Origin of the sequence: Staphylococcus gallinarum (genome assembly GCF_000875895.1) — a bacterium.
In the GTDB taxonomy this organism is placed as follows: domain Bacteria; phylum Bacillota; class Bacilli; order Staphylococcales; family Staphylococcaceae; genus Staphylococcus; species Staphylococcus gallinarum.
On record NZ_JXCF01000007.1, the window covers coordinates 689,970 to 747,640 of the forward strand.

51 protein-coding genes and 1 tRNA gene (1 of these 52 only partly in view) are annotated in these 57,671 nt (G+C 33.1%); 5 read left to right on the plus strand and 47 right to left on the minus strand.

Features of this window, described 5'->3' with window-relative positions; all coding sequences use genetic code 11:
• Nucleotides 1–83: 83 nt before the first annotated feature.
• From carB to bshC, 26 genes are all read right to left on the minus strand, one after another.
• Nucleotides 84–3,257 carry a carbamoyl-phosphate synthase large subunit gene (gene carB, locus SH09_RS07010; RefSeq protein WP_042738912.1) on the minus strand — a complete coding sequence of 1,058 codons (3,174 nt, stop codon included), beginning with the start codon at nt 3,255–3,257 and terminating at the stop codon, nt 84–86.
• The gene (locus SH09_RS07015) at nt 3,250–4,350 is read right to left on the minus strand and encodes a carbamoyl phosphate synthase small subunit (RefSeq protein WP_042738913.1); all 1,101 of its coding nucleotides are present in this window, start codon (nt 4,348–4,350) and stop codon (nt 3,250–3,252) included. Before SH09_RS07015 ends, carB begins: the two co-directional genes overlap by 8 nt.
• Nucleotides 4,350–5,624 (minus strand): dihydroorotase, encoded by a 1,275-nt coding sequence (locus SH09_RS07020; RefSeq protein ID WP_042738914.1) that lies wholly within the window; start codon nt 5,622–5,624, stop codon nt 4,350–4,352. Before SH09_RS07020 ends, SH09_RS07015 begins: the two co-directional genes overlap by 1 nt.
• Complete coding sequence (locus tag SH09_RS07025; RefSeq protein ID WP_042738915.1) at nt 5,608–6,522, minus strand: aspartate carbamoyltransferase catalytic subunit; 915 nt, start codon at nt 6,520–6,522, stop codon at nt 5,608–5,610. Before SH09_RS07025 ends, SH09_RS07020 begins: the two co-directional genes overlap by 17 nt.
• A 27-nt stretch (nt 6,523–6,549) precedes the next feature.
• Nucleotides 6,550–7,857 (minus strand): uracil-xanthine permease family protein, encoded by a 1,308-nt coding sequence (locus tag SH09_RS07030; protein ID WP_042738916.1) that lies wholly within the window; start codon nt 7,855–7,857, stop codon nt 6,550–6,552.
• 249 nt (nt 7,858–8,106) lie between these two features.
• On the minus strand, nt 8,107–8,634 hold the full coding sequence (gene pyrR / locus SH09_RS07035) for a bifunctional pyr operon transcriptional regulator/uracil phosphoribosyltransferase PyrR (RefSeq protein WP_042738917.1): 528 nt from the start codon (nt 8,632–8,634) through the stop codon (nt 8,107–8,109).
• Between the two features lie 540 nt (nt 8,635–9,174).
• Nucleotides 9,175–10,092 (minus strand): RluA family pseudouridine synthase, encoded by a 918-nt coding sequence (locus SH09_RS07040; RefSeq protein WP_042738918.1) that lies wholly within the window; start codon nt 10,090–10,092, stop codon nt 9,175–9,177.
• Nucleotides 10,093–10,104: 12 nt separating this feature from the next.
• On the minus strand, nt 10,105–10,581 hold the full coding sequence (gene lspA / locus SH09_RS07045; RefSeq protein ID WP_042738919.1) for a signal peptidase II: 477 nt from the start codon (nt 10,579–10,581) through the stop codon (nt 10,105–10,107).
• A 223-nt stretch (nt 10,582–10,804) separates the two neighbouring features.
• The gene (locus SH09_RS07050; RefSeq protein WP_042738920.1) at nt 10,805–11,278 is read right to left on the minus strand and encodes a CHAP domain-containing protein; all 474 of its coding nucleotides are present in this window, start codon (nt 11,276–11,278) and stop codon (nt 10,805–10,807) included.
• 560 nt (nt 11,279–11,838) lie between these two features.
• Nucleotides 11,839–14,610: an isoleucine--tRNA ligase gene (ileS, locus tag SH09_RS07055; protein ID WP_042738921.1), complete on the minus strand. Its 2,772-nt coding sequence runs from the start codon at nt 14,608–14,610 to the stop codon at nt 11,839–11,841.
• 242 nt (nt 14,611–14,852) lie between these two features.
• Nucleotides 14,853–15,461: a DivIVA domain-containing protein gene (locus SH09_RS07060; RefSeq protein ID WP_042738922.1), complete on the minus strand. Its 609-nt coding sequence runs from the start codon at nt 15,459–15,461 to the stop codon at nt 14,853–14,855.
• A gap of 158 nt (nt 15,462–15,619) precedes the next feature.
• Nucleotides 15,620–16,390: a YlmH family RNA-binding protein gene (locus tag SH09_RS07065; RefSeq protein ID WP_042738923.1), complete on the minus strand. Its 771-nt coding sequence runs from the start codon at nt 16,388–16,390 to the stop codon at nt 15,620–15,622.
• A gap of 113 nt (nt 16,391–16,503) precedes the next feature.
• Nucleotides 16,504–16,794, minus strand: coding sequence for a YggT family protein (locus SH09_RS07070; RefSeq protein WP_042738924.1), 291 nt, complete (start codon nt 16,792–16,794; stop codon nt 16,504–16,506).
• A gap of 12 nt (nt 16,795–16,806) precedes the next feature.
• Nucleotides 16,807–17,403 carry a cell division protein SepF gene (locus tag SH09_RS07075; protein WP_042738925.1) on the minus strand — a complete coding sequence of 199 codons (597 nt, stop codon included), beginning with the start codon at nt 17,401–17,403 and terminating at the stop codon, nt 16,807–16,809.
• 5 nt (nt 17,404–17,408) lie between these two features.
• Entirely contained in the window at nt 17,409–18,083 is a 675-nt protein-coding gene (locus SH09_RS07080; protein ID WP_042738926.1) for a YggS family pyridoxal phosphate-dependent enzyme, read from the minus strand.
• A 13-nt stretch (nt 18,084–18,096) separates the two neighbouring features.
• A complete protein-coding gene (pgeF, locus tag SH09_RS07085) occupies nt 18,097–18,888 on the minus strand; it encodes a peptidoglycan editing factor PgeF (RefSeq protein ID WP_042738927.1) in 792 nt (263 codons plus the stop codon).
• A 227-nt stretch (nt 18,889–19,115) separates the two neighbouring features.
• Nucleotides 19,116–20,291 carry a cell division protein FtsZ gene (gene ftsZ / locus SH09_RS07090; RefSeq protein WP_042738928.1) on the minus strand — a complete coding sequence of 392 codons (1,176 nt, stop codon included), beginning with the start codon at nt 20,289–20,291 and terminating at the stop codon, nt 19,116–19,118.
• A 29-nt stretch (nt 20,292–20,320) separates the two neighbouring features.
• Nucleotides 20,321–21,736, minus strand: coding sequence for a cell division protein FtsA (gene ftsA / locus SH09_RS07095; RefSeq protein WP_042738929.1), 1,416 nt, complete (start codon nt 21,734–21,736; stop codon nt 20,321–20,323).
• Between the two features lie 105 nt (nt 21,737–21,841).
• Complete coding sequence (locus SH09_RS07100) at nt 21,842–22,729, minus strand: cell division protein FtsQ/DivIB (protein ID WP_052495422.1); 888 nt, start codon at nt 22,727–22,729, stop codon at nt 21,842–21,844.
• 15 nt (nt 22,730–22,744) lie between these two features.
• Nucleotides 22,745–24,094, minus strand: coding sequence for a UDP-N-acetylmuramoyl-L-alanine--D-glutamate ligase (gene murD / locus SH09_RS07105; protein ID WP_042738930.1), 1,350 nt, complete (start codon nt 24,092–24,094; stop codon nt 22,745–22,747).
• A 1-nt stretch (nt 24,095) separates the two neighbouring features.
• A complete protein-coding gene (mraY, locus tag SH09_RS07110; protein ID WP_042738931.1) occupies nt 24,096–25,061 on the minus strand; it encodes a phospho-N-acetylmuramoyl-pentapeptide-transferase in 966 nt (321 codons plus the stop codon).
• 196 nt (nt 25,062–25,257) lie between these two features.
• The gene (locus tag SH09_RS07115) at nt 25,258–27,576 is read right to left on the minus strand and encodes a penicillin-binding protein (protein ID WP_042738932.1); all 2,319 of its coding nucleotides are present in this window, start codon (nt 27,574–27,576) and stop codon (nt 25,258–25,260) included.
• The gene (ftsL, locus tag SH09_RS07120; RefSeq protein WP_042738933.1) at nt 27,557–27,949 is read right to left on the minus strand and encodes a cell division protein FtsL; all 393 of its coding nucleotides are present in this window, start codon (nt 27,947–27,949) and stop codon (nt 27,557–27,559) included. The genes SH09_RS07115 and ftsL overlap by 20 nt, the downstream gene beginning before the upstream one ends.
• A gap of 14 nt (nt 27,950–27,963) precedes the next feature.
• Complete coding sequence (rsmH, locus tag SH09_RS07125) at nt 27,964–28,899, minus strand: 16S rRNA (cytosine(1402)-N(4))-methyltransferase RsmH (RefSeq protein WP_042738934.1); 936 nt, start codon at nt 28,897–28,899, stop codon at nt 27,964–27,966.
• Between the two features lie 14 nt (nt 28,900–28,913).
• Nucleotides 28,914–29,345 carry a division/cell wall cluster transcriptional repressor MraZ gene (gene mraZ, locus SH09_RS07130; RefSeq protein WP_042738935.1) on the minus strand — a complete coding sequence of 144 codons (432 nt, stop codon included), beginning with the start codon at nt 29,343–29,345 and terminating at the stop codon, nt 28,914–28,916.
• 149 nt (nt 29,346–29,494) lie between these two features.
• Nucleotides 29,495–31,108, minus strand: a complete 1,614-nt coding sequence (gene bshC, locus SH09_RS07135; RefSeq protein WP_042738936.1) for a bacillithiol biosynthesis cysteine-adding enzyme BshC — start codon at nt 31,106–31,108, stop codon at nt 29,495–29,497.
• Nucleotides 31,109–31,382: 274 nt separating this feature from the next.
• Here bshC and SH09_RS07140 point away from each other — a divergent pair, with 274 nt between their 5' ends.
• Nucleotides 31,383–31,823, plus strand: a complete 441-nt coding sequence (locus tag SH09_RS07140) for an N-acetyltransferase (RefSeq protein ID WP_042738937.1) — start codon at nt 31,383–31,385, stop codon at nt 31,821–31,823.
• Between the two features lie 510 nt (nt 31,824–32,333).
• Here SH09_RS07140 and SH09_RS07145 read toward each other — a convergent pair.
• The 6 genes from SH09_RS07145 to SH09_RS16865 all read right to left on the minus strand — a co-directional run bounded on the left by SH09_RS07145 (nt 32,334) and on the right by SH09_RS16865 (nt 37,203).
• Nucleotides 32,334–33,017: a YjjG family noncanonical pyrimidine nucleotidase gene (locus SH09_RS07145; protein ID WP_042738938.1), complete on the minus strand. Its 684-nt coding sequence runs from the start codon at nt 33,015–33,017 to the stop codon at nt 32,334–32,336.
• 137 nt (nt 33,018–33,154) lie between these two features.
• The gene (locus SH09_RS07150) at nt 33,155–33,289 is read right to left on the minus strand and encodes a beta-class phenol-soluble modulin (protein ID WP_042738939.1); all 135 of its coding nucleotides are present in this window, start codon (nt 33,287–33,289) and stop codon (nt 33,155–33,157) included.
• 40 nt (nt 33,290–33,329) lie between these two features.
• Nucleotides 33,330–33,464 carry a beta-class phenol-soluble modulin gene (locus SH09_RS15900; RefSeq protein WP_042738940.1) on the minus strand — a complete coding sequence of 45 codons (135 nt, stop codon included), beginning with the start codon at nt 33,462–33,464 and terminating at the stop codon, nt 33,330–33,332.
• A 42-nt stretch (nt 33,465–33,506) separates the two neighbouring features.
• Nucleotides 33,507–33,641, minus strand: a complete 135-nt coding sequence (locus SH09_RS07160; protein ID WP_042738941.1) for a beta-class phenol-soluble modulin — start codon at nt 33,639–33,641, stop codon at nt 33,507–33,509.
• 1,262 nt (nt 33,642–34,903) lie between these two features.
• On the minus strand, nt 34,904–36,787 hold the full coding sequence (locus SH09_RS07165) for a glycosyltransferase family 2 protein (RefSeq protein ID WP_042738942.1): 1,884 nt from the start codon (nt 36,785–36,787) through the stop codon (nt 34,904–34,906).
• A gap of 245 nt (nt 36,788–37,032) precedes the next feature.
• Complete coding sequence (locus tag SH09_RS16865) at nt 37,033–37,203, minus strand: hypothetical protein (protein ID WP_167706513.1); 171 nt, start codon at nt 37,201–37,203, stop codon at nt 37,033–37,035.
• Nucleotides 37,204–37,395: 192 nt separating this feature from the next.
• Here SH09_RS16865 and SH09_RS07170 point away from each other — a divergent pair, with 192 nt between their 5' ends.
• The gene (locus SH09_RS07170) at nt 37,396–37,875 is read left to right on the plus strand and encodes a hypothetical protein (RefSeq protein WP_042738943.1); all 480 of its coding nucleotides are present in this window, start codon (nt 37,396–37,398) and stop codon (nt 37,873–37,875) included.
• A 433-nt stretch (nt 37,876–38,308) separates the two neighbouring features.
• Here the strand turns inward: SH09_RS07170 and SH09_RS07175 are convergent, their stop codons facing one another.
• Complete coding sequence (locus tag SH09_RS07175; RefSeq protein WP_042738944.1) at nt 38,309–38,806, minus strand: kinase; 498 nt, start codon at nt 38,804–38,806, stop codon at nt 38,309–38,311.
• A 136-nt stretch (nt 38,807–38,942) separates the two neighbouring features.
• Here SH09_RS07175 and SH09_RS07180 point away from each other — a divergent pair, with 136 nt between their 5' ends.
• Together SH09_RS07180 and SH09_RS07185 are read left to right on the plus strand one after the other, a co-directional pair.
• Nucleotides 38,943–39,434: an AAA family ATPase gene (locus tag SH09_RS07180; RefSeq protein WP_082039190.1), complete on the plus strand. Its 492-nt coding sequence runs from the start codon at nt 38,943–38,945 to the stop codon at nt 39,432–39,434.
• Between the two features lie 303 nt (nt 39,435–39,737).
• Nucleotides 39,738–39,811: transfer RNA gene (locus SH09_RS07185), tRNA-Arg, on the plus strand.
• A 529-nt stretch (nt 39,812–40,340) separates the two neighbouring features.
• Here the strand turns inward: SH09_RS07185 and SH09_RS07190 are convergent.
• The 12 genes from SH09_RS07190 to zapA all read right to left on the minus strand — a co-directional run bounded on the left by SH09_RS07190 (nt 40,341) and on the right by zapA (nt 53,352).
• Complete coding sequence (locus SH09_RS07190; RefSeq protein ID WP_042738945.1) at nt 40,341–40,850, minus strand: YfcE family phosphodiesterase; 510 nt, start codon at nt 40,848–40,850, stop codon at nt 40,341–40,343.
• A gap of 2 nt (nt 40,851–40,852) precedes the next feature.
• The gene (locus SH09_RS07195) at nt 40,853–41,431 is read right to left on the minus strand and encodes an XTP/dITP diphosphatase (RefSeq protein ID WP_042738946.1); all 579 of its coding nucleotides are present in this window, start codon (nt 41,429–41,431) and stop codon (nt 40,853–40,855) included.
• Complete coding sequence (gene racE / locus SH09_RS07200; RefSeq protein WP_042738947.1) at nt 41,431–42,243, minus strand: glutamate racemase; 813 nt, start codon at nt 42,241–42,243, stop codon at nt 41,431–41,433. Before racE ends, SH09_RS07195 begins: the two co-directional genes overlap by 1 nt.
• Before the next feature lie 223 nt (nt 42,244–42,466).
• Entirely contained in the window at nt 42,467–43,279 is an 813-nt protein-coding gene (gene sdhB, locus SH09_RS07205) for a succinate dehydrogenase iron-sulfur subunit (RefSeq protein WP_042738948.1), read from the minus strand.
• A 2-nt stretch (nt 43,280–43,281) separates the two neighbouring features.
• On the minus strand, nt 43,282–45,045 hold the full coding sequence (gene sdhA / locus SH09_RS07210) for a succinate dehydrogenase flavoprotein subunit (protein ID WP_042738949.1): 1,764 nt from the start codon (nt 45,043–45,045) through the stop codon (nt 43,282–43,284).
• Nucleotides 45,046–45,085: 40 nt separating this feature from the next.
• Nucleotides 45,086–45,697: a succinate dehydrogenase cytochrome b558 subunit gene (locus SH09_RS07215; RefSeq protein WP_042738950.1), complete on the minus strand. Its 612-nt coding sequence runs from the start codon at nt 45,695–45,697 to the stop codon at nt 45,086–45,088.
• Nucleotides 45,698–46,035: 338 nt separating this feature from the next.
• Nucleotides 46,036–47,823 (minus strand): excinuclease ABC subunit UvrC, encoded by a 1,788-nt coding sequence (gene uvrC, locus SH09_RS07220; protein ID WP_042738951.1) that lies wholly within the window; start codon nt 47,821–47,823, stop codon nt 46,036–46,038.
• Nucleotides 47,824–47,978: 155 nt separating this feature from the next.
• Entirely contained in the window at nt 47,979–48,293 is a 315-nt protein-coding gene (trxA, locus tag SH09_RS07225) for a thioredoxin (protein WP_042738952.1), read from the minus strand.
• An 81-nt stretch (nt 48,294–48,374) separates the two neighbouring features.
• Nucleotides 48,375–50,723 carry an endonuclease MutS2 gene (locus SH09_RS07230; RefSeq protein ID WP_042738953.1) on the minus strand — a complete coding sequence of 783 codons (2,349 nt, stop codon included), beginning with the start codon at nt 50,721–50,723 and terminating at the stop codon, nt 48,375–48,377.
• Nucleotides 50,724–50,732: 9 nt separating this feature from the next.
• Nucleotides 50,733–52,445 carry a DNA polymerase/3'-5' exonuclease PolX gene (gene polX, locus SH09_RS07235; RefSeq protein ID WP_042738954.1) on the minus strand — a complete coding sequence of 571 codons (1,713 nt, stop codon included), beginning with the start codon at nt 52,443–52,445 and terminating at the stop codon, nt 50,733–50,735.
• 119 nt (nt 52,446–52,564) lie between these two features.
• The gene (locus SH09_RS07240) at nt 52,565–53,086 is read right to left on the minus strand and encodes a CvpA family protein (RefSeq protein ID WP_042738955.1); all 522 of its coding nucleotides are present in this window, start codon (nt 53,084–53,086) and stop codon (nt 52,565–52,567) included.
• Nucleotides 53,086–53,352, minus strand: coding sequence for a cell division protein ZapA (zapA, locus tag SH09_RS07245; protein WP_042738956.1), 267 nt, complete (start codon nt 53,350–53,352; stop codon nt 53,086–53,088). Before zapA ends, SH09_RS07240 begins: the two co-directional genes overlap by 1 nt.
• Nucleotides 53,353–53,666: 314 nt before the next feature.
• Between zapA and rnhC the strand changes: the two genes are divergently transcribed.
• Nucleotides 53,667–54,596 carry a ribonuclease HIII gene (gene rnhC, locus SH09_RS07250; RefSeq protein ID WP_042738957.1) on the plus strand — a complete coding sequence of 310 codons (930 nt, stop codon included), beginning with the start codon at nt 53,667–53,669 and terminating at the stop codon, nt 54,594–54,596.
• Between the two features lie 299 nt (nt 54,597–54,895).
• On the opposite strand, the gene pheT is transcribed toward rnhC, so the two are convergent.
• On the minus strand, nt 54,896–57,298 hold the full coding sequence (gene pheT, locus SH09_RS07255; protein ID WP_042738958.1) for a phenylalanine--tRNA ligase subunit beta: 2,403 nt from the start codon (nt 57,296–57,298) through the stop codon (nt 54,896–54,898).
• Nucleotides 57,298–57,671: the final stretch of a phenylalanine--tRNA ligase subunit alpha gene (gene pheS / locus SH09_RS07260; protein ID WP_042738959.1), read on the minus strand. 685 nt of this gene lie beyond the right edge of the window; 374 of the gene's 1,059 nt are visible here — the last part of the coding sequence; its start codon lies off the right edge, out of view; it ends in the stop codon at nt 57,298–57,300. The genes pheT and pheS overlap by 1 nt, the downstream gene beginning before the upstream one ends.

Sequence of the window (57,671 nt, forward strand, 5' to 3'; positions counted from 1 at the left end):
CTCATTTATAAACTATGTCACTTAGAATTAAGACAAAACAACGCTATTTATTCACGCTATTTTGTCTTATTTGAAAACAAAGTTTACATATTTTTCATTGTAAATGTCATACTTTCAATTACATTTGTTAACGCCGCAGCTGTATCTAACGATGTTAAACAAGGGACACCATTTTCTACTGACGTTCTTCTAATTTGGAAACCATCTCGTTCAAATGTTTTACCTTTTGTCATAGTATTGATAACGATTTGTACTTCTCCATTTTGGATACGTGTTAATAAATCGTCTTCTCCGCCGATTTTTCCAACGATTTCTGCCGGAATATTATTTTCTGCTAACTTATGCGCTGTACCCTCTGTAGCTAAAATTTTATAACCTACTTCATTTAAACGATGCGCAATATTTAATATTTCCTCTTTATCTTTATCACTCACTGTCATTAACACTGTACCATGGTCTTTTACTTCTACACCACTTGCAGTTAACCCTTTGAATAACGCCTTTTCCATCGTTAAATCTTTACCCATGACTTCGCCAGTAGATTTCATTTCTGGTCCTAATGTGATATCAACATTTTTCAACTTATTAAAGCTAAATACCGGTGCTTTGACATATACACCTTCCGAATACGGTTGTATACCTGGTTTGTAGCCATGATCTGTTAATTTTTCACCGATAATCGCACGCATTGCAAGTTGTGCCATTTGAATATCTGTAATTTTACTTAAGAACGGCACGGTACGGCTTGAACGCGGATTAACCTCTAACACGTAAACACCATCATGTGCAATAACAAATTGGATATTAATTAATCCTACAATGTTTAAACCTTTTGCCAAACGAATTGTATAATCTTCCAATGTATCAATTTCTGACTGAGATAATGTCTGAGGTGGGTATACCGCAATCGAATCACCAGAATGGACGCCAGCACGTTCAATGTGTTCCATAATACCTGGGATAATTACTGTTTCACCATCTGAGATAGCATCTACTTCTATTTCTTTACCTGTTAAATATCTATCAACAAGTACTGGATGATCTGGACTCGCTTTTACAGCTTGATTCATATAATCTTCTAATTCTGCATCACTATTGACAATTTCCATTGCTCGACCACCAAGAACGTATGATGGACGTACAACAACTGGATAGCCAATGTTACGAGCATTTTCCAATGCGCCTTCTGGTGATGTTGCTGTTTTCCCTTTTGGTTGAGGCACATCTATAGTATGAAGTAATGCTTCAAATTCCTTTCTATCCTCTGCACGGTTTAAATCTTCTAAAGTTGTTCCTAAAATTTTAACATCATGTTTAGCTAGTTTATCAGCTAAATTGATAGCCGTTTGACCGCCAAATTGTACAACAACACCTTTAGGTTGTTCTAAATCGATGATGTTCATTACATCTTCTTCAGTTAGTGGCTCAAAGTATAATTTGTCTGAAATTGAGAAGTCTGTTGACACTGTTTCAGGATTATTATTAACAATAATAGCTTCATAGCCTGCCTGTTGAATTGCCCATACAGCATGTACTGTAGCATAATCAAATTCAACGCCTTGACCAATTCTAATTGGACCAGAACCTAATACGAGGATTTTTTCTTTTTCTGTAACAATTGATTCATTTTCTTGTTCATACGTACCGTAATAATATGGCGTTGCCGATTCAAATTCTGCTGCACATGTATCAACCATTTTATAAACTGGAAGAATATCATTCTCTTTTCTGAGTTGATATACCTCTGCTTCTGACATGTCAAATCGATGTGCAATGACACGGTCACTAAAGCCATAATCTTTAGCAAATTTTAAGTAATCAATATTACCTTTATTTTCTTTTAATTGTCGTTCGATATCGATTATATGTTGGAATTTATTTAAGAAGAAATAATCAATTTTAGTCATATTATGAATTTCTTCTAAAGTTGTACCACGACGAATTGCTTCACCAATAAAGAATAAACGTTCATCATCTTGATCACTAATACGTTCTTTAATATAGTCTAAATCGTATGTTTCACCGTTTGGTAAACCTAAATGATGCACACCATATTCTAAAGAACGAATTGCTTTAAGTAATGATTCTTCATACGTTCTACCAATGGCCATAACTTCACCAGTAGCTTTCATTTGAGTACCTAGGACACGCTCACCTTTTTCAAATTTATCAAATGGGAAACGTGGAATTTTTGAAATAACATAATCAAGTGCTGGTTCAAATGCTGCATATGAAGTACCTGTTACAGGGTTTAACATTTCATCTAACGTTAAGCCAACTGCAATTTTAGCTGCTAGTTTAGCAATAGGATAACCTGTCGCTTTAGATGCTAGAGCAGATGAACGTGATACACGTGGATTTACTTCAATAATATAGTAATCCATAGAATGCGGGTCCAATGCTAATTGCACATTACATCCACCCTCAATACCTAGTGCACGGATTACTTTTAGTGACACATCACGTAGCATTTGATATTCAACATCAGATAATGTTTGGCTTGGTGCGACAACGATTGAATCTCCGGTATGAATACCAACAGGGTCAATATTCTCCATATTACATACAACGATGGCATTATCGTTGTGATCTCGCATCACTTCATATTCAATTTCTTTAAAACCAGCAATTGATTTTTCGATTAAACACTGTGTTGCTGGACTATAATGTAAGCCATTTGACACAATTTCCTTTAATTCAGCATCATTATGACAGATACCTCCACCAGTACCTCCCATTGTAAAGGCTGGTCTAACTATTAATGGATAACCAACTTGCTCTTTAAACTCAAATGCTTGTTCTACAGTATTAACTATGTCACTTTCTGGTACTGCTACGTCTAAATCATTCATTAATGATCTAAATAATTCTCTATCTTCAGCTTGTTGAATTGACTCTAATTTCGTTCCTAATAACTGTACGTTATTAGCTGCTAATACACCACTATCATGTAATTGAATCGCCATATTTAAACCTGTTTGGCCACCAAGCGTTGGTAACAATGCATCAGGCTGTTCTTTACGAATAATGCGTGCGATAAAGTCATGTGTTAATGGTTCAATATAAACCTTATCTGCGATTTCTGTATCAGTCATAATTGTCGCTGGATTTGAGTTTACTAATATGACACGGTAACCTTCTTCTTTTAAAGCTAAACAAGCTTGTGTTCCCGCATAGTCGAATTCTGCAGCTTGACCGATAATAATTGGGCCAGAGCCTATTACTAAAATTGTTTTTATATCATTACGTTTAGGCATTGGTAATTCGCTCCTTCGCTTTATATTCGTTCATCATTTCAATAAACTCATCAAATAAGTAATTTGAATCAGATGGTCCAGGGCAAGCTTCTGGGTGATATTGCACTGAAAATGCAGGTAGTGATTTGTGTTTCAATCCTTCAACTGTTCCATCATTAATTGCGATATGTGTAACTTCTAATTCAGTATTAATTAAGGAATCTTTATCGATTGCATAACCATGATTTTGACTTGTTAATGCTACTTTACCTGTCTTCAAATCTTTAACAGGATGATTTGCACCTCTATGCCCAAACTTCATTTTAAATGAAGTTGCACCTTGTGATAGGGCAAACAACTGATGACCTAAACAAATACCAAAGAATGGAATCACACCTAGAATTCCTTTAATCATTTCAACAGCAACATCTACTTCTTCTGGATCTCCTGGTCCGTTAGATAACATGACGCCATCTGGTGACATTCTGATAATTGTCTCAGCACTTGTATCGTAAGGTACAACAGTGACATTACAACCACGTTCATTTAATTCTCGCACGATATTTTGCTTTTTACCAAAGTCAACTAACACTACACTTAAGTCGTTACCTGTAGATACATAAGGTGATTTTGTAGATACTGTTGTAACTTCACTACGTGGTAAGACTGTTTCTTTCAACTTTGTTATAATGCTTTCAATTTCAGTTTTATCATCGGTAAATGCTGCTTTTAATACACCGTGTTTTCTAATTTTTCTTGTGATACTTCTTGTGTCAACACCAGCAATACCTGGAATTTCAAATTCAACTAGTACTTCATGTAATGTTTTTTGTTTACGGAAGTTACTCGGATGCATACTCGCTTCTTTAACAACGACACCATTAAGCGTTGGTACAAGAGACTCAAAATCATCTCGATTAATACCATAATTTCCAATAAGAGGATAAGTAAATGTAATAATTTGTCCAGTATAAGATGGGTCTGAAATTGTCTCTTGATAGCCTGTCATTGCTGTATTAAATACGATTTCTCCCACAGATAATTTATCTGATCCTAATTTGTAGCCTTCATAATATGAACCATCTTCTAATACAAGGTAGCGTTTTTGCAACATTATTTTTCCTCCTTAAATTTAACTTCGCCTTCTACTAAAGTTAACACTGGTGTACCGTATACTTTATAGCCGATAAATGGTGTATTATGCCCTTTTGATGCAAAATCTTCTGCTTTAATTTCAGTCTCTTGGTCCAAATTGATTACAGTCAAATCTGCAAATCCACCTTCTTCAAGTCGACCATAAGGTAAATCAAATGTTTGAGCAGGTTTAATAGTTAAGTAATCTACTAATTGTTGTAATGACCAGTCTCCATTTTTTACAAAGTGAGTATAAAGTAATGGGAAAGCTGTCTCACTACCAACAATTCCGAATGGTGCTTTTGTCATTGGCTGTGCTTTTTCGTCAGCAGCATGTGGCGCATGATCAGTAGCTATACAATCGATTGTCCCATCTAATAAACCTTCCAATAAAGCTGCTCTATCTTCTTTACTTCTCAATGGTGGGTTCATCTTAAATATAGCATCATCACCAGGAACATCATCTTCTGTGAGCAATAAATGATGCGGTGTAACCTCTGCAGTAACGTGAATGCCTGCTTTTTTAGCATCTCTAATCACACGTACACTCTCTTTAGTAGACACATGACAAACATGATAATGTGCACCAGCAGCTTCCGCCAATAATACGTCACGCGCAATTTGTACTGCTTCACAAATAATAGGAATGCCTGGAATTCCTAATTCTTCACTACGTTGTCCTTCGTGCATTGCACCACCATAAATTAAACTATTGTCTTCGCAATGTGCTACTACAGCTTTATTTACTTTTGCAGCTTGTTGCATAGCCTCATACATCATATTTGCCTGCTGTACACCTACACCATCGTCTGTAAATGCAAATGCGCCTTGATTAGCAAGAGCTTTAAAGTCTACATGTTCTTTACCAGCTTGTCTTACTGTAATCGATGCATAAGGCAATACTCTCACTTGAGCATTTTCTGTAATCAATTGATTTAAACGTTCTAAATTTTCTTCAGAATCAGGAACAGGTCGTGTATTTGGCATTGGACAAACAGTAGTAAATCCACCTCTTGCTGCCGCTTTTGTTCCTGTTTCAATCGTTTCTTTATGCTCTCCACCCGGCTCACGTAAGTGTACGTGTACATCTACTAATCCTGGCGCTACAAATTGTCCTTGTACGTCAATTACTTCTACATCTGAATCTACATCAATTTGCGGAGAAATTGCTTTAATATACTGACCTTCAATAAGAATTGATGTTGTTACGAGTTCATTGTTTTTTAATACTTTAGCATTAGTTAGTAATTTCATTTTTTTGTACCCCTTTTGTTTGTAAAATATAATCTATAACTGCCATTCGTAAATACATGCCATTTTCCATTTGCTTGAAAATGCGAGACTTCGATGCTTCAACCAAGCAATCATCAATTTCAACGCCTCTATTAACCGGTGCAGGATGCATAACAATTGCATTGTCATGCAATCTGTCGTAGCGTTCTTTAGTTAAACCAAATGCTTCGTGATAGTTCTTGGATTCAAAGCTAGCTATTTCGCCTGTTTCATGTCTTTCGTGTTGTACTCTTAATAACATAACAATATCGACTTGATCGATGACTGTATCGATATCGACATAAGGCGCTCGAAGTGATTCGTCTTTCCATGCTTCAGGACTGGAGAACATAACATTTGCTCCAAGTGCTGTTAAACTTTGGTAATTGCTGCGTGCAACACGTGAGTTTTTGATATCTCCACATATTAGTATATTTAACCCTTTAAAATCATTGTATTCTTCATAGATAGTCATCAAATCGAGTAAACTTTGTGTTGGATGTTGACCACTCCCATCACCACCATTGATAATAGGAATATTTAACGTTTCTAATTCATCGTAATAGGTTGTTTGTGAATGTCTTATCACCAAAACATCTGCACCCACTTGCTCGAGTGTTTTACATGTATCATAAAGTGACTCACCTTTTTGAACAGATGATGTTGTCGTCTCAAAATCAATTAATTTCAAACCTAACTTTTGTTCAGCTACTAAAAAACTACTCTTAGTTCTCGTTGAATTTTCAAAAAATAAATTTGCTACAAATTTATCTTCGTAATTTCGAGGTTTTAAATCACCCTTTTTGATATCACTTGCGCGTTGTATCAACTCATAAATTTCATCTGTAGTAAGATGTTCCATTGATAATAGATTATCCATCATTTGCCTCCTCAAAATACAATGATTTTAGTTCGTTTCTGTTTTCTCTTTCGGTAAGATTAAATTCAAGATAATTCCTGCGAGAGCTGCGAGAGCCATTCCTTCTATTTCTAATTTCACACCTAGTCCATGTAAATTAAACACTAGGTTGCCTATGCCTATTACTAAAATGACAGATGCGATAACTAAATTTCTGTTACTTGCAAAATCTACTTCACTTTCCACTAACATTCTTAAACCACTCGCTGCAATAATACCGAATAGCAATATTGATACACCGCCCATTACGGGTGTTGGTATTGAAGACACAAGTGCAGTGAATTTTTCTACAAAGCCTAGGATAATCGCTATTACTGCAGCACCACCTATAACATAGATACTGTAAATCTTAGTAATTGCCAATACACCTATATTCTCACCATATGTTGTGCTTGGTGGACCACCGATAACACTTGCAAACATAGTTGATACACCGTCACCAATAATCGATTTATCTAATCCTGGGTCTTTAAAGAAGTTTTTACCGACAATTTTATTTATGACCATTTGATGACCAATATGTTCACTAACCGTTACAAAAACGATGGGTATCAGGACTAAGATCAACCCTATATGAATTGATGGTGTATAGTCTCTAAAGGGTAAGTATACTTCCGGTAAGTGTAACCACTTCGCTTCGACAATTGGTTTAAAGTTAACGAGCCCCATAAAGATCGATACGATGTATCCGGTGATTATTCCAATTAATACTGGAATAAGTGATAAGAACCCTTTGAAGAAACCTTGAACGAGTATCGTAACTAATAAAGTAATCATTGCTACAGCAAGGTAACTTAAGTTGTATCCTTTCATGTCTGAACTATTTTCAAACATTGCCATATTGACCGCTGTTGGTGCTAAGCTTAACCCAATAACCATGATAACTGGTCCTACTACGACTGGTGGTAACAATTTCATCAGCCAGCCTGTGCCACTAATTTTTATCGCTAAACCGATAAGCACGTACATGACGCCACTCATAAATAATGCGGTTAACATGTCGCCTAAACTATGTGAATTCAAGCCAGATATGATTGGCGTGATAAAGGCAAAGCTTGAACCTAGATAGGCTGGTATCTTGGCTTGTGTAATTAATATATATAACAATGTTCCGATTCCTGATGCTAACAGTGCAGAAGATATCGGTAATCCTGTTAAGAAAGGTACAAGTACAGTTGAACCAAACATCGCAAATAGATGTTGAGTACTTAAAAATGCCCACTGTCCTAATTTCGGTTTGTCACGTACATCTAAGACCGGTTTAACTGTCCTTTCAAACATTGTTTCATTTTCCATTGCATTTCGCTTCCTTTCATAAAAAAAATCTCTTTACATCGTATTCATGTAAAGAGACTTCGAAGGGTCTATCAGTTCAATAACCTTAGTTAGATAGTGTATTACAATTGTACTAAGGGTGCTATTGAAGATATGACGGTATAGAAAGTTGCTACTTTTAAATTAGAGTCATCACTGTTACTCTAGTTTAAAAGTTTCACACTTACTAACCTATCCTTTCTCAGTCTCTCGTACTGAATTAAAAGGTTATTATTCAATTACTACTGCATTTCTTGAATCAATCTCATCTAGATAAACTGACACCGCTTCTTCACGCGCTGTCGGTATATTCTTTCCGACAAAGTCAGCTCGAATTGGTAATTCTCGATGACCACGATCGACCAAAGTTGCTAATCCAATCTTTTTAGGTCTCGCATACTGTAATACTGCATCTAAAGATGCGCGTACAGTACGACCTGTATAAAGTACATCGTCTATTATAATTACAACTTGATTGGTAATATTAACATCGATTTCATAGGTTTCTTCATTCGATTGTGCTGTTCTATTCTCTAAATCATCTCGAAACTGCGTTATATCTATTGTTCCAGTTGGTACGACCTTTTCTTCGATGTTTTCTATCTTTTGCTGTATGCGACGTGCTAAAAATGCGCCTCGTGTCTTAATACCTAGTAAAATTAAATTATCAGTACCTTTGTTATATTCTAATATTTCATGCGCAATACGAGTAACCGTACGTTGTATCGCTGCTTCATCCATAATAACGCGTTCTGACATTTTAGGCACCTTCCTCAATTCATATTAATTTGCTTTAGCTACAAGATGATACAAAGAAAACCTCATATCTTCAATGAAGACATGAGGTTTCTCAATAATCGTATCACAAATGAAAACAGAGACATTTCTATGTTATAAGACGCTTTCTCTATCATGAATGTAAATCATTCATGTTTGATTATGCACGAATAGTTACGTTGCATAGATTCATCTGTGTACAAGTTATTAAATTCATGTCTTCGAAGCCTCTCTGGACTTTCATTTAAAGACGTACGTTCGCTTTATTAAACTGTCATTATAATATCATGATTTTATATAATGTGCAAGAACCTGTCTAAGTTGCATTGCGCCTTTTAAATGCATAAATACACTATTCTTATTATAAGTAACCTTTATTGATATCCACTTGCTTTCCAGCCACTATATGATTTAATCATTTTTACATAAAAAATAACCTCATTATATTTTTGACTCGCGCCATTTTTATAATGAGGTAAATTCATTCATATTACTTGTTATAACCTTTATTTAAAGCATAAGTTATTGATCACTTTTTCTAATATCTGTTAATAATTGCTCAAACTCACTTGGCAATTCCGCAGTTTTCTCAATGTATTCACCTGTAACTGGATGTTCAAAACCAATAACACCTGCATGAAGTGCTTGACCTCCAATGTCTAATGTTTTCTTCGGTCCATATTTAGGGTCACCAACTAATGGGAAACCAATATATTTCATATGAACACGAATTTGGTGTGTTCTACCCGTTTCTAGCTGACATTCAACTAACGTATAATGTTTAAAGTGTTCTAAAACATTGAAATGTGTTACTGCTTCTTTACCGTCATCTACGACATCCATTGATTGTCGATCATTTTTGTTTCTACCAATTGGAGCATCAATCGTACCATAATCATGCGGAATATTTCCATGTACCAATGCAACATATTTACGATTTACAGATTTATCCACCAATTGTTCTACCAATCCACGGTGTGCAATATCATTTTTGGCAACCATCAATAAACCTGATGTATCTTTATCAATTCGGTGTACAATCCCTGGTCGAATCTCACCGTTAATACCTGATAAATCTTTCATTTGATACATTAAACCATTAACCAATGTACCACTGTAATGTCCTGCTGATGGATGTACTACCATGCCCTTAGGTTTATAAACAACTGCGACATCATCATCTTCATAATAAATATCTAAGTTTAAATTTTCTGGTTTGATATCAGTTTCTACGACTTCTTTTTCTGTTACATTTATTTGGTCATTTAATTTTACTTTATAATTTGATTTTACTACTTTACCATTGACTGTGACTAACGATAATTTTATCCAGTCTTGAATTTGAGTTCTCGACCACTCTGAATTTAATTCAGGTAATACTTTGTCTATACGCTGACCTGACAAGTCTGCTTGTTCTATTACAAACTCATGATTACTCATAATTGCAACCTCCTACACTTCTTTTTTCATATCTGTTAATAATGCGACAATAATTAGCAATACACCTATCGTCAAGCTAGCATCTGCAACATTAAATATTGGGAAATTATATCCAAAAATATATGTATCGACAAAGTCTACGACTTCACCATGTAACACACGGTCGATGAAATTACCTAATGCACCGGCAAATAATAAACTAATTGCCACTTGCATCAATAAATTGTGCTTTGCTTCTTTAATATAAAATACTATAAGTACGATAAGGATAATAATAGTAATAATATAGAAGAAACTCATCTTACCACTTAAAATACCCCACGCAGCTCCGTTATTTCTATGTGACGTAATATTTAAAAAGTTAGGAATCACTTCGAAAGAATCTCCAACTTTCATTGAACTCGCTATTATAAATTTAGTGATTTGATCTAAGATTAAAATAACAATCGTAATGAATATAGAAATACCTAAATAGTACTGACGTTTCATGCCTGTACCTCCTATTCTACTATCTGACGCTTTTACAACATCTTTCATTATAGCTTAATCAAACTTATAAAAAAAGTTACAGTTTATATCTATCACATTTATTTTTAGATATGCTTAAAATTTGTCTTTTTTGCAATAATATTTCACTATCTTTCAAACCGCTTACTTAGTTTACATAATATAATTATTTTAAATATACTTTCGTAGTTAACAATACATTGATTCACTTTGCTTTATTTTCTTTAGGATGGATGATGTAATATTTTTTTAATGCTTGTGGACTTATATCTCGCGTCGTAATTTCGAATGGATGATAAAAGTTCATTTCTTTCACTTTGATAGTGCCGTCATCAAAGACACGTTCAATATATGCCACATGTCCATATTTACCTTTAGTAGATTGTAATATACTGCCCACTTTGGGATGATGATTTACAGTATAACCATCCTGTTGCGCTTTTACTTTCCAATATTTAGCATCTCCCCAGGACCTACCAATTTTATTACCCGCATCTCTCACTCTATCAAAAACGTAATTCGTACATTGTCCTTTTACATAATTATTGTGTTTCATCGGATTCGTCGACCATAGTGTATTTTCTGGTTCTGTCATATCTCTATTATCTATACCGTCATAAGTTGCAATTCCTGTAATTATTAAGCCTAAAGTGACTAATGTAGTAATCCTTTTCTTCATGTTTTGACACTACCTTTAACTATAATAATATGCTACATCTATTGCTTGTTACACTTAGTCTTACTATGATCTTTGTTTTATTGAATCAGCTTATTTTCTATACCCTTTTTAATAAATATAATAATGTTAAAAATTTAATTTACCTGAAGTTGTGTATAGTAATTAACTGATATTGTTAGCTCATTTTCTTAAGCGACAGCCTCTGCCTGTAATCTTCGACTCGTCCTGCTTCCTCAGAAGTCTCATCTTATTACTTTCTATAAATTAATATTTAATTTACAATATTCGCTATTTTGGACGATACCATTTGATTTTTTAAAATTAAAACAATAATAGTTATTACTTTATGTCTTGGATTTCACCATATAAATCACATCACATTAAAAATGGCTACGCTCATATCATAAATATAAGGTAGCCATAAACTTAGTGTTTTTTTTGAGTCTATTTTACAGAGCGAAGTTCATTGCAGAATAGCGCTCTTATTTTAAGAATTGGAAATTATAATCCTAATGCTGCAAAATCTGGTAATCTTGTTAAAATTTTTGTCTTAATTTCACTTAAACTAGTGTCTTAACGACAGATTGACAACGTGGACATAAATGATCTAACTCGCCAACAGATCCAAGTTCATCGCTATAATTCCAGCAACGTTCACATTTTTCTCCATGTGCATGTTCAATTTTGATGTCACCATAATTATAGGTTTCACCGCTATCAACTTTATCAACAACTTCAGCTTGTGAAGTGATAAACAATTGTTGTAAATCAGTAAATTGTTGTAAGAATGACGTAGCATCAAAGTGTTCGTTACTACTAATAATTACTTTTGCCTCAAGTGATTTACCGATTACCTTTTCATTACGTGCAACTTCTAAAGCACGGTTAACGTCATCACGCAATTTCATAAATGTATTCCATTTTTCTACAAATGCACTATCAATTTCAACGCGTTCAGGCATACGTGTTAAATGTACACTTTCTTCTTCAACATGAGGTATATGCGACCAAACTTCTTCTGCTGTATGTGCTAAAATTGGAGCCAATAATTTCGTCATATCGACAACAATTTGATATAGCACTGTTTGCATACTACGGCGTTTTAATGAATCTTGTTCTTCGATATACAAGATATCTTTACCATAATCTAAGTAGAAATTACTTAGTTCTACATTAATGAAGTTTTGTAATTCTTGATAAATATCTAAATAGTCAAAGTTATCATAATGATCTAATGTACTTGTTGTAAATTCACGTAATCGATTTAATACATATTTATCAACATCTAATAATTGATCTTCAGCAACTGCGTTTGTATTTGGATTATAGTCATTTAAGTTACCTAACATAAATCTTAATGTATTTCTAATTTTACGATATACATCAGACGTTTGCTTTAAGATTTCTTCAGAAATACGTACGTCAGCTAAATAGTCCACACTACTTACCCATAAACGTGCAATGTCAGCACCTTTTTGTTTCACGATTTGATCTGGCACAATTGTATTACCTAATGATTTACTCATTTTTTTACCTTCGCCATCCATAACAAATCCGTGAGATAATAACATTTTATATGGAGATTGTCCTCTTGTAGCTACTGATGTCGTAATTGAAGAGTTAAACCAACCTCGATATTGGTCACTACCTTCAAGGTATAAGTCAGCAGGATACGATAATTCTGGTCGTTCTTCTAACACACCTCTATGAGATGAACCAGAATCAAACCAAACATCCATAATATCTGTTTCTTTTGTAAATTCACCATTCGGACTACCTGGATGTGTAAAGCCTTCAGGTAATAATGCTTTAGCATCTCTTTCAAACCAAATGTTAGAACCATGTTCTTGGAATAAATCTGCTACATGATTAACTGTTTCTTTCGTCATGATGATGTCACCATTTTCAGCATAAAATACTGGTAGTGGTACACCCCAAACACGTTGACGTGAAATAACCCATTCACCACGGTCACGAATCATATTATAGATACGTGTTTTACCCCAATCAACTTTAAATGTAGTGTCTGTAATCGCATCTAAGATATCTTGACGGACTTTATCAATAGATGCAAACCACTGCGGCGTAGCTCTAAAGATAACAGGTTTCTTTGTACGCCAATCATGAGGGTAACTATGTGTAATAAATTCTAGTTTTAATAATGCGCCTTTTTCTGTTAATAAATCAGTAATTTCTTTATTTGCTTTATCATAAAACAGTCCTGCAAACTGGCCAGCTTCTTCTGTAAAGACACCTTTATCATCTACTGGACTAATAACTGGTAAATTGTATTTTTGACCAACGATATAGTCATCTTCCCCGTGTCCAGGTGCTGTATGAACGCAACCTGTACCTGCATCTGTAGTAACGTGTAAACCGTTAATTACTAATGATGTACGATCAACAAATGGATGCTGTGCTTCAACAAATGGATGCTGTGCTTCAACATATTCTAATTCTTTACCTGTAAATGTTTTATCTAATTTAACATCGTTATCATCCCAACCTAAAGTTTCAGCAACACTTTGAGCTAGATCCTTACCGATGATAAATTTCTCACCATTTACTTCATATTGGCCATAAGTCAAATCAGGGTGTACAGTAATAGCTACATTTGAAGGTAATGTCCAAGGTGTAGTTGTCCAGATAATAAACTTAGCATCTTCATCCACTATGCCTTTACCATCTTTAACATCAAATGCTACAAAGATTGAAGCAGAACGCTTGTCATGATACTCAATTTCAGCTTCAGCTAGTGATGACTCACTTGAAGGTGACCAATAAACTGGCTTTTTCCCTTTATAGATTAAACCTTTATCTGCCATTTCACCGAATAAACGAATTTGAGCAGCTTCATATTCTGGTTCTAACGTAATATATGGATTGTTAAAGTCACCCTTGATACCTAAACGTTTAAAGTCATTTTTCTGACCTTCGATTTGTTTTAATGCAAATGCTTCACATTTTTCTCTGAATTCTGCAACAGATAATTCTTTTCGTTTAACACCCTTTTTAGTTAACGCTTGTTCAATTGGTAAACCGTGCGTATCCCAACCTGGTACATATGGTGCATAAAAGCCTTGCATTGATTTATATCGCGTAATAATATCTTTCAAGATTTTGTTTAATGCATGTCCCATGTGTAAATTACCATTAGCATATGGTGGACCATCATGAAGAATATAAGATGGGTTTCCTTTATTTTGGTCTAATACTTTTTGATAAATATTTTTTGCTTCCCATTCTTCTTGAATTTTCGGCTCTTTATTTGGCAATCCCCCACGCATTGGGAAAGCTGTCTTTGGCATTAATAATGTTTCTTTATAATCCATTTTCTACACTCCTTAATACATTTTTCCTCTATTGTGTTTCAATTTAATAACAATAAAAAGAACTCTAAGTTCAATTAACAGGGACGATATAAACCGCGTTACCACCCTATTTAACTCAACTTAGAGTTCTCTCATTGTGCTGTATTGAACTATGGATAACAGTGATATAAGTAATATACATATAAAAGGCTCTCACTATCCCTTTCTCGCTTTGATATGCTGTATTATTACTTACGTGTCTGTTATTTCTTATCTGTACTTTCACTCGTAGCATCAGCTGATTGATTATCCGCTTCTGCTTTAGCTTTTAAAGCTTTCTCTTCTTCTGTTAATTCATTGTCATTTAAATGATTGACATTTTCTTCTGTAACTTGTTCAGCATCTAAGTCATAATTGAGTAAATAATCCCAATCTTCATTTTTTAATAGGTCTAACTGTGCTTCAACAAGCATACGGAATCTAGAACGGAAAATCTTAGATTGACGTTTCATATCTTCAGTTTGGAATGACAAACGACGCGCTTTTTCAACACCGTCATTTACAATTCGATCTGCTTCTGCTTTGGCCTTTGCAATTGTTGCCTCTGCCTCTTTATTTGCTGCAGCTTTTGTCTCTTCACCAGCCTGCTTAGCTTGAATTAAAGCATCGCTAACAGATTGATGAACATCTTTATAAGACTGAATATTCGTCTCTTTATCTTCTATAACTTTTTCTAATTGTTTTTTATCTTCTTTTAATCTTTCGATTTCATTACTTAATTGTTGTAAATAACTCTCTACTTCAGTAGGCTCAAAACCATTTTTGGCTTGAGTAAAAGTTTTATTTTTAATTTCACTAGGTGTAAAAGGCATACATTATCCTCCCTTAATCATACACTATTTTATCATTTCAATAAATACGAGAAATAGTATTCTTTGCAGTTTATTTTATATACTATACTGTAAATGTCGTACAAAAATCAACAATTATTTATTCATAACATATCGTCAACGACAAGTTAAGTATAACATTATTTGAATAAAGTTTCGTATGAAATTCTAACTTTATCCTTTTTCGTAGTACCACCAATGTCAGTAACTTTGGCACGACCAAACCCTTGGATAGATAATAGATCCCCACTTGCTAACTGAAAATCAGCTGCATCGATAATCGTATGATTCACTTTAACGCGCTTCTTATCTATTAATTGTTTGGCAATTGTTCTTGATTTACGAATCATTTCTTTCAATACAACATCAAGTCTTAATGCACTTACGGTTGTATTGAATGACTTCCATTCCTCTTTTGATTGTATCATATCTGATAACGGAATAGAATTAAGTTTAACTGTAGCACCTTTGATGCGATTTAATTCAAGTAACATGTAAGATTCTAATTGTTTTGTCAATGTAAACTGTATTTCTCCATCTATGACGATGTCACCTAACTGCTCTCTTTCAATACCTAATGACATAATTGTACCAAGTATATGTTGATGTTGTAATGTAACGAATTTTTCTGGATAATCAACTGCCATTAGTACAATTTCAAAGTCTGAATCCTCAGGTTCAAAATAAGTAGGCGCTATAATCGCTCGTTTGCGTTCTGCATGTTTACCTCCATACAAATGCACTGTTAATTCTTCGAAACTCGCTACTATTACCTCTAAAATATATTGTTCTCTTGGGTCTAAGAAATTCGTTAGTATTGGTGCATATTGCTCATTAGCTCGTTTACATTTATCCATTAAGTTATCAATAAGTTGTTGTTCTTCTTTTCTAAAATGTTGATAAATATCGATTGCATATCACTCCAAACACAATATAAAAGCACCTATCGTCATACAATGATAACGGGAGGTGCTTAATTATCGATTCATTTTACACTTAAATTCAATTTATAGTTTAGTTTGCCTTACGCAAGATGCATAATTATCATATTAAAAATACTCACTAAACCTCTTTGGAACAACACGAGAACAATAATTGCAACGATGGATGATATATCAATCATGCCTATCGGAGGAATAATCTTCCTAAATGGCTCTAAAAATGGCTCATATATTTTTTGTAAAAATTGTCCGAATTTATTTTCTCGTGCATTCGGTATCCATGACATAAAGAAATAAACAATCATGCCATAATAATAAATTTGAACTAAGAATAATATAAATTTAAATACAGTTGCAAGTAAACCTACATCCATTTATTCTTACCTCTATTCACCTTGATATTCCATGTTATCAATTTGGTCAGTTATATTGCCTGCTACTTCAACATTGTCTGGTGTACATAAAAAGATATCAGTCCCAACACGTTGAATGTCGCCACCAATTGCATAAACAGTACCGCTTAAGAAATCTATGATTCTCTTTGCAGAAACTTTATCAATGCGTTGCAAGTTTACCAAAGTAGCTCGACGATTTTTTAGTTCATCTGCAATATCTTGTGTATCTGAGAATACGCGTGGCTCAAATAAACACATTTTAGAACTTTCTTGTGCAAAGCCGAATTGATCTTGTTCTTGATTATTCATATTCACAACGTTCCTAGTATTATTATTTGATGTATTGCTAGCCATTTGATACTTCCTTTCCCCTGTAGATTGTTGTAATCTAGATGATTGTTTCTTAGGTACGGATTGTATCGCTCTTTGACGTTCATTACTCTCATTATTTGATTGTTCGTTAAAATTATTTTGAGACTGTGCTTGTTGCTTTTGATGTTGTCTATTGTCTTCTTCAGGTGGTGCTTCTAATTGGTCATCCTCTTCTTCAACCACGAAAAATCCGCTAAATAAATCTTTTAAAGCCACGGGGCTCACTCCTCTTTTCCTACAAGTTTAGTCCCAATTCTCACAAATGAGGCACCTGCTTCAGTGGCCAAATGGAAATCATTACTCATTCCCATCGACAATTCAGTACACGGTGCATAATTTAAATTGAGCGCTTTAATTTCATCTCTCTTTATTCTTAATGATTGAAACAAGTCTTTGATATACGACTCATCATCTGTTAACGGAGCCATCGTCATTAGACCGACTACTTCTATATTATCAAATTGTGCTAATTCTTCAATAAAAGTATCTAATTCATCTAATGCCACACCTTGTTTAGATGCTTCGCCTGAAACATTTACTTGTACAAAGCATTTGATTGTGTGTGTCGCTCTCTTATCAATTTCCTTTGCCAATTTAAGACGATCTAACGCATGAAAATAATCCACATCATTGATAACTTCTTTAACCTTTCTAGTTTGAAGCGCACCAATAAAGTGCATTGTCACGTCATTTGGTAAAGCTTGTTGCTTTTGTTGAAAACCCTCTACTCGGTTCTCACCAAAGTGTCTAATTCCTGCACGATATGCATCATTAGCTCGGTCTATTGTAACATACTTTGTAACGGCAATCACGTTTGGCAATGTTGAAATATTACCCTTGTCCGCTGACTGTCGTAGTTGTTGCTCGATGTCATTTAGATTTTCACTTACATTCACTGTATACACCTCTTTACTTTTGACCAATAAATGCTAACATTCTACCAGTTTGACCCTTTTCTACTCTATACGAAAAGAATAAATCCAAATCTTCGGAAGTTGCATAATCAGTAATATAAATATTTTCTTTCGGAACGCCACTATGTTGTAATAACAATGCATTAGCAACCTTTAAATCAATACCATGTCTATCTGACGCTCTCGTTTCTATATACTTTGTACTATCAATTGGCAATGCAGCAAACTTTGCTTTGATATCATCATTAATTTCATATGACATAGATGTAGCTGGTCCTATAACAACCTGTAAATCGTTTAAATTAAAGTCAATTTTATTTATCATTTCAACCACAATTTGCCCAACCGTACCACGCCAACCTGCATGTGCTAAACCTATAAAATGATGCTTTTCACTATAAAAGTATATTGGTACACAATCAGCATAACACATTGTTAATAATACATTAGATTCATAGCTGTACATGCCATCAACCCCATGTAAATCATCAGTTAGTGTATCGATATTCATGCCTTGATGCTCTTCTGTAATTTCTACGACTTTATTTTCATGTGTTTGTATCGGAAACACCCAATGCGCTCTATCAAACTTTATTAATTTAGCTAGTTTTTGTTGATGTTTAGTTATATTTTGTGGATTATCATCAATATATCGCGCCATGTTAAATGCGTGATTTGGATAATTACTAAATCCATTCTTTCGCGTTGTGATACCTAATGTAACATTTTGTAATGGGTCATCTCTATATTCTAAAATATGACTATTTTCCACAAATTTTTCTGGCATTATAAACCCTCCGCTAATTGTTATTCAAAATAAATGTTATTCGATTATCCGTTTCCATTTTGATTGACTGTTACTACTTCTAATTTGAATATTGAATAGCCATAAAATAACTTCTAGAATTAAAAATCTAAAAAAGTCATCAGATCTGAGACCTGATGACATAGATACTGTTATTATTACTAACTTCAGCTTAAGTATATTTTGTTTAAGACGTACTATCCGACAAATTAACGTCTAGTTCTTCTTGAACGTCTTTCTTCTCTATTTCTGATGAAGCTTGGAATGTCATCTTCATTTGTTGTATGACTTCTGCTTTCAGTATTGCTTTCTACTGAGTGTGATGAGCTAGCAGCACTTGAACTAATTGAAGTTTCATTAGATGCTACGCTACCACTTGTTGCACTGCTACCAAAACCAGTATTTGAAGCTTTACGACCTTGAGAAGATGGTTTATCTTCAAATCCAGTAGCAATTACTGTAACTACAATCTCATCTTGTAATTCAGGATTGATTACTGTACCGAAAATCATGTTTACATCTTCATCTGCAGCGTCTTGTACAATATCAGCAGCTTCTTGTGCTTCGAATAATGATAATGACTCTCCACCAGTGATGTTCATTAACACACCTTGTGCACCTACGATTGATGTTTCTAATAATGGTGAAGAAATTGCTTTCTTAGCTGCTTCTACCGCGCGGTTTTCGCCAGAAGAAACACCAATACCCATCAATGCAGAACCTTGGTTAGACATGATTGTTTTCACGTCTGCAAAGTCAAGGTTAACTTCACCTGAAACAGCGATTAAATCAGAAATACCTTGCACACCTTGACGTAAAACATTATCTGCTTCTTTAAATGCTTCCATCATAGGCGTTGATTTGTCAACGATGTCTAATAAACGATCGTTAGGGATAACAATTAGTGTATCAACTGCAGCTTTCATTGATTCTACGCCTGCAGCTGCTTGAGTTTGACGTTTACGACCTTCAAAGCCGAATGGACGAGTAACAACACCAACTGTTAACGCTCCCATTTCTTTTGCGATTTTAGCTACGACTGGTGCAGCACCTGTACCAGTTCCGCCACCCATACCTGCAGTTACGAATACCATATCTGCACCTTGGATAGCATCTTCAATTTGTTCACGTGATTCTTCTGCAGCTTTTTTACCAATTTCTGGGTTAGCACCTGCACCTAAACCACGAGTTAATTTTTCCCCAATTTGGATTTTAGACTCAGCTTTAGATAAGTTTAAAGCTTGCCCGTCCGTATTGATTGAAATAAACTCAACATTGTTCATACCATGGTCAATCATTCGGTTTACAGCGTTGTTTCCGCCGCCCCCTACACCGATGACTTTTAACGTCGCTAAATGATTAAATCCTTGTTCAAATTCTAACATTTATATTTCCTCCTAGTTTTAATGGCCAATCAATCGAATAGAGATTTCATCAGTTTTTTAAATTTACTTTCATCCTTTTGTTCGTTGTGTTGAGACTTATGTTCAACGTCGCTATCAGCGTTTACTTCTTCGTCATATGTCTCTGTCACTTGTGAATCTTCTGAAGATGAATCTGACGCTGGTGCTTCATCTTGCTTATTCGATTTTTTCTTAAACCAATCAAATCCGCTTGTTTTTGTATTATTCGTCGTCTCATCAGATTCGATAACTTCTTCTTCGAATTCTTCACTGTCATGATTACTTATTGTAACATAATCTAGCAATTCGTCGAAAGTAATGCTACTAGAAATTGTTGAAATTGCTGAAGAGAATTCAGGTTTTCTTATACCCATTTGTGACGGTGTATGAATTCTTACTTTTTCGCTAACCATATCTTGTAATAATTCTTTAACACCTAATAAGTTTGCTGAACCTCCAGTTACTACAAATCCACCATTAACTTTTGTTAATTGTAACTCTTGTAATACATCGAACACTTCAAAGAAAATATCTTCTACACGTGCTTCAATAATATCAGCTAAGTCTTTTTGAGTGAATTGTGCATCCTCTTCACTGTCTACTTGATCCACAGTGAATACATCTTGATCAGATGCTGAATCAAAGAAAGCGTGACCATATTGGTGTTTAATCTTTTCAGCTGTTTCATATGAAGTGTTTAATCCTTCAGCTATGTCTTCTGTAATGTCACGACCTGCCATTTCAATTGCATCCGCATCAACAAGTTCACCACGTTCATAGAAAGCAAGTTGAGTTAAATCTTCGCCGATGTCAATCACACAAGCACCAAGTTCTTTCTCTGTAGCAGATAAAACTGAGTTGTAGTTGTACGCATCAGAATATACATCTAATACATCTACACCACAAGATTCTACACATTTAATCATATTGATTAAGATTGATTTTTGAATCGCAATGACACCTGCATTTACTTTCAAGCTATGTCTCGCAATTAATTCCTTTGGATCAGAAACTTCATTGTCGCCATCAACTAGAAACTTAATCGGAAATGCATTAATTATTTCTGTTTCCGGTACGTTATTTTTTTCTCTGATACCTTCTAGTACATGTTCAATATGTGTACCATTTAATTCAGTATCTTCATAAAATTCTATTTCATTAGATTCATCAAACACTTCAGTGCCGACAATTGGAAGTTTAAGGAACACTTCTTTAATGTCTACACCTGAAGCAATAGAAGCTTTTTTAATTGTATCTTTGACTGCTTGTTTCGCAATATCGAAATCATCGATTTGACCATTTTTAATTCCACTCGTGTAGGTTTGTCCTGTACCTATCACATTAATTCCATTGTGAAATTTTTCGCCTACTATTGTTTTTACACTTGATGAACCGATATCTATACTTACATAATAATGCTCTTCCATAGATAGGCACCTCCTGACAATTACATAATCAAGTTCACACTATTAACAGTTTACAATACAGTTTCGCGGTTGTGAACTATAAACACATGTATTTGTCTAAATTTTTTAATTATTTTTGTCTTTTTTCTTATTTATCTTATTTAAAGCACTTTGCAGCTGATCTTTCGCTTTATCTTCTTGGTTATTTCCTTGTTCAACATTTTTATCCGTTTCTGATTTTTGATCAGAACCACTACTATATGGAATGAAGGAAGCACCAACAGATAAATCAATATAACCTGCTTTTTTCAAGTTTCCACTTTCATCACGATCTAATGATTGTGACATTTGAGGATAATACTTCATTTTACTACCAATTGTATTTAAGTTACCTACTACTTGAAGATTATCTGTAGTAAATAATTTCACTTGGTTTTGCATATTGGGTTGTGGATCATATTTAACTTCAGATATTAGTCCCCTAACTTTTGCTGGCATTTCAGCTAACTGTCGTATGATTTTGTCCTTTCGTTCTTTATCGAAACCATCAATAATCGGACCATCATCCAACACACTATCTTGGAAATTTTCCAATTCAGTGCCATCCTCCGTTATTGGAACATATTTATCTTTCTTTTTAATTAATGCCACAATTTGATCTTCTGTCACTTTAACCGTCATTTTATTAGGAAAATGCTTTGTTACTTTGGCATCTTTAACTAATGTGTTTTCTTTTAATTTCTTTTCAGCTTTTGAAGTACTATAAGTATACATTCTTGAATCATCTTTAACATTTATTGCTTTACTGATATCACTCTTCGATACATTATTATTACCTTTTATCTCAACACTACTTATTTTACTCAAAGGTGTGAACATATAGATAAGTATCAATAAGATAAAAAACAACAATACACCGAATACTGAATATTGAATTTGTTTCTGCCTTTTACGCCTTAATTCTCGTTTTTGCTTCAAGTATTCAGAGTCAAATTCACGTACTTTATCGGCCATATTTTTTCACATCCTTTAGAAAGATGGCAAGTGCGCTTTGAATCTATTAATGAACTTTTCTCCACGCTCTTCAAAAGTATTGTATTGATCCCAACTTGCGCATGCAGGAGACAATAGCACTACATCATTCGGTTCAATAATTTCTTGTATTTTATCTACAGCATCTTCAACATCAACTGCCTTAATCACATACTTACCTTGACTCTCACCTAAATTAACAAATTTACTTTGCGTTTCACCAAACGTTACCATCACACGCACATTTTTCATATATGGTATGAGTTCATCGAAGTCATTACCACGATTTAACCCGCCACACAACCAAATAATAGGTTGTTCAAATGAATTTAGTGCAAATTGTGTAGCTAATGTATTTGTTGCTTTGGAATCATTGTAATATTTGTTCGTTTTATTAGTTCCTATATATTGTAATCGATGTTCTATACCTGAGAATGTGGTCAAACTCTCGATGATTGCTCGTACTGAAATTCCTGCTAATAAAGCTGCTAATACAGCAGCAAGAATATTCTCTAAGTTGTGTTCACCAGGTAACACTAAATCATCTTTATGTATGATTCTGAAACCTTTAAACACGATATACCCATCTTTAACGTATATACCATCTACTTCTTGTTGTGTTGAAAAATAATATGTTTTTGCTTTTAAAGTTTCTGACTCAATCAAATGCCTTTGATGATAGTTACAAATCAAATAATCATCTGCTGTTTGATTTTCATAAATTTTTTTCTTTGCATTTTGATAATTTTCTAATGTTTCATGATAATCGATATGTGCAGAGTAAATATTAGTAATAATTGCTATATGTGGCTTATATTGATCTATTCCAAGTAATTGGAATGATGATAATTCAGTAACAAGATAATCAGTTGATGTTACTTCCTGTGCAACCTTTGAAGCAACAAAACCGATATTACCTGATATTTTGCCTGTAACTCGACTTTTTTGAAACATATCACCAATAAGAGAGGTAACTGTTGTTTTACCATTTGTACCTGTTACACCGATAATCGGCGCTTCAGATATTAAATAGCTTAGTTCAACTTCAGTTAATATCTTCAGACCTTTTTTAACAGCTGCATCAATAAGTGGTACGTGGTAAGGAATACCCGGATTCTTAATAACTACAGGATTATTATCCAATAATGACAGTGGATGTTCACCACCAATTACTGTAATACCCATATTTTCTAAATCTTTAGCATGTGAGTCATTACTTAAATCTTTTCCGTCATTGACGATTACATTGGCACCCAATTTATTTAATAATTTAGCTGCTTCATAGCCACTTTTGGCAAGTCCAACAACTAATACATCTCTATTTTCTAACCCTGTATAATTTAGCAATTTAATTCACTCCTATCCATAATCCAATAAGCCCTGAAATTAAACCTACTGTCCAAAACACTGTAACAACTTTTTTCTCGTTCCAACCTACCAATTCAAAGTGATGATGTAATGGTGACATCTTAAATATTCTTTTACCAGTTAATTTAAATGAAGTAACCTGAATCATTACAGATAACGTTTCTGCAACAAATACAAAACCTACGAATATTAATGATAATTCTTGATTTAACATAATTGAAATTGTGGCAAAGATACCACCTAATGCTAAACTTCCTGTGTCTCCCATAAATACTTTAGCAGGGTTTAAGTTAAAAGGTAAAAATCCTAATAATGCAAAAATCATAATCACACAGAATAAGCCGATTGATGTTGCACCTTGGAAGTATGCCATCAACGCGTACATTATAAATCCAATAATTGATAATCCTGTTGCTAATCCGTCTAAACCATCAGTTAGGTTTACAGCATTAGAAAAACCAACTTGCCAAAATACAATAAAAATGACATATGCAATTGAAAGTGGTACTTCAATACCGATAAACGGAATATGAATGCCCGTTGAAAAATCAGTTAGGTTAAACACTTGACTTAATACAAAGAAAATTACAGCAATACCAATTTGTGCTAGGAATTTTTGTTTACTTGTCAAACCTTGGTTATTCTTTTTCACAACAATAATATAATCATCAATAAAACCAATTAACCCAAATCCTATTGTTACAAATAGCAATAGAATAATTGGATTTGAATTATCGATAAATATAATTGCAAGAATCGATGTAACTATGATACTGATTAAGAAAGTCAGTCCACCCATCGTCGGTGTACCTGTTTTTTTCATGTGGCTTTGTGGACCTTCTTCCCTTATGCTTTGTCCAAATTTCATTCTTTTTAAAGTTGGTATTAATACTGGGACTAAAATAAATGTGATTAAAAGTGCAATGATTGCGAGTAGATAAACCATATTATGCTCCTTTATATATTTAATTGGAATATGTTTTTGTATGTCGTCATGCAGGGTTAAAACATTATGTAAAATGAAACATGGCATATCAGTGATAAGATAATATTTTTGTTATTATCGTTCACTGATATAGCCTATCTTTCAAATTGTTATTCTGTCGTTCTCAAATTTACGAATGGTAAATAAATAACGTCTATTATTCTGATTTATCACTCGATGATTTCTCTTCTTTTTTATCTTTCTTGTCTGTTGTTGACTTATCATCAGCAGATTTTTCAGATGCTGATTTATCTTCTTTAGTTGTTTCTTCTTTTGAGTTTGAACTTGTACTTGCTTCACCATCAATTTCTTCTGATGAAAGTGTAATTTGAATTTTATCATTTTTACTAACTTTTTGACCTTTTGTTACTGATTGGCTAGATACAAAGCCACTACCTTTCATTGTCACTTTAGTATTTGTCATACGTTCAAATGCAATGACTTCTTCTTTTGACCAACCTGTCATATCTGGCATTGTAATATCACCATCAGTTAGTAGTAACACCTTATTATTAGGTAATACTTCTTTATTTGCCGTTACAGATTGACTGGTTACCTTTTCACCATTACCAATAACGATGGCATCTAGGGATTTGCCGTTGATTTTATCTTCGGCTTTCTGAGTAGCCAACCCTTCAACATCTGGAACTTTACTATATTTCACATCTGAACTATCTTTTGTATTGTTCTCTCCGACATTTAAATATTTAAGCGTGTTTGCCATAATTGGTTTGAACGCTTTACTTACACCCATTTCATATGCTTCTTGGTCATTTTGTTGCGCTAAACTCATACCAGCATAAACAATGACCTTTGGATCTTTCTTAGGTGCATCACCGATAAAGCTAACGAAATATGGATTTTCACCTTGGACATATCCTCCATTATCAGGATCAGCAACTTGCGCTGTACCAGTCTTACCAGCGATATCATAACCATCCACACGATAATTTTTAGCGTGACTGTCTTCGCTATTTACAACTTTATCCAACTCTGTACGTACCTTTTTCGCAGTATCTTTAGTAATTGGTTTGCCTGCATACTCTTTTTTACCTTTATAGTAAGTATTATTCGACACTGGATTTGTCACACTGTCGACATACCAAGGTTTAAGCATATTACCATCATTGAAGAAAGCAGATTGCGCTCTTAACATTTGTACCGGAGTAACAGTAGTAGATTGACCGAATGATGAAGTTTTTTGTTGTGCTTCATTATCCCAAGCAATTCCACCAGATGATTCACTATCAAACATGCCGTCTGTAGTTTTGCCAAAACCAAACTTCTCATACCAATGTTTCATCTTATCTGCACCAACTAAGTCTTGTAGATGCATCATTAAGGTATTTGATGAATACGTGAAACCTAATGTCATCGGGATATCTCCCCAACCTACTTTGTTCCAGTCAGAAATTTTAGACCCCATAACCGTTCTCGGTCTTGCAGTATACTCTTTATTTGGTTTGAATTTACCTTCTTGAATAGCAGCTGCTAAACCAAATGATTTAAATGTAGAACCTGGTTCATAGGTATTTTGATATAAATCATTCGCCCATTTTTTCCCGAAGTCTTTTCCTGTTTCAGGGTTAAAAGTTGGTCGTTGACTAAATGCTAATATCTCACCGGTATGCGCATCCATTACCACAGCAAATAAATCTTTTGGTTTATATCTGTCAACCATGCTATCCAACGCTTCTTCAACAAAGACTTGAATATTCGAGTCTATTGTCAGATGAACATCATCACCACGTTTAGGTGTTTTTTCTTTTTTTGTATTCGGTGCAATATAACCCCAAATATCATGAATATATGACAAGGTACCTTTTTGCCCTTTCAGATAACTATCAAAGATCTTTTCAACACCCATCGCGCCTTTAAGTTCCCCACTATCAGGGTCCTTTTGAGCAATACCTATAAGATGAGATGCAAAGTTTCCATTAGGATAAAAACGTTCAGTCTCAGGATATAATGTAATACCTGGTAAATTCATTTTTTCAATTTTTTCTTTTTCTTGATACGTTAAATCGGTACCTTTTTGACCGAATTCAACTTGAAAGGCTTTCTTGTTATTCAACTTACTTTCGATTTCTTTGGCAGACATATCTAAAACCGTTGCTAGTTTTTTCGCAGTTTTCTTTTTATCAGTAACGTTTTTAGGTTTATCGCTACCTTCACTGGCTTTTTTACTCACAATGGCTACAAGTTTATATCGTTCTACGTCTTCTGCCAATATTTTACCGTTTCGATCATAAATCTTACCACGTTCAGGTTGTTCTTGACTGTTTACCAAGTATTTTTCATTAGCTTTTAAAATCAAATCTTCTCCAGATGAGTGGCCGGTCAACATAATATATGAATATCTTAAAACCAACGTAAAAAAGAGCAGTCCGAATCCAAGAATGAGTAGGACTGCCCCTATTTTATTTTGTTTTATTGGTAATTTTGGTTTTTTAAATTTAATTCTTCGCTTCGTCATTATTACGCACTACCTTTACATTGTCGTTCTTAAGGCTCATACCTTGCTTTTTAGCCTTGTCGTAAATGCGTTCATATGATGAGTTCTTTTTAATTTCAGATTCTATTGCGCTATTCTCACTAGATTGCTTTTCTATTTTTGTATCTAAATCTGCAATTTTCCCTCGAGTATCATACGCATCCATTTTTAAAGATAGCATATATATACTGATTAAAGCAATTATTGTTATAAGTCCTATGTATAACATCTTTTCAAATTTTGTTAACTGTACTACAACTTTTCTTTTAACTGTTTTAGGTTGGGTCGAGGGTTTTGTCTCTGGAATTTGTTGTTCAATATTATCATATGGTTGATATACTTTTTCTACTGCCACTCATAATCCACTCCTTATTTCAAGATTTCGGCTACACGTAATTTAGCACTACGCGCTCGGTTATTTATCTCTAAATCATCTTCAGTCGCAATGATAGGTTTACGGTTAACTCGTTTTAATTTTGGTGTGTATGCTTCAGGTATTACAGGTAATCCTCTTGGCACTTCAGGTCCTTTTTCATATTCTTGAAACATTTGTTTACACAAACGATCTTCAAGCGAATGGAAAGTGATGACTGAAATTCGACCGTCTACTTTCACCAATTCAATTGCTTGTTCTAATGAATCTTCGAAAGCTGACAATTCATCATTCACTGCAATTCTAATTGCTTGGAATATTCTTTTAGCCGGATGGCCACCTTTGCGTCGAGCTTTTGCAGGAATACCTTCTTTTATAATATCTACAAGTTCTAATGTTGTATTAATAGGTTGTTGTTCTCTGTTTTGTTCGATGCGTCTAGCAATTTGCTTTGAAAATTTTTCTTCCCCATATCTATGGAAAATACGAACCAAACTTTCAAATGACCATTCGTTAACAACTTCGTAGGCCGAAAGTGATTGTGTTTGATCCATTCTCATATCCAATTGCGCATCGTGATGGTAACTAAATCCTCTTTCAGGAACATCTAATTGTGGACTAGATACGCCCAAGTCATAGTAGATACCGTTTACTTTTTCAATATTCAAATCATTTAAAATTTCAGATAACTTTCTAAAATTACTATGTACAAAAGTCACTTTATGTAAATGATCACTCAGTACTTCTTTAGCATTCTCAATTGCATTTGTATCTTGGTCTATTGCTATTAGCCTACCATCATCACTTAATTGCTCTAATAAATAAAGGGCATGTCCAGCTCCACCTAATGTACAGTCGACATATATACCATCTTCTTTTATATTCAAGTAATCAATGGTTTCTTTAAGCATTACGCTGACATGATGAAACACTCTAATTCCTCCATTTAAAAATCAAAATCAATTAAGTCTTCAGCAATATCTTCGAAACTATCTTCAGATTCATCATAGAAATCATTCCATGTTGCTCTATCCCATATTTCAATGCGATTTGATACACCGATGACTGTACATTCTTTACTTAAATTGGCGTATTGTCTTAAATTCTGCGGAATATTAATACGCCCCTGTTTGTCTAATTCCACTTCAACAGCACCAGAGAAAAACATTCTCATAAATTTACGAGCATCTTTCTTTGTCATAGGAAGCGTCTTCATCTTCTCTTCAATAACTTGCCATTCTTCCAAAGTGTAACCAAACAAACACTTATCAAGGCCTCTAGTGATTATAAAACGCTCATTCAAGTCATAACGAAATTTGGAAGGCACTATCATACGTCCCTTTGTATCCAACTGATGTTCGTATTCACCCATGAACATTTATAATCACCTCACCTTCTTATATTTATAATTTACCACATCTCACCACTATCCTCCACTAATTATACAATTTTCACCAAAATTTGTTATAGAACATAAAAAAATGCCCGATTCATCATTCCGATGAATCGGGCTCAACCTTACTCTCTCTAAGGTTTTACAATGATATGATCAAAAGTGTAGGAAAGTGGTGGATAGGTGGAGGGCTTGAACACATCTATCCCAAATTCATTCATTATTTGGATTGGATTCCAAATTCTTTCCTGTAATCCTCCCATTGGGTGGAGCACTTCGTTAATTTCATTAAAATGTTTCATACTTATGTCATTTTCACGTTCAATATTTAATAAATATCGGTTAAGTAGATAATCATATTGCTGTTGATGAATTTCATTATTTTTATCGACTAATAGTCTATTATCATTACTATTTGAAACTTCCAATAATAAGTTTTTATATAATTCATCTTGTCGTTGCTTCATTTGCTCGACTTGTTCTAAGAATGAATCAGAGGCTTGCGCTCTAACAAATCGTTGCTTATCTTCATCTATCCCATCAACTAATACTTTGTTTAAATCAAGTTGATACTGCGATAATAATTTTTCAGTTCTTTCATTAATATAGCTAATACGCAAACGAGGTAAGACAATAGGCATCGATACGTCGACTACTTTGAACACATCACTTAACTCAGCCCAATATTTTATTTCACTCGGACCTCCAATAAATGCAACAGTATTAAACAACCACTCTTCCATTATTGGACGTGTAACAACATTATTAGAAAATCTTCCCGGTTCCTGCTCTAAAATATTTAATAACTCAGCAGTCGAATAAACCTTATCAGATTTACTAAGTTTAAATTGGCCATTTTCAAATGTTAATAACTGTCTCATATTATCTTCGTGTAAGAATAAGTGAACATTTGTATCTGTTTGTATCATTTGTTCTAGTCCACTTTCCTTAGTACGTGCTTGAGTAGCTCTAAATGCTGTGTCGACCTCATGGTGTTGTATGATTAATTGTTTTATAAAAGGCTTTTCAACTTCTCTCAAACCTTCATCATTAGCATCAATGAATAATACGCCATATGCCTTAAATATTTCATTTAATAATGCCTTAAACATATCAGTCCAATTATCGTATTGATCAATCACGTTTCTATATAGATTGATAATGGATTGAGAGTGTTGTGTCTCTGGCAATGCTTGGAAAAACTGATTCAATGTATCACGTAACTCTTCCTTATCAGGAGAATATCTAGAAACATTACTTTCTGGTGGTGTCATAGTATGATATTTAATTTTATGTAGCTTTGCTTTCTTCGAATTATAGGCAAATGTATGATTTACTTCGTCAAAATCATGATCCTCTCCTGCAATCCAAAAAATAGGAACTACTTTTTTATGATATTTTTCTTTTAATTCTTCACTTAACGTTATGATTGAAAAAATTTTATGCAAAGTGTATAGCGGTCCACCAAATAAACCAGCCTGCTGGCCACCAATTACTACTTTTGCACCCTTTTTCAAAGCATCTATATTCTCAACTTGCTCAGATGTAAGTGATAGATCACTCATATACTTTTCAATAACATTAGCTACTGCAATCTCTCTTCCATTATTCTCTAAATCAAATCTCTGCTTAAAGCTATCAGGATTCATTGCATTTAAATGGTAAAATTGCGCTAATGTATGGTCACTATTTTTTAGGTTCGTTATAAATTTATCGTTTTCATTTAGTTTCTCAGTCATACAATACATTCGAAATTCTCCTTATGCTACTCTATTCCTACCTAGTATAAAGTTTATATACTATATTGACAATTTTACGGCTTATAAAAATCCAACTTTTTCATTATCTTTTATTACCTGATTAACAAAAATAGTTTGAACTCTCATAATTAACTTTTATATGTAAACGTACCTCCACAAATTTTCAATTATAAGTAAATACATGTTTAAAACAGTCATTTTTGTGAAAAATCAATATAAATATTGTATAATAGAAATAACAAAACAAAGGGGGAAGCCGTCTATGAGTGAAGTAAAAAGTCTAGGTATCAATTATAAAACAGATGAATTATTTGAAGATTTTAGAAATTTTGGCAACGAAGATTTATATTTAGTTGATGAACTTCGTGGTGAAATGATTGATGCTAGTTCGGATTCGCCATTCTACGGCATTTACGTCGGAGATAGACTAGGTGCAAGGATGGCATTATATAGAAAAGGTGAGGTCGAAGAACAACACTTCCCTGACTTCGAAGATTATAATATCATTTGGAAATTAGAAGTTTTACGTGATTTCCAAGATCGAGGTTATGGTACAACTTTACTAGATTTCGCTAAGAAACAAGGTCTACCAATTAAAGTTATCGCAAGAAATCAATCTAAAGAATTCTTTATTAAACAAGGATTTACTGATTTAAATGAAACAAATAAAGATGGTCATGACGTTCTCGTTTGGACACCATAAACGAAACTGATTCTAGCAGTTTTGTTTAAACATTTTGATTGCGTTAGGAAGCCATTTTTAAAATCAAAACGTAACGAGATTAAATCATATTAAATTGCCGATTCAAAAGTTTGGATTTAAACTTTTGAATCGGCATTCTTTATTTTGAAAGCTTGCGTATTAATATCCAGCGCTTATCTCATATTAATATTATGCTTTAATCTTAATACTTATCTTGTTCTATTTGGCATCTCACATTAAAACCTAGTTAGTGAGGTTATTATTTAAATTATTCATCTTATGTTGCATTTACTTTTACACAGTACATTTATGCACACAAATCACTAGCTATTTATTGGTTTAAAATGATACTTGCTACATCAGACTGTTATACAGTATACATGCTGTCATTTAGTTAAATTAGCAACTAACCCAAAACGATATGTTAAACTGCAAACTATCTTGCAAACATTTCAACTAGAGAATAAGTGAAATGTCTCTCACCTATCACATATGTTTATTTGCATGCATTTAAATTAATCGAATCAATTCTTGCATATCAGTAATTGTAAAATCAGGTTCGATATCAGTAGTGTTTAATTTCTGACGTGGATTGAACCAGCAAGTTTCAATATTTGCGTTTTTTCCACCTAAAATATCAGAAGTCAATGAATCACCTATAATAATTGCATTATTACGCTTGTCCTCACCAATTTCATTAAATACAAAATCAAAGAATTCTGGCATTGGTTTTTGATAACCGGTCTGCTCTGAAACAAACACACCATCGAACCATTGACCAAAAGGCGTTTTTCCAATCCTACGTTCTTGCGTTTCTAGCACACCATTCGTAACAATATATAAGTTGTGTTGTTCTTTTAGCTTTTCTAATGTTTCTAACGTCTTGGGAAAATACTTTATCGGTGCATTGGCTAATTCATCTCTAAAGATATGGTCTGCTTCTACACCATTTACCTTTAACGCATGTAAATCGAAATACGCTTCGAAACGTTTAGATAACACTTCATCCTTAGTTAATAAATTATTCTGAAACGCTTCCCAATGTGATTGATTTACTTTCATAAATGTTTCTAAATCATGCCTAGTTGTATGTAATTGGTAATGTTTAGTTAAATTAAAGAACGCATATGCTTCTGCATCGTGAAAATCGACTAATGTATCATCAAAATCAATAAATATATTTTTACTTTCCATTTTATCCCACTACTTTCTCAATTTACTCGACCGTAATTTCTAATTAAGATAGTAACATATATCACTTAATTCAGCATATAAAATTAGACATTAAAAAATGGCCAAGGTTATCACCTTGACCATTGTCTATATCAATATTAGAATCCGAATAATTTAGAAAGTACGCCTACACCATTTTCAACGATGCTTACAATACCTGTTCCTAATTTAACGTTGTCCCCATCGATTCCTGCTTGTACTGTTTGTTTGATTGCCTCGAATAATTTTTCCATGTTAGTATCTCCTCTACTATTTTTTTATAATTTTCAACTATTAGAATCCGAATAATTTACCTAATAAACCAACACCGCTTGATACGATATCAACAATGCTTGAACCTAATTCTGCGTCGTTTCCTGATTTAGCTGCTTCAACTGTTTTTGCGATTGCTTCTGCTAATTTTGTCATTTAAAATCTCTCCCTTTATAATTTATATTTAAAATGTTTAAATTAGAATCCAAATAATTTAGAAAGTACACTTGCACCATTTTCAACGATGCTTACAATGCTTGTACCTAATTTAGCGTTGTCCCCATCGATTCCTGCTTGAACTGTATCTTTAATTGCTTTGAATAAATCTTCCATTAAAAACACTCCTCTATATTTTTTGAGATCTTAAAGCTTTTACAAACTTACAAAATATTTAAAACGATGTTGTGCTTTGGTTTAATAAGCTATCGTTTTGTTATCTATAATATAAAATATAATACAATTGAATTGTGCAATTTTTCCTACTCCACCATTTTTACATCAAATCTGTCTATTTTTACATTGTGAATTACAGTTTTGAAATCCTAACTGTATTATGCGCTATTGAATTATATACAATTAGATACAATGATGTATTTTTACAATAATAATATTGATGACTATTTATTATATTCGTTAACTTATTTTGTGTTCGCAGTGTGCTATATCATCGGCTCGCTTTCCTAAGGGACTGCTTCAGCCTGTAGTCTTCAGCTCGTCCTGTTCCTTCAGGAGTCTCGCCTTTATATATGCTTCCATTTTTATTTTGTATTAATGAATTATTTTGCTAATCATCTTAGCTTTTTATTTTTGTTGTTTGTATTGATGTACTCTTAATATTTATAAACAATAACGAGATCTAAGTTCGTTAATTTATTTTGTGTTTGTAGTGTGCTATATCGTCGGCTCGCTTTCCTAGGGGACTGCTTCAGCCTGTAGTCTTCAGCTCGTCCTGTTCCTTCAGGAGTCTCGCCTTTATATATGCTTCCATTTTTATTTTGTATTAATGAGTTATTTTGTTAATCATCTTAGCTTTTTATTTTTATCAAGACATAAAAAATCCCCTTCAAAGTTGACGTTTTTGAGTGTCTACTTTGAAGGGAACGATCTTTAATTGTATAACTTTCGTATATAGCACATGGAATTTATGACCCAGCCTCTAATGTGTTTACTACTAATAATAAAAATGACCTTTTCGATGAAATGACTAACAAAGTAATATCATTTATACCAATTTCTATATATGACGCCATGTTTGACACCATAAATGATCATTGGTTATTCACTTGAGTCATTACTCCATTGACCTATAATACTAAATGCCGATTATTTCTATTCATAACTAATTCACTCACAACGTTCTATTTACAACGCACAAGTAATGTACGTTGCTTTTTCCGAAGCAACGTACACTGAGCAAATTAATCAATTATTCTAATTCTCTTACAGTTATTTATTAAATACCACTCACGAAAAAATTAAAACATATTTTTATTTAAAATTTTATCAATTAACCAAATAATATTTTTACTCAAAAATATCTAAATAGGATAAAGGAATAGATATGACAAAATCTAATAATATTATATTTGAAAAGTTTAGTTTATTGCTTGAACGAACGATTTATTCGCAGTAATAAAAGTATCCGAATCTGTTTTTAATCTAGGCGTTCCTTTAGGTGATAGGATGACCTTTTCAATCGCTACCACACTGTCAGCCTCTAATATATTTATTGTGTTTTTAAAGTTCCTTGAATCATATTCTTTACATTGCTGTAAAATTTTCACTTTTTGTGGTGCTTTATAATAATATTGGTCGTTATTATCTTTAGTGACAGCAGCAACAAACGCCCTATTTGCTGTAATCACTTTATTGTCGTCAATTAATAATCTAGGTGTTCCTTTTTTGGTATGCTCTATGCCATTCACTTCTAATATTTCCCCAACTTCCACACTACGATCGACTTGTGCTTTAAATTCAACATCATGATAAATTTTAAATTTATTAAGCACAGATACAGTTTGTGGATTAAAATGAAAGTATCTTTTCACTTCATTAGATTTTTTATTATTTTTTTCCTTTTGCATAAACTCAGCCTTAAAATTTTGTCTCTTCAAATTAATATTAGAACTCATATTAGGCAAATTCATATTCACTGTATACGGTTTATATTCGTTGTAAATTAATACAATATTAAAATTATATGCAATATCCTCTAATACAGAAGATTTGATATAAATTTTGTTATCTCGTTCAACATATTTCACTTCTTGTGCATGAGGTTCATTATGAATCTCCGTGAACAGCACCTTATCAATGGTAATATCAGGATGTTTATAGACTCTAATTTGTTCATAATGTACATCTTCATATTCGTGCGTACCTTCATATACCGCAAACATTTCTTCCGTGACCGGTATTAAATCCTGTAACTGTTCTGGCATTACGAAATGAACTTGATTATTTTTTATATAGCGATCTGCTTTACCACCTTTAATTAACAGTGCTATATAGTCATATAAATCATCATATCGATGTTCATTCAGTAATTTGAAATTATTTTTATATTTGTCTTCAATTAAATAATCTTCAATATTTTTACCATTCATACGCAACATTTCTGTTAAACGTTTAAAGTAATCGTAGAATTCTGCTTTTTGATGGCTCTTTAAAAATCGTTTTTTATTAAATAACCTGCTTATAAAATCAACTTCAACTATTCTACTAATTGCTTGAAATTCTGCTTTTTCCGGTAAATTTAATTGCAACACTTCTTCTAAAACGGTTAAGTTATCTGCAGTTTTTTCTAATATATTCGTTTCAGTAACAAGTGATTGATTTTCATTGTATCTATTCACATGATAAACCGCTGCTGAGTTCATAGAAGCAGTTTTACATCTGGAAATTGCTTCAATAAAGAATAATTTATCTTCGCCAAACTTTAAATGTTTAAACTTTAGTTTGTTAGATTTTATAACTTCTGCTTTCACAATTTTTCCCGGTGGTCCAACAGCTCTAAATATTTTATCTATTTCATACGGAATGAGACCATTTTCCACTTTAAATGATGTGAACCTTCCCAATTTACTAATTCCTCTATCGTCGTGTTTAATACTTTGTCCAAAGGCAATATCCGAATTATGTTTGTTAGCTTGCAATAGTAACTCTGGAAATCCCTCACTATCCAACCAATCATCTGCATCTAAAAAGGTAATATACTTACCTGTTGCATAATTCATGCCAACATTCCTTGGCTCTGCTGGACTCCCTGTGTTCTTATCTAACTGTATTACTTTTAAAAAATTATATTTTTGTTGATAAGATTCAATAATACTCAACGACGAATCCGTTGAGCAATCATCTACAAAAATCGCTTCAACATAATGATGATCAATATTCAATCGGTTTATTGATTCTATACAATCATGTAAAAACAATTCTTTATTATAAACAGGAACGATAATAGTTACTAATTTATCCATATTAAAACCCCTTTTGGCTGTTCAACATTGAATTACACTAAATTATTTGTATTATCATATTTATACCCAAGGCCACAGGGGTAATATGCAACTATTTTTAACATTTATCTATCATCCACTAAATTATTTAACAACGCAGTAACTTAATTATATTAATGTCGCTTACGTATTCAATTTAGCTTAAACAAAAAACCCTTGCTTTTGAATGTATCCCATCACTCAATAAACAAGGGTTTATTACTGTATTACTTATTATTATTTTTATCTTTATTCAAAAACTTCATTAATTTATCTACATACTTGGAATAATCTTTACCTTTTTTCTTTTTCACTTGATCATTCACTTTATTTAATCCTTTTTCTAATTGTCCGTTTTCCACATATTTATTTAGTTGTTGCTTTAATTTTTCTTTCAACAAAATCCCCCTCTATTTATGTATTGATTATCAAACTGTTTATTTGATAATCAATCTATTTATACCTATAACATAATATATTAAACCCTAAATTACTAATTAATCGAACATCATTACATTAATTGTAATATCTGTAATAATTATTTATACTTCATACCACTACTTAAAAATTGATTAAGGGGTTAAATAACTATGGCAAATGTTATTTTTGATGGTACTATCAATGTTAATTCAATAATAAATTGGTTATTAAATCATTATGATGATCATGTATACATATTTTCTAACCAAATTCAAAATTATCAAATGAAAATTCGCCTTAATAAGCGCGTACATTTTAATTATTATGACCATTTTTCTTCATATAACAGTGATATTTTAATTAAAAATATCAAATTCACAATTACTTTAATACCAATTATAAACAACCCTCAACATTTGCGCTTTATTAATAAACATCTCTATCACCAAACGTATGATGCCTATTTAATTACTACCTCATTATGTAATCAAAGTCATAACGAAAGATCAAAAAAACTAAATAATGCGAACATAAGACACTTAAAAATCACAAAACAATCACTCCAAAATAATTTAAAATATATAGATACCACAGTAATCAACACTAGACTGATAGAAATAATTAAAAATAAAGCAAGCACGAATCTTTAGTGAAATTCATTTAAATTATTAAATTATAAAAATATAATACACCTCAAGGCCGATTGACTATATCTAATTACCTAATTAAACTATAATTAATATAATAATTTCTAAAGGTTGTGACCCCATGAAACAAACTATCGAAGGCTTTATTTATTTAATCATTGTATGTCTATTATTCATGGCATATTTATATCCAATTGTGACATCTGTCTTTGGACTTTAATTCAAGGTAAATGTAATACAAATTTTGATTTACATACATATTTCAAATTTTAAAAGTAACAATGAAATGCTCGAGCACGACTCATATTTAAACATTTAGCGCAAAGATTACATACAATCTATGCGCTTTTTTATTACTATTGCATTTTCAAATCCTATTGCACACCTAGGGTAATGCGTTAGTAATTCGAAAAAATTCGTTACATCTATCAATCATCTAATGACGGTATCTTACATCAGTTAAAATATTGTTTATTGTTTCTTCTATAGACAGCGCTTTTGAAATTGATTTTTCCCCTGGAAAACCAAGATAATCATTAGCAACAAACCAAGACTTTAATTCGGCTAAACCAAAGTCGGTCTCTTTCTTTGAATTATGTCTTCTAACCGTTTCTTCAAATGACAAATCATAGTAGTATGCAAATACATTATCCATCCTATTATTTAAGACATTCCTCAACATGTCACCGTATTTATTTTCAGCTAAAATACCTTCTAGAATGACAAATTCACAATGTTCTATCCCAAATATCAGCATTTTTTCTATTAAAGGAATTGCTAGATTGAATGGGCGATCATGTACATTTAACATTTCCCGTCGAACTACATCTTGTGATATTAATAAATTTCCACGACCCAGTATTTCATGCAATTTGCGAGCAACTGTTGTTTTACCACTACCTGAATTTCCTCTAATAATAATTATATTCACCATAATATATCACCTTATACTAAATTATACTTATTTTAATATGCCCTATTGCTCATAAATAAATCTTTAAATTTTAGATTGTCAAAATGAATTATTAGGGCTATTATTTATATACTTTAGATTTTAGGAGTGACAAATATTGAATACTCTCGGAACTTTATATTTTTTCACTGGAAAAATGGGGGCAGGTAAATCAACAAAATCAAAAGAAATAGCACAAAGAAAAAATGCTGTACTGTTATCAGAAGATGAATGGTTAGCAGCATTATACCCACATCAAATAAAAAACTTCGATGATTATCTTAATTATTCTCAAATAATTAAACCTATATTAAAGATGCACATTCAAAGTATTTTACAAGTTGGCAGTAATGTAGTTATGAACTTCCCTGGAAACACAAGAAAACAACGCGCTTGGCTATTAAGCATTGCAAATGAAATACATGCCAATCACCAGCTCATTTATTTAAACCTTGCTGATGAACAGTGTTTAAAACAATTGAAAAAAAGAGCCGATAAAGAACCTGATAGAAACACATTTGATACGAAAGAAACCTTTGATTATGTATCCAGTTTCTTTGAAGCACCCGATAATACAGAAAAATTAAATATTATTGAAATCACTTCATAGCACATCAACTTAACTTAGTTTATAATTTATCTTAGATAATTAAATAAACTACCATTTAGCTCTTTAATTTGAACGTATTGCTAATTATTTTTTGAAAATGTTCTGATAAAGTAGCATTAAATTTGATTAACCACGATAACATCAACCAAGTTTATAGTTCTAATTACATTGAATTCATAGAATTATATCTAAAAGAAGATAAAAAGACCATTATAGTGAAAAATCATATTTATTTTTGATAGGTGGAGTATTGCTTTATCATTACAAGTTCGATATAATAATTATTGTGTTCAAAAGAGATATGTCCTGGTAGCTCAGCTGGATAGAGCAATGGCCTTCTAAGCCATCGGTCGGGGGTTCGAATCCCTCCCAGGACGCTAATAACTGAAATTTAAACACTTTTCAAAACTAAGAATCCCATAATGACGGGATTCTTTTTATTTTGTCCATCAATAATGTACTATATTAAACTAATTTTTAGGGACCCAAAGTAATATTTTTAAAGCCCACCTATTCATTTAGGTGGGCTTTTCTATATTTGTATCGTTTTCAGTTGTATATTATCATTATCCCATTTGCCTTTTCATAGTGCCGACATAACAGCTTGGCTACTCCACTATCATTAAATATCTGTTAGCTAGTTATATTGCGTTCATTGGTATTTAGAAAACGATGTTTCATAGTCTAGGTTGTTTTAATAGTGCTTATGTAATCAATAACAATGGAAATCTTGTTTCTTTAAGACTATTTTCATCAAATAACACAGGCTATGGTTCCTTTTCATTGGAAGTTTTTCCATATTTAAAGTGTTCTTAGATAACTAAATTAATTAATCACTTATACAATAATACAAAAAGTACATAAACCCATTTATATTCATTTTACTGAATACAAATGGGTTTATGTTTAAATTTCAAATTTATCTTGGTCTATAATTTCATGTTGTCGATTTCTTAATTTAAGTTCTGCTTGTCCAATTGTTTCATCAATTATTAATTCGACATAGCTTTCTTCTATGCTACTTCTAGATTGTGAAATACTTCCAGGATTAACCACATGAACACCACCAATAGTTTCATGTTTTGCCACGTGTGTATGTCCGTAAAACGCAAACTGACATTCATGTGCTTTGGCTTGTTCAGCTAACTGCATACGACTACGATTCACACTATACAGATGACCATGCGTACAAAAAGCCCTTACACCATTGGCTTGCACTACTTCTTCATTTGGAAATTCTGGATAAAAATCAGTATTGCCTTTTACTCTATAAAATTGACTTAGCTCTGTATCATCATATGAAAATTCAGAATCACCTAAATGAATTGCAACATCAACATCTTTATGATATTGTAATACATCATATAAAATACCTTGCTCTGTATGATTGTCACTAATTAATATCCATTTTGTCATTGTTATTCACCTTCTAAGTATGCTTTCAACTTATCTATTGCTCTGCCGCGATGACTGATTTCACTTTTTTCTTCTGGCGATAGTTGAGCCATTGTTTTATTTTTATCTTCTATATAAAAAATTGGATCGTAACCAAATCCATTGTCGCCAATTTTACTCAAGGTAATTTCTCCTTGTACTGTTCCTTTAAATTGCTTAGTTTCTTCGCCAGGTGCACTCATACTAATGACACATACAAATTGCGCCTTTCGATTTGTTTCAGCTTCAAGATTCGCTAGTACTTTTTCAATATTAGCATTATCATCTTTATCTAAACCAGCATATCTGGCGGAGTAAACACCTGGTTCACCGTTTAATGCAAACACTTCTAGCCCACTATCATCAGCAATTACTCTCTTATTCAATGCTTTAGCAGCAGCTTCTGACTTTAAACGAGCGTTAGCTTCAAAGGTATCACCTGTCTCTTCCACGTCGAACCCTTCAATAATTTCTGAAATACCAATAACATTATAGTCTGGGAAAATAACTTTAAAATCATTTATTTTACCTTTATTATTAGTTGCAATTACAATATCTTCCATTATTTCGACTCCTCACATGTTACTTCTATTCGTTCTACTTTCACCTTCATATTTAACCATTCTTCAATAATACGCTCAATGTGTTCTGTATCACCTGTTGCAAAAAACTTATGCTTCGGTTTTCTTTTATAACCTGCGTGTTCATTGCTAAATGTTAATAATGCACTCACTTCTCGTGCAGTTTCTAAACCAGATGAAATGACAACCTTTTCACCACCAAAATATTCATTGATTGGCTGATATAATAATGGATAATGCGTACATCCAAGAATAATCGTATCCGCATCACTATTACGCCATTGTTTAAGTGTTTGATGCATAACAATACTTGTAATAGTTGGATCCTTGTAACGCATTTTTTCTACTAAAGGTACAAATCCAGGACATGCAACACCTGAAACTTCAACATTAGGATTAATATTTTTAATATGGTGTCTATATGCTTCCGATTTTATTGTACCTTCTGTACCGAGAATTAAAACATTTTGATTCTTTGTTGTCATAATTGCAGTGCGTGCACCTGGTTCAATAACACCTATAACCGGTATTGGCAATAAACTCTGTAAATGGTTTAATGCTACAGCAGTTGCTGTGTTACACGCAATTACTAACATTTTGATATCAAATGTCATAAGTTTTTCAGCTAATTCTGTCGTGAATTTTCTAACTTCTGAACCTTCTCTTGGTCCATAAGGGCAACGTTGAATATCCCCTAGATAATAAATGGTTTCATTTGGGAGTTGGCGCATAATTTCTTTCGCAACTGTTAAACCGCCGACTCCTGAATCAATAACGCCTATTGGTTTATCCATATTTGACTTCATCCTCAATTTATTTACTTAATCTTTATTTTAGCACAGTCATAAATTCAAAATCATTTATCATGATTTAAAGTAGGTATATTTTTTAAATTATATATAATATTTCCACCAATTTTTATCTATTTTAAAATATGCTTCTTAAATGAAGTATAAAAAAAGAGACTTAACATCTGTTCAGCACAAATGTTAAGCCTTGTTTACCATAGTTTAAATATTAGTTCACTTGATGATCTGAACCAAAGAATGACTTAAACATATGGAATGAAGTTTCTCTATTTAAAGCTGCAATTGATGTAGTCAACGGAATTCCTTTAGGGCAAGCGTTAACACAGTTTTGAGAATTACCACATTCTTGTAATCCTCCACCACCCATCAATGCATCTAATCTTTCATCCTTAGTCATAGAACCTGTTGGATGTAAATTGAATAATCTAACTTGGGAAATTGCTTGCGCACCAACGAAATCATTTTTACTAGTAACGTTAGGACAAACTTCTAAACATACACCACATGTCATACATTTTGATAATTCATATGCAGTTTGACGTTTTTTCTCAGGCATACGTGGACCTGGTCCAAGATCGTAAGTACCATCAATTGGTACCCATGCTTTCATTCGTTTTAAGTTGTCAAACATTCTTGTACGATCTACTTGTAAATCACGAATAACTGGGAAAGTGCTCATAGGTTCTAATTTAATTGGTTGTTCTAATTGGTCTACGATAGCTGAACAAGACTGTCTAGCTGTACCATTGATTACCATAGAACATGCACCACAAACTTCTTCTAAACAGTTCATGTCCCAAACAACTGGTGTTGTTTTTTCACCTTTACTATTTACTGGATTACGTCTGATTTCCATCAAACATGCAATCACGTTTAAATTTTCTCTATATGGAATTTCAAATTCTTCTTCATATGGTTTAGAATCCGAGTTATCCTGACGTTTAATTATTAATTTAATCGTTTTTTGTTTGCTTTCATTATCTTTTACTGGAGCTTCATTTGCTTCTTTAATCTCTGCCATGATTATTTACCCCCTGTAGACTTAGTAGAATAATCTCGTTTACGTGGTGGAATTAAACTGATATCAACTGGTTCATAAGTGAACTTAGGTGCTTCTGATTTACCTTGATATGTCGCAAGTGTTGTTTTCAACCATTCTTCATCATTTCTATCTGGGAATTCTGGTTTGTAATGCGCACCACGAGATTCATTACGGTTATATGCACCAATCGTAATTACACGTGCTAGAACTAACATGTTCCATAATTGACGAGTAAAGAATACTGCTTGGTTACTCCAAGTTTGTGTATCTTCAATATCAATATTTTGATAGCGTTCCATCAATTCTACAATTTTCTTATCTGTTTCAAGTAATTTTTTATTATCACGTACAACTGTTACGTTAGCTGTCATGATTTCCCCTAATTCTCTATGAATCTTATAGGCATTTTCAGTACCTTTCATAGTTAATAGTTGATCAAATTTTTCTTGTTCTACTTGAACTGCTTTTTCGTACATAGCATCATCTAAGTCAGTGTATGACTTTTCAATATTTGCAATGTAATCTAAAGCGTTAGGTCCTGCAACTGTACCACCATAAATAGCAGAAAGTAATGAATTGGCACCTAATCGGTTACCACCGTGTTGTGAATAATCACATTCACCAGCTGCAAATAAACCTTTAATGTTAGTCATTTGATCATAATCTACGTATAGTCCACCCATTGAGTAGTGTACTGCTGGGAAAATCTTCATTGGTACTTTACGTGGATCGTCTCCAGTGAATTTTTCATAAATCTCAATAATACCACCGAGTTTAACATCTAATTCATGTGGATCCTTATGTGATAAGTCAAGGTAAACCATGTTTTCACCATTGATACCTAATTTTTGATTCACACATACATCAAAAATTTCACGTGTAGCGATATCACGAGGAACAAGGTTACCATAATCAGGGTATTTCTCCTCTAAGAAATACCAAGGTTTACCGTCTTTGTATGTCCAAATACGTCCACCTTCACCACGAGCTGACTCACTCATTAATCGTAATTTGTCATCTCCAGGAATCGCTGTTGGATGAATTTGAATAAATTCACCATTCGCGTACATTGCTCCTTGTTGATATACAATTGATGCTGCAGAACCAGTATTAATCATTGAGTTTGTTGTTTTACCAAAGATAATACCTGGACCACCTGTTGCCATTATTACAGCATCCGAACCGAATGATTCGATTTCAGATGTAGTCATATTTTGAGCAACAATTCCTCTAGCCATATTATCGTCATCTTTGACTATTCCGAGGAATTCCCAACCTTCATATTTATTAACTAATCCATCTACTTCAAAGCTTCGAACTTGTTCATCCAAAGCATAAAGTAATTGTTGTCCTGTTGTCGCACCAGCATATGCAGTACGGTGATGTAATGTACCACCAAAACGTCTGAAGTCTAATAAACCTTCATTTGTTCTGTTAAACATTACGCCCATACGGTCTAATAAATGAATGATTTGTGGTGCTGCTTCTGTCATGGCTTTAACTGGTGGCTGGTTCGCCAAGAAGTCTCCACCATAAACTGTATCATCAAAGTGAACAGCCGGTGAGTCACCTTCACCTTTAGTATTAACTGCGCCGTTAATACCACCTTGTGCACACACAGAGTGTGAACGTTTAACTGGAACTAATGAGAACAAGTCCACATGTGCACCTTTTTCTGCTGCTTTAATTGTTGACATGAGACCGGCCAGTCCACCACCGACAACAATAACTTTCTTCTCTGCCATAAATTGTCACTCCCCTAAATATATAACTAAGACTTTTAAATTATAAAAATGCGAGAATAGCGCTTAAACCAATATAAGACACTACGATAAACACGATGAGTGATACCCATGTGAAAATTTGTTGTGATCTTTTAGATTGTAGTACACCCCATGTTACTAAGAATGACCATAGACCATTTGCGAAATGGAATGTTACTGATAACATACAAATGATGTAGAAAATTAACCAAAATGGATTAGACACGATATCATGTACCATATCAAAGTTAACTTCATGACCTAATGCACGTTGGATACGTGTTTGCCATAAGTGAATCGCAACAAATATGAATGTTAATATTCCAGTCAAACGTTGTAACAAGAACATCCAGTTTCTAAATCTTGAGTAATGTCCTACATTTTCCTTCGCTGTAAAAGCAATATGTACACCATAAACCGCGTGATAGAAAATCGGAATATAAATGACTACAAATTCCAATACAATTAAAAAAGGTAATGATTCCATAAAGCCTGCCGCTTTGTTAAATGCCTCCACGCCTTTAGTAGCTTGATGGTTTACTAACAAATGGACAAGTAAGAATCCACCTATTGGAATTACGCCTAACAGTGAGTGTAAGCGTCTTAAATAGAATTGATTTTTCGAATATGCCAAAAGGAAGCCCCCCTGTGAAACAAATAAATTTATTTGGTATTCTTTCATACAGTGTATAGTAAAGCGTTTACTTAATTAGTAAAGTTGATGCTAGACAACGAATAAATTTAACGGTGACATGTAAATTAAACTTATTCGTTGTACATCTAATTTAGCGTTGAAGCATATTCCTGATTTAAAATTACATAATTGCTAAAATATGATGCATAATTGATAATATTTCTCAATTATAAAACGCTTACATATACTGTTAAAAAAAAGAATCCCTGTTATTAGATATTGTAACACTAAAATATAAGATTTTGGGCATGAGAATGATTCTCATGCCATAAATTTTGTCACTTCTTGTCATCTAAAGCTTGATGAAGGTTTTGTGCAACATTAACTGGTAAACCTGCTGCCTGTAATTCTTCAACTGATGCTTCTTTCATTTTCTTGATTGAGCCGAATGTACGTAATAATTTTGTCTTGCGCTTTGAACCTATACCTTCAACTGTATCAAGTACAGATTGAAGACCTGTCTTTTGTCTTGTTTGCCTATGGAAAGTAATCGCAAAACGGTGTACTTCATCTTGAATACGATGTAACAGATAAAATGCCTGGCTATTTTTCTTCAGTGGTATGATGTTGGCTTGTTCACCGTATAATAATTCAGATGTTTGGTGTTTATCATTCTTTTGCAATCCTGCAACAGGAATATCTAGACCAAGTTCATTTTCAAGGACATCAATTACACCATTCATATGTCCTTTACCCCCATCAACAATAATTAAATCAGGTAAAGGTGTACCTTCATTCAACACGCGAGTATATCTACGGCGCACAACCTCTCTCATTGACTTGTAATCATCAGGTCCCTCAACCGTTTTGATTTTATATTTTCGGTAACCTTTTTTATTAGGTTTACCATCTATAAATGACACCATTGCTGATACTGGATCTACACCTTGAATATTGGAATTATCAAATGCTTCGATTCGAATTGGAGTCTGTATCCCCATTCTATCTCCCAATTCTTCTATAGCCTTAATTGTGCGTGACTCATCTTTTGATATTAATTCAAATTTATTTTCTAATGTAACTTCTGCATTATGCTTTGCTAGATCAACCATTTCTTTTTTCTTACCTTTTAATGGTTGTATTATTTTAGTATCAACAACAGACTGAATAATATCCTTATCTAAATGATTAGGTATATGAACTTCTTTTGGCAATATATGTTGATTTAAATCATAAAATTGACCAATAAAGGTATAAAACTCCTCTTCTGGTGTCTGTTGTACTGGAATCATAGTTGCATCACGTTTAATCATATTCCCTTGTCTAATGAAAAACACTTGGATACACATCCAGCCCTTAGATACGCTATAACCAAATACATCTCTTATAGTATTATCGGATGAAGTTATTTTTTGCTTTTTAGTTAAATTATGAATATGTTGAATTAAGTCTCTATATTCCTTAGCTTGTTCAAAATCTAACTTTTCACTAGCGTCTAGCATCTTTTGCTCTAAATTATTTAAAATGGTCTTATCTTCTCCATTTAAGAAATCCGATATCTCTTTAGTCATTTCAGCATACTTTTCTAAATCAACAGGATAGACACAAGGCCCCATACATTGACCAATATGGTAATATAAACACAATTTATCTGGCATTTTGTCACATTTTCTAAAAGGATAAATACGATCTAATAGCTTTTTAGTTTCTTGCGCTGAATATGCATTAGGATAAGGTCCGAAATATTTACCACTATTTTTCTTTACTGTTCTCGTAACGATTAAGCGAGGATGCTTTTCTTTTGTAATTTTTATAAATGGATAACTTTTATCGTCTTTAAGCAATATATTGTAACGTGGTTGATATTGCTTTATCAGATTTAACTCTAGCAATAAAGATTCTGTCTCACTAGAAGTTACGATAAACTCAAAATTACGAATCTCACCTACAAGTCTAGTAGTTTTAGCATCATGTGCTCCTGTGAAATAAGATCTTAAACGGTTACGAAGCTTCTTAGCCTTACCAACATAGATCACTTGATCATTACGATCTTTCATTAAATAACAACCTGGTTCCATAGGAACAACTGACAATTTTTGTTTAATTTCAGCCTGATAGGTTTCCATTATGTGTCCTCCTTTCTATTATAATATTTTAATGACTGCTGAAACTTGCTCTATATTATAAAATAACAAATAACTGTCTAGCAATATATTAAATTGCTTACAAATTGAAAACTGGGACATTAAATAAATAATGTCCCAGTTCTTCTTGGTTTGACTTATAAGTGTTTATCTAAAACTTCTGCTAAGTTTTCTTTAGGTTGGAAACCAACTACTTTATCTACTGGTTCACCATCTTTAAATACGATTAAAGTTGGGATACTCATAACTTCAAATTTAGCAGCTGTTGATGGGTTTTCATCAACATCTAATTTTAAGATATTAGCTTTACCTTCATAGTCTCCTGCTAATTCTTCTAATACTGGTGCTATCATTTTACAAGGTCCACACCAAGTTGCCCAAAAATCTACTAAATTAACTCCTGATTGAATGTTTTCATCAAAGTTTGAATCTGTTACTTTTACGATTGCCATAAATGCCAATCCTCCTTAAATTTCAAATGATGAGCAAATTATAACAGACTTTATATTATTCTGCATAGCTCTTGCTCACGTTTATTTTAATTCTGCTACGGTTACACCAAAGCCACCTTCACTCGGCATACCATTTCTATATGATGCCACACTTTTATGCTGTTTTAAATGGTTTTGAACACCTTTTTGTAAGGCACCTGTACCTTTTCCGTGTATAATGTAAACTTGTTCGTAATTGCTCAACACAGCTTGATCAAGATATTGATCAACAGCTACCATCGCCTCATCATAACGATAGCCTCTCAAATCAAGTTCCATTTTCACATCTTGACGATTTTGTCGTCGAACCATTTTTGTAGGTTGCTCTTTTGTTTTTTTCGTTTTTTCTAAATCTTCAATTGGTAATTTCATTTTAATAATGCCCATTTGAACTACAGCTTCATTTTCGTCAATCAACTCTAATACTTCACCTTTTTGTCCATATGTTAATACTTTCACTTCATCGCCGGCTTTAATTTCATCCCACTTTTGTTTTTGAACATTTTGTTTTAGTGAAGTTGATTCATATTGATCGTCTAGTTGTTTCTTTTTATCTATAAGTTCATGCTCTTTTACATCGGCACCCTTTTTATCTCTTAATTCTCGCAATTCTTTAAGTATTTCATCCGCTTCTTTAGTTGCTGATTTCACACGTTGATTTGCTTTTTCTTTAGCTTGTTCTAACATTTGCTTTTCTTGATTTTGATAATTCTCATATTGCTTTGTTAATGATTGATGTGTTTCTTGTGCTTCTCTTAACAGTTGCTCTAATTCAATACGTTGTTCATCAACACGTTTAGAGTTATATTCGAGTGAAGCAATCATTTCATTTATTTCTTGTTCGTCTTGTCCAATCATTGATTTAGCTTTTTGTATAATTTCAATATTTAAACCTAATTTTTTAGAAATATCAAAGGCATTTGAACGACCAGGTACACCCATAAGTAATTTATATGTTGGGCTTAACGTATTTACATCAAATTCAACACTGGCGTTCATTACACCTTGTCGATTATAACTATAAGCCTTTAATTCTGGGTAATGTGTCGTAGCCATAACTAGTGAACCAATTTCATGAACATGGTCTAATATACTCATAGCTAAAGCTGCACCTTCACTTGGGTCAGTGCCTGCACCTAACTCATCAAATAATATCAAACTATTTTTCGTGGCACTTTTTAATATTTCTACAATATTTTTCATATGAGATGAGAACGTGGATAATGACTGCTCTATAGATTGTTCATCACCGATATCACAGTAAACATTTTCAAAGACACTTAATTTACTACCATCCAATGTAGGAATTAACAGACCAGATTGAGCCATCATTATAATAAGCCCCAATGTTTTTAATGTAACCGTCTTACCCCCTGTATTAGGACCTGTAATAATAACAGTTTCTATATCGCTAGCAAATTCAATCGTATTGGCAACCACTGTATCTTTGTCTAGTAATGGATGGAATGCTTTAGGTAAATATACAGTACGCTCTGCTGTAAATTCTGGTTTCGTACCCTTGATTGTTGTTGCATAGCGTGCTTTTGCCGTTAAAAAGTCAATTTGACCTATGATGGACTCTGAAACTAAACAAGCATCAGATTCTTCTGCTACTAAACGTGTTAATTCCGTTAATATTCTTTCACATTCAACTTTTTCATCATTACGCAAACGACTAATTTGGTTATTCATTTCCACTATTGATGATGGTTCTATATATAATGTCTGACCTGAAGCTGATTGATCATGCACAATTCCACTAAAATCTTGGCGATATTCAGCTTTAACCGGGATAACATTGCGTTCATTTCTGACAGTAACAATTGCATCCGACAATTTTTTTTGGTTGGACTGACTTTTAACTACTTTGTCTAAATTTTGTTTGATACGTTGTGTCGTACTAGAAATTTTGCTACGAATGCCTTGTAGCTCATAACTAGCATTATCGAACAAGTCATACGCATCACATTTTTGATGAATTTCTTGAAATAAATCATTTAGTACAGGTAATTGTTCCATTCTATCGTTCAGAATTGGATATTTGATTTCTTCATCTTCTTCTAGAATCCCATTATAGAATGTTTTATATTGATTTTGAATTTGAATCAAACGTTTAATCGCATTTAATTCTCTAACATTCAAGACACCACCAATATTGGCTCTATGAAGTAATTGAGTCACTTGTGATAAACCACTTAAACTAGGCATACGATGTTTATTGTATATTTGTGCGATTTCATCTGTTTCATTCATTTGAAATTCAACAGTTTTAAAATCCGTTGCTGGACTCATTTCTGCTACTTTAGCTTTACCTATATCACTCATTGTTTCTTTTTCGACGAGTGCTTTAATTTTATCGAATTCTAAGACATTTAATGACTTCTGTCTCATACAATCCCTCTATTTCTTCATTTTAATATTGTTTTCAATCATTGATTTAAACGCATCTCTAGACATAGTATTTATTACTCTATCTTTAGCTACAAACCCTTTTTGTGCAGTTGCAACGCCATATTGCATAAACTCCAAATGATCAATATGATGTGCATCTGTATTTATAGTCAATTTAACATTAGGATGTTTTTTCAATGTTTCAGCATTTAAATCCAAACGCTTAGGATTGGCGTTAATTTCTAATATAGTATTTGTTTTTTCCGCTAATTCACATAGTTGTCCAATATCAGGTTCGTATCCAGGTCTTCTACCAATAATACGACCAGTTGGATGTGCAATATGTCTTACATAAGGGTTATTACACGCGTTTTCTAAACGACGCATAATCTCTTCTTGTGGTTGATTAAAACTTTGATGAATTGCCGCAATAACATAATCTAATTGCGCTAGAATTTCATCTTCATAATCAAGACTCCCGTCTGGTAGGATGTCCATTTCAATGCCTGAATATATATCTATTTCTTTATATTTTTCATTCAACTTTTTAATTTCTTCATTTTGACGTAACAAACGTTCAACAGATAAACCATTTGCTACTTTTAAACTTTGGGAGTGATCTGTAATCACCATGAATTCATAGCCTTTAGCAATATTAGCTTTCACCATATCTTCAATACTAAATGCGCCATCACTATAGGTAGTATGCATATGCAAATCACCTTTAATATCACCGAGCTGTATAATATCTGTTAAGTCTTTGTCAAATTCACTACCATCTTCACGAATTGCAGGTGAAATCCAATCTACATTGAAATGTTGATAAATTTCCGCTTCACTTTGATATTGTAATAAATCACCGTTTTCAGTCTCAATACCATATTCGCTAACTTTTTCGCCTTTTTCTTTAGCTAATTGTCTAATGCGAATATTATGATCTTTAGAACCAGTGAAATGTTGTAACGTGTGATAAAAGGCTGCAGGCTCAATTAACCTGAAATCCACACCTATAGTTTCATCATCATATTCAAGCTCTAATGATACTTTTGTAGCACCCACTGCAACTTCCTTTACTTTATTGGGAATTTGTAACAACGCTTCTTGCACCTTTAAAGGTGACTGTGTACTGATAATAAAATCTAAATCTTTACTCATTTCTTTAAAACGTCTAAAGCTACCTGCCACCTCAAATTTTTCAATTTCAGTAATTGTAGCTAAATATGCTTTAATTTCTGTGTTAAGCCCTCTCATTTGATCAATTGGATACTTTTCTTTTTTAGCACCTAGCGCTTTAACTGCTTCTAAAATATTTTGCTCAGTTTTTTTAGCGAAACCACTTAATGCACTGACTTCGCCATTTTCACATGCACGTTGTAATGACTCCTTATTATCAATATTCAACTCTTTATATAATTTGGCAATTTTTTTACTGCCTAAACCTTGAATTTTCATTAATGGGATAAGCCCTTCCGGCACTTCTTTCTTTAATGCATCTAAAGTAGAAGTTGTACCGTGTTGTCTATATTCATTAATGACTTCACCAACGCCTTTACCAATCCCTTTTAATTCAGTTACATCTTCAATCTCCTCTAATGGACGTTCATCTATTTCTAAACTTTGTGCCGCTTTTCTATAAGCAGAAACTTTAAATGTATTTTCTCCTTTTAATTCCATATAAACTGCTATTTTCTCTAATAATTGAATAATATCTTTTTTCGTCATTACCTTCACCCCATAAAAAAAGGTCAAGACAAGTTACCGTTGCTCTATCAACAGTAAATCGGTTGTGCCCTGACCTCCTATATTTTATTAATATATTATATGTTTAATTGTTGGAAAATTTATATATTGACCACAAAAGTAGATATAAATGGTATATGTGAGATTAATATTTCAGCAATAAAAGATTGCGATAACTGTGTTTGGATGATTGATAAAGGATACAATGCCATAGCATAAATTAAAGTAGTGCATATAATTATTGACGAAACAATACTTAAGAGTACACCAATCAACCGACTCAACATAAACATTTTTTTATATTTGATTATATTATCAAAGCAAACAATTATAGCATAACAAAGAACCTTCGTAATTGTAGCTACAATTAGAAATGCAACTAAATGGTCAAAACGTAACTGTAGATTATCAAATTGAAAAGCAAAATGCATATCATAAGCTCGAGTTTTTGGGAATGGTATAAAGAGCTCTAAATACTGTGACAACTTAATAAAGCACTTTTGTGCAATGTACAATGATAAAAAAGTCGCTCCTAAATGCATAATACTTAACCATACGCCTCTTCTAAACCCAATCATGCCTATGTATAAAAAAATTACTATGATTAATAAATCAATTAACATTAATCTTCACTATTTTTTAATTGCTTTATCTCTTGTTGCAAACGGTAATTTTCTTCTTCTAATTGAACTTTTTCATGCATAATATTAACAGCTGTTAATATCGCTTTTCTTGTAGTATCTAATCCTGTACTTTTTCTTCCTAGAGACTTAAGCTGTTCATCCACTAGATGTGCAACATATCGAATGTGCTCTGGATTATCTTCACCTACAATTGTATAATGTTGATCATTTATCGTTACGTTTATCCTATTTTTAAATTCGCCCATAGTATAACTCCTGACTTAATATAAATTTCCGAATAAAATAAAATTTGTCCTAACATATAACTTTCAATATTTCTAATTTAGAATATTTATCACGAACCATTATACACGACTAAATATTATTTTGTAAGAGGTGTGATTTGTTATATTTGAAAAAATTTATAGTTCGAAGATTTCAAATAATTTTAGAACAATTGAACGATTGCGATATCACAGTTATTCATGCATATTGTTGTTGGGTAGTGTGTATGTTTCATCCTATGGTATGATGAAAACTGTCAATCGAAACAGTAATTTCAAAAAAGAGAGGCAATCAAATGTCAAATGTAGTATATAAATTAACAAATCCTGAAATTCAACAATTAATGTCGAAAATTAACTGCGACACAAGCAAACTACCACAAGGTATGAAAGCCAAAGCCAAATATAAAAACACATCCATTTCCATTTACAACTCAAATAAAGTTATGTTTCAAGGCAAGGAAGCTTCAGCTGTGGCAGGTCAATTGCTACCTAATCATGTAAATACACAAACTGCATCAAAGCATAAACCTACACAATCAAAGATAAATTATAATCAATTTCAATGCATAGGCAGTGATGAAGCAGGAAGCGGAGATTATTTTGGACCACTTACAGTGTGCGCTGCCTATGTTTCAAAAAAACATGTTCAAGTTTTAAAAGAACTCGGAGTTGATGATTCAAAGAAATTAACAGATAAAAAAATCGTCGAACTTGCAGAACAAATTGTTACATTTTTACCTCACTCATTACTTACGATGCACAACAATAAATATAATGAGAAACAATTAGCTGGCTGGTCACAGGTAAAGATGAAAGCTGTATTACACAACGAAGCGATAAAAAATGTTGTAAATAAAATCGAAACAAACGAATTGGACTATATCGTTATTGATCAGTTTGCTGAACGTGGTGTTTATACGCGTTATGCATTAAGTGAGCTTCCACATAGCGACATTACTAAATTCGAGACCAAAGGTGAATCAAAATCTATTGCTATTGCGGCAGCAAGCATTATTTCACGATACGCATTTGTCAAATATATGGATCAAATTTCTGCAGAAGTTCATAGCGAAATTCCCAAAGGCGCAAGTAATAAAGTTGATTTAGCCGCTGCAAGAATTATCGAAAAGAAAGGCATTACCTATTTAGATTCTATTTCAAAGAAACACTTTGCAAATCGAAATAAAGCACAGGCACTTGTTGACAAAAAACGACATTCATAATCAAATTTACATCTCATTTAGAACCTAACATTGCAGTTGTTTATATCTCACTTCACAAATTGTATTTCACACTAAGCGTTGAGTTAACGGTTAATCGTTTGTTGCGCAAATTTATGATTACCAGGTATGCTCTGCAGATTTGTATTTTTACCATATGTCAAATTAAACAGTTGTAAACAAAACAAAAAGAATTACATCACCAATACTTTCGATGGGGATGTAATTCTTTTTTTGAACTATTTTTATGATTGATTTATTTATAAGTTAAACTAAATTCTTTTCCTTACAAAGTTGTTAAATTATCTAATTGTTGCACCTTGTTGTTGTAACGCTGTTAAGATATCTTCATGTACTGCATTTACCTTATCATCAGTCAATGTTTGTTCAACATCTAAGTATGATAATCTAATTGCAATTGATTTCTCATCCTCTGCAACATGTTCACCTTCATAAACATCAAATACTTGTGCATTTTGAAGTATATCTCCACCATGTGCTTCGATTTCTTTAACAAGCGTTGCGGATGGCACGTCTCGATTTATCACTAATGCAATGTCTCTTGATACTCCAGGGAAACGAGGAATTGGACGATAGTTAATATATCCAACTGAAACTGACATTAATTTATCGTAATTCAATTCAAAGACATAAGTACGTTTTAAGTCATATTCCTTTTCAACTTTTGGATGTAATTCACCAACAAAGCCTATAGTTTCACCATTTAATTTAACAATTGCAGTTCTACCTGGATGTAAGCCTGCAATTTCACCTGCTTCATAATCAAATTGAATATCTAATTTTTCTGCTATACGATCTACGATACCTTTAGCAATAAAGAAATCTATTTCTTCCTTTTTTCCTTGCCAAGTATTAACTGTGTAATCACCAGTTAAGATCCCACTTAGGTACTCAACTTCATCTGGTAATTCACCTTCACCATTACCAAAGAATACATTACCTAGTTCATAAAGTCGGACATCAGCATTTTTACGTGCAACATTATAAGCAACTGCATCAATAAGGTGAGGAATCAAACTTTGTCTCAATGTTGAATGAGCTTCACTCATTGGCATTAACAAGCCAATTGTATCACGCGTTTCTAATGCAAAGTCTTGCGCTCTCTCTTTATCGACTAAAGAATAATTAATTGCTTGGCTTAAGCCTGCACCCTCTAGTGTTTCTTTTACAATACGTGATTTAGCTTGTTTATCAGTCAAAGCACCATGTGTTACATGTTCAAATACCGGCAATGTTGAAGGTATTTCATCATAACCATAAATTCTTGCAATTTCTTCAATTAAGTCTTCCTTAATCGTAATATCTTTACGTCTAGACGGAACCTTGACAGTTAATTCATTATTATTCTTCGTCGTCTCAAAGCCAAGTTGCACAAAAATAGACTCGATTTCTTCAGCAGTCAATTCAAAGCCAATTGTATTATTCACTTTATCAACTGAAATATTAATTGGTGTGACAAATGAACCTAAATCACCTTGTGCTACATTATCTGATAAAACTTGTCCATTAGCATACGTTTCTAATAAGTAACAAGCACGATCGACTGCCTCATTTACAAATTCTGTAGCAATTCCCTTTTCAAAGCGACTAGACGCTTCACTTCTTAAATTCAATCGTCTTGAAGTATGACGAATAGATACCGGGTCAAAAATAGCGCCCTCAATTACAACATGCTTTGTAGCCTCTGTTACTTCTGAAAAATCGCCACCCATTACGCCTGCAATGGCAATTGGCGTTTCGCCATTAGTTATAACTATGTCAGATGCTAGTAATGATCTTTCTTGATTATCTAAAGTAGTCATCGTTTCATTCTCATGAGCTTGACGTACTTCGATATGATTTGAACCAATTTGTTCTTGATCAAACATGTGTAAAGGTTGACCGTATTCTAATAGTACATAATTTGAAATATCAACCACATTATTGATAGGTCGAATACCAGCTTTAATTAATCTCATTTGCATCCATTCAGGTGAAGGTGCAATCGTAACATTTTTAACAATACGTGCACTGTAATATGGGACTTTATCAGAATCTTGAACAGTCACTGACAGTTCCTCAGCAGCTTGTTGTGATAATGCTTCTGTTTTAGTCTTTGGTTTATTCATTGCAACGTTGTATAATGCAGCGACTTCATATGCTGTACCCACCATACTTAATGCATCTGCTCTATTTGGTGTAAGATCAAATTCCATTACTTGGTCATCTAAATATAGTGCTTTAAGTGCATCTGTTCCTGGCTCTACCTCTGTAGAAAACACATAAATACCATCTTCAAAGGCTTTAGGCACTAAGTTGCTTGATAAACCTAATTCTTGTAACGAACAAATCATACCTTCTGAGCGTTCTCCACGTAGTTTTGCTCGCTTAATCTTGATACCACCCGGTAATCTACCACCAACTGTAGCGACGATTACTGTTTGTCCTGCATCTACATTTGGTGCGCCACAAACAATTTGCACGAGTTCACTTTCGCCAATATCTACCTGACAAATATTTAGTTTATCCGCATCTGGATGTGGTGCGATTTCTTTAATTTTACCGACAACTAATTTTTTAATTTCTTTTGTATAATCGATAATGTCATCTACTTCGATACCCGTACGTGTAATTTTTTCTGCTAATTCGTTTATTGGTTGATCAATTTCAACATATGTCTCTAACCATTCTTTAGAAATAAACATTATTTTTCACCTCTATCTTCTACTGCTTTAAATTGATTCAAGAATCTTACATCATTAGTATAGAAATGACGGATATCTTCAATTCCATATTTCAACATAGCGATTCTATCAGGCCCCATACCAAACGCAAATCCTGAATATTTATTTGAATCGAATCCAGCCTTCTCAAGTACGTTCGGGTGAACCATCCCTGCACCTAAGATTTCAATCCAACCTGTTTGTTTACATACATTACATCCTGAGCCACCACATTTGAAACATGACACATCTACTTCAACTGATGGCTCTGTGAATGGAAAATAACTTGGTCTTAGACGAATTTCACGATCTTCCCCAAACAATTGTTTAGCTAAAAGTTCTAATGTCCCTTTAA

Bases quoted from the DNA above. Each gene is read 5' to 3' on its own strand.
- carB (WP_042738912.1), bottom strand. From the start codon at position 3,257: ATGCCTAAACGTAATGATATAAAAACAATTTTAGTAATAGGCTCTGGC.
- SH09_RS07015 (WP_042738913.1), bottom strand. From the start codon at position 4,350: ATGTTGCAAAAACGCTACCTTGTATTAGAAGATGGTTCATATTATGAA.
- SH09_RS07020 (WP_042738914.1), bottom strand. From the start codon at position 5,624: ATGAAATTACTAACTAATGCTAAAGTATTAAAAAACAATGAACTCGTA.
- SH09_RS07025 (WP_042738915.1), bottom strand. From the start codon at position 6,522: ATGGATAATCTATTATCAATGGAACATCTTACTACAGATGAAATTTAT.
- SH09_RS07030 (WP_042738916.1), bottom strand. From the start codon at position 7,857: ATGGAAAATGAAACAATGTTTGAAAGGACAGTTAAACCGGTCTTAGAT.
- pyrR (WP_042738917.1), bottom strand. From the start codon at position 8,634: ATGTCAGAACGCGTTATTATGGATGAAGCAGCGATACAACGTACGGTT.
- SH09_RS07040 (WP_042738918.1), bottom strand. From the start codon at position 10,092: ATGAGTAATCATGAGTTTGTAATAGAACAAGCAGACTTGTCAGGTCAG.
- lspA (WP_042738919.1), bottom strand. From the start codon at position 10,581: ATGAAACGTCAGTACTATTTAGGTATTTCTATATTCATTACGATTGTT.
- SH09_RS07050 (WP_042738920.1), bottom strand. From the start codon at position 11,278: ATGAAGAAAAGGATTACTACATTAGTCACTTTAGGCTTAATAATTACA.
- ileS (WP_042738921.1), bottom strand. From the start codon at position 14,610: ATGGATTATAAAGAAACATTATTAATGCCAAAGACAGCTTTCCCAATG.
- SH09_RS07060 (WP_042738922.1), bottom strand. From the start codon at position 15,461: ATGCCTTTTACACCTAGTGAAATTAAAAATAAAACTTTTACTCAAGCC.
- SH09_RS07070 (WP_042738924.1), bottom strand. From the start codon at position 16,794: ATGGATGTAGGTTTACTTGCAACTGTATTTAAATTTATATTATTCTTA.
- pgeF (WP_042738927.1), bottom strand. From the start codon at position 18,888: ATGCCAGAAAAATTTGTGGAAAATAGTCATATTTTAGAATATAGAGAT.
- ftsZ (WP_042738928.1), bottom strand. From the start codon at position 20,291: ATGTTAGAATTTGAACAAGGATTTAATCATTTAGCGACGTTAAAAGTC.
- ftsA (WP_042738929.1), bottom strand. From the start codon at position 21,736: ATGGAAGAGCATTATTATGTAAGTATAGATATCGGTTCATCAAGTGTA.
- SH09_RS07100 (WP_052495422.1), bottom strand. From the start codon at position 22,729: ATGGCCGATAAAGTACGTGAATTTGACTCTGAATACTTGAAGCAAAAA.
- mraY (WP_042738931.1), bottom strand. From the start codon at position 25,061: ATGGTTTATCTACTCGCAATCATTGCACTTTTAATCACATTTATTTTA.
- SH09_RS07115 (WP_042738932.1), bottom strand. From the start codon at position 27,576: ATGACGAAGCGAAGAATTAAATTTAAAAAACCAAAATTACCAATAAAA.
- mraZ (WP_042738935.1), bottom strand. From the start codon at position 29,345: ATGTTCATGGGTGAATACGAACATCAGTTGGATACAAAGGGACGTATG.
- bshC (WP_042738936.1), bottom strand. From the start codon at position 31,108: ATGTATTGTATGACTGAGAAACTAAATGAAAACGATAAATTTATAACG.
- SH09_RS07140 (WP_042738937.1), top strand. From the start codon at position 31,383: ATGAGTGAAGTAAAAAGTCTAGGTATCAATTATAAAACAGATGAATTA.
- SH09_RS07145 (WP_042738938.1), bottom strand. From the start codon at position 33,017: ATGGAAAGTAAAAATATATTTATTGATTTTGATGATACATTAGTCGAT.
- SH09_RS07150 (WP_042738939.1), bottom strand. From the start codon at position 33,289: ATGGAAAAATTATTCGAGGCAATCAAACAAACAGTACAAGCAGGAATC.
- SH09_RS15900 (WP_042738940.1), bottom strand. From the start codon at position 33,464: ATGACAAAATTAGCAGAAGCAATCGCAAAAACAGTTGAAGCAGCTAAA.
- SH09_RS07160 (WP_042738941.1), bottom strand. From the start codon at position 33,641: ATGGAAGATTTATTCAAAGCAATTAAAGATACAGTTCAAGCAGGAATC.
- SH09_RS07165 (WP_042738942.1), bottom strand. From the start codon at position 36,787: ATGGATAAATTAGTAACTATTATCGTTCCTGTTTATAATAAAGAATTG.
- SH09_RS07170 (WP_042738943.1), top strand. From the start codon at position 37,396: ATGGCAAATGTTATTTTTGATGGTACTATCAATGTTAATTCAATAATA.
- SH09_RS07175 (WP_042738944.1), bottom strand. From the start codon at position 38,806: ATGGTGAATATAATTATTATTAGAGGAAATTCAGGTAGTGGTAAAACA.
- SH09_RS07190 (WP_042738945.1), bottom strand. From the start codon at position 40,850: ATGACAAAATGGATATTAATTAGTGACAATCATACAGAGCAAGGTATT.
- SH09_RS07195 (WP_042738946.1), bottom strand. From the start codon at position 41,431: ATGGAAGATATTGTAATTGCAACTAATAATAAAGGTAAAATAAATGAT.
- racE (WP_042738947.1), bottom strand. From the start codon at position 42,243: ATGGATAAACCAATAGGCGTTATTGATTCAGGAGTCGGCGGTTTAACA.
- sdhB (WP_042738948.1), bottom strand. From the start codon at position 43,279: ATGGCAGAGATTAAAGAAGCAAATGAAGCTCCAGTAAAAGATAATGAA.
- sdhA (WP_042738949.1), bottom strand. From the start codon at position 45,045: ATGGCAGAGAAGAAAGTTATTGTTGTCGGTGGTGGACTGGCCGGTCTC.
- uvrC (WP_042738951.1), bottom strand. From the start codon at position 47,823: ATGGAAACCTATCAGGCTGAAATTAAACAAAAATTGTCAGTTGTTCCT.
- trxA (WP_042738952.1), bottom strand. From the start codon at position 48,293: ATGGCAATCGTAAAAGTAACAGATTCAAACTTTGATGAAAACATTCAA.
- SH09_RS07230 (WP_042738953.1), bottom strand. From the start codon at position 50,723: ATGAGACAGAAGTCATTAAATGTCTTAGAATTCGATAAAATTAAAGCA.
- polX (WP_042738954.1), bottom strand. From the start codon at position 52,445: ATGACGAAAAAAGATATTATTCAATTATTAGAGAAAATAGCAGTTTAT.
- SH09_RS07240 (WP_042738955.1), bottom strand. From the start codon at position 53,086: ATGTTAATTGATTTATTAATCATAGTAATTTTTTTATACATAGGCATG.
- zapA (WP_042738956.1), bottom strand. From the start codon at position 53,352: ATGGGCGAATTTAAAAATAGGATAAACGTAACGATAAATGATCAACAT.
- rnhC (WP_042738957.1), top strand. From the start codon at position 53,667: ATGTCAAATGTAGTATATAAATTAACAAATCCTGAAATTCAACAATTA.
- pheT (WP_042738958.1), bottom strand. From the start codon at position 57,298: ATGTTTATTTCTAAAGAATGGTTAGAGACATATGTTGAAATTGATCAA.